The organism is Collinsella sp. OM08-14AT (assembly GCF_003438115.1).
GTDB lineage: Bacteria > Actinomycetota > Coriobacteriia > Coriobacteriales > Coriobacteriaceae > Collinsella.
In genome coordinates, this window is record NZ_QSTE01000003.1 from 56,951 (window position 1) to 113,638 (window position 56,688).

Consider the following 56,688-nt stretch of genomic DNA (forward strand, 5'->3'; position numbering starts at 1 on the left):
CGCCATCTTTCTTATCAGCCAACACGCTGAAGTAAGGCTGCGAAGGCCGCGGGGCCGGGAGGGGTTTCCTAAGGGCACATCCCGCAGCCGCAACGCGGCGAGGACGTGCCCTTAGGAAACCCCGTAGGCCCCGCGGCCGGTGGGAGCAACGCTACTTCACGACCAGAATGTCGCAATCGGTATTGCGCAGCAGGAACGTCGAAATCGAGCCCAGGAGCGCATACTTGATCGAGGACAGGCCGCGTGCGCCGCAGAGCACCAGGTCGGGCTTAACCACGTCGAGCATCTCGTCCTTGAGCGTCTCGCGAATGCGGCCGGCGCGAATCATGACCTCGACCTCGGGAATGTCGGGATTGGCCTTGGCCTCCTCGAGCTGCTTGGCGATGGAGTTCTTAAATGCCTCCTCTAGGCCGTTGACCAGATCGACCGGATAGGAACCGGCGCTCTCGAGCGCCGTGGAATCGATAACGTGGCCGATGATTAGCTTGGCGCCGTTGTTCGCGGCGACCTTGATGGCGCGTGCGAGCACAAAATCCTGCTGTTCAGTACCGTCGAGTGAAACAAATACCTTGGTGTAGCCCTCGTTCATGGTTTCCTCCTTGGTCTATCGCACGGGCGCGGGGCTCGTGCATCGGGCGGGCGCGGGCGCGTTGGCCGCCGGACACTTTATCTTGTTGCAGTTATACCCAAGGATTTGGGTTTGACCGCTCGCAATTCTGTGAACGGGCGAGTTTTTTGGTAAGGGTAGGCGCAGGCGCGCCGCCAACGGTTGATAATGGGACATCGCCCGCACCGTCCGCAGAACAATATCGGCGGGTGTCTAACGAGGGGGTCCCTTTGGATATCATCGAGCTTTTAAAATCTGCCTTTATGGGCCTGGTCGAGGGCATCACCGAATGGCTGCCTGTTTCGTCGACCGGTCACATGATCTTGGTGGACGAGTTCGTCAAGATGAACGTGAGCGAGACGTTCTGGAATATGTTCCTGGTCGTGATTCAGCTTGGCGCCATTTTGGCCGTCTGCGTCCTGTTCTTCCATGAGCTCAATCCGTTCTCACCCAGCAAGGGCAAGGAGGGTCGTCGCGACACCTGGGTGTTGTGGGGCAAGATTGTGCTCGGCTGCATTCCCGCCGCGGCGATCGGTCTGCCGCTTAACGACTGGATGGAGGAGCATTTCTATAATGCTCCCGTCGTGGCGCTGGCACTCATTGTGTACGGTGTGCTGTTTATCGTGATTGAGAACTGGCGCGCGAGCAAGCGCGAGGAAATGGCCGTTGCCGGTTCGTTTGGTTCGCGTGCCGCGGCGTCGGGTGGACGTCCCGCTGGCGCACACTTTGCCGCGCCCGCTGCGGTTGCTGCTGCAGACGACGATGACGATAACCTGGACTTTGGTTCCATCGCTACGCTCGAGGACCTGAGCTGGAAGACCGCACTGGGTATCGGTTGCTTCCAGGTGCTCTCGCTGGTGCCGGGTACGTCGCGCTCTGGCTCCACCATCATCGGCGGCCTGCTGCTGGGCTGCACGCGCTCGGTGGCGTCTAAGTTCACGTTCTTCCTGGCCATTCCCGTTATGTTTGGCGCGAGTGCGCTCAAGCTGGTCAAGTACTTTATTAAGGGCGGCACGTTTGGCGCCAACGAGATTGCCATCCTGGGCGTGGGTTGCGTCGTCGCCTTTGCGGTGTCGCTCATTGCCATCAAGTGGCTTATGGGCTTCGTCCGCCGTCATGACTTTAAGTGCTTCGGCGTGTATCGCATTGTCCTGGGCATCGTAGTGCTTGCGTACTTCTTTGTCCTGGAGCCGATGCTCGGCCTCTAACTTAGTCGACGCTGCGCGGCGGTCAGGACGACAACTTGTCATTCAAAGGGGGTGGCATGACCAAAAGGTCTATGCCGCCCTCTTTGTCAAGGGGCTAGGTAAAAGGGGTCAGGTAATTTTGCACCAACTTGGTTCAGAATAGCCTGAAACCTTTTCATCAATCGCAGTGGGAGATGGTGATCTGGGCGAATGAGTCGACTGTCCTTCCTGGTCGCCAACAAAAATCGAGTTGTGCGGCCTCTCGGAGGTCTCTAGCTGACAAAAAACGCCATCTTGGTACCATCAGCATTCACAGTAGTGTTTGCTACTGTGAGTTATATGCGTAAATTCGCGAGAATATTCCCAAAATAGGACAAAGGCACTCAAGTTATTTCAGCAACCCTTGCGTGGAGCCAGTGGAAAAGGCCGCACAACTCGAAAAATGTTGGTGGCGGTTTGAGGATAATGCCGAATGCGGTAAAGGGACTGTCCCTTTGCCGCATTCAGGCCACGGTGTGCTGGGGCTTGCGGTTAAAGATGAGCTTGTCCACTACGGCCTGAAGCGACATATGACGGACGGTGTTGTAGGCCTCCTGCGTGCTGTAGGCGCAGTGGGGTGTGACGATGCAGCGCGGGTGGGCGATCAAGGCCTGGTTGGGCGCGGTCTCGTCGGCGAGCACGTCGAGCGCAGCGCCGCAAATGCCGCGTGTGCCACTGCTGGCAATACCCTCGTCCAGCGCGGCGACTAGGGCATTTTCGTCCACAATGGGTCCCCGGGCCGTGTTAATCAAAAATGCCGTTGGTTTCATACGCGCAAGTTCGCGCTTGCCAATTAGCGTTTCGGTCTCCGGAATCAACGGGCAATGAAGGCTGACGATATCGGAGGCCCCAAGCAATTCGTCGAGCGTTTGCGCTTTGATACAACCGGCGGCGGCAAGCTCTTCTGCGCTCTTGGTTGGCGCCCACACCAGCACCTTCATGCCGAGTGCCTGCGCGATAGGCACCACGGCACGCGCGATGCTGCCAAAAAAGACGAGCCCCAACGTGCGGCCCTGCGTGCGGTGCATGGTATACCCGCCCAGTGGATTCCAAACGCCAGTCCGCACGTCGCAGTTGAGAAACGTAACCTGTCTCATCAGGTCAAGCATCAAGGCAATAGTATGCTGAGCGACGTCTTCCGAGCAGTATCCGGGGCAGTTGGTGACGGTGATGCCGTGTGAGGCCAAGCGGTCGACAGCAACGTGGTTCACGCCGATGGACATATTCGAAACGATGCGTATCCCCACGGCGGCCATGTCGTCGGCACACGCATCGTCGATGGGACCGAACTCGCCGACAAAGCCCTCGCAGCCGACCAACTGCTCGGCGGTGGGGCAGACATTGGGCTTGTGCGCGCAGCCAACCAGATCAATTTGGTCGCCGCCTTCGATTGTGTCGAGCACCGCTTGACCAGCTTCGGTCGAGCCGTCGACCATGTAATAGAGCACCTTGTGTTTCACAACGGCCCTCCTGCGATGTGGGGTGGGTAGGAGCGGTAGATATTCTATCCCTCCGGTGGTGCAGATTAACCTGACCCCATTACACCAAATCCGCTGGGGCAGGCCTGACAGTGGCGGACGGAGTCGTGGTGTGATTTGCGTTGGTGTCCGCGCGGCTCGGTATACTGGTACGGCTCAAACTATGGCGCTGCCCGCAGGCGCGCCGTCCGTCAGATGAGGAGTCGCCCATGACCCAGCCCTTGCCCTGGGAAAAGAACACCACGGTACCAGTGCCTCCCGCGCCGGAACCCGTGCCGCTCGATGTATACGTCGCCCCCGCTGCGCCGGAGCCCGAACTCGTCCCGCTCGACATCTACGACGCTCCCGCGCCGGCTCCTGCGCCCGCAAAGCCGTTTGTCGACATCGACAGCCTTAATCCCGCCCAGCGCGAGGCGGTGCTCACCACCGAGGGTCCGTTGCTGGTCCTCGCCGGCGCCGGCTCGGGCAAGACCCGCGTTTTGACCTTCCGCATCGCACATATGCTCGGCGACCTGGGCGTTAAGCCTTGGCAGGTTCTTGCCATTACGTTTACCAACAAGGCCGCGGCAGAGATGCGCGAGCGTCTGGCGGCGCTCATTCCCAGCGGCACCCGCGGCATGTGGGTGTGCACGTTCCACGCCATGTGCGTGCGTATGCTGCGCGAGGACGCCGATCTGCTGGGCTACACCGGGCAGTTCACCATCTACGATGACGACGACTCAAAGCGCATGGTGCGCGATATTATGCAGGCGCTCGGCATCGAGCAAAAGCAGTTCCCCATCAACATGATCCGCAGCAAGATCAGCTCGGCCAAAAACGCCATGATCGGTCCCGAGGATATGCTCAAGTCCGCCGATAGCCCCAACGACAAAAAGGCCGCGCAGGTCTACTTGGAGCTGGAGCGCCGCCTGCGCGCCGCCAACGCGATGGACTTCGACGACCTGCTCGTACGCGCGCTCGAGCTGCTGCGCACCCGCCCCGAGGTGCTCGACAAGTACCAGGAGCGCTTCCGCTACATTAGCGTCGACGAGTATCAGGACACCAACCACGTCCAGTACGAGATCGCCAACCTGCTGGCCGCCAAGTACCAAAACCTCATGGTCGTAGGCGACGATGACCAGTCCATTTACAGCTGGCGTGGCGCCGACATCACCAACATCCTGGACTTTGAGAAGGACTTTAAAAACTGCAAGACCGTCAAGCTGGAGCAGAACTACCGCTCCACGGGTCATATCCTGAGCGCCGCCAACGCCGTGGTGCGTCACAACTCGCAACGCAAGGACAAGCGCCTGTTTACGGCCGAGGGCGACGGCGAGAAGATCCAGGCCTTCCAGGCAAGCGATGAGCGCGACGAGGGCCGCTGGATTGCCGGCGAGATCGAAAAGCTGCACTCCAAGGGCACGAGCTACGACGACATCGCTGTGTTCTATCGCACCAACGCCCAGTCGCGTATTCTCGAAGATATGTTCCTGCGCGCGGGCGTGCCCTACAAGATTGTGGGCGGCACGCGATTCTTCGACCGTGCCGAGATCCGCGACGTCATGGCCTACCTCAAGATGATCGTGAACCCGGCAGACGAGATGAGCGTCAAGCGCGTCATCAACACGCCGCGTCGCGGCATCGGCTCCACCTCGATCCAAAAGATCGAGCAGCTTGCGCGCGGCAACCGTTGCTCGTTCTTCCAGGCCTGCGAGATCGCAACAGCCGAGACGGGCATGTTTAGCGCGAAGGTGCGCAACGGCCTGTCGAGTTTTGTGGCGCTGGTGCGCGAGGGCCGCAGCATGGACGGCGAGCTCAAGGACGTCGTCGAGATGATTGTCGACAAGACGGGCCTGCTGCAGGCGTTCCGCGCCGAGGGCACCATGGAGTCCGAGAGCCGCGCCGAGAACATCCAGGAATTCCTGGGCGTCGCTGCCGAATTTGAGGAGACGCACGAGGATATCGAGGGTACGCTCGAGAGCCTAGAAGAGCTGCGCGCAGCCGGTGTTGCCGACGTGCCTGCCGGCGCCGAGCCCGAGCCCGTCGTGGTGAGCGCGCCCGCGCCCGAACCGGGGCCGTCTGCACCGGTATCCTCGTTTGAGGCGCTCGTCGGCGCGCGCGATGCCGCAGGTTCCAATCCGCTCGATAGCCTAGCCGTCCCGGCGCTCTCGCCGCAGGATGCCTTGGCCGCCGCCATCGCGGGCAACGCGTATGCCACGCCGACGGAGCTGCCGGCGGGCGCTGTGCATGCCGACGAGATCGAGCGTACCTACGGTCCGCTCACCTGTAAGGCGCTACCGGCACTCATGGAGTGGCTGGCCCTGCGCTCCGACTTGGATTCCCTGGCCGGCGAGACGCACGCCATTACCATGATGACCATCCACTCCGCCAAGGGCCTGGAGTTCCCGGCGGTGTTCGTGGCCGGCATGGAGGAGGGCATCTTCCCGCACGTGCACGACTTTGGCGGCAGCGATGACCCGGGTAAGCTCGAGGAGGAGCGCCGCTTGGCCTACGTCGCTATCACACGCGCCCGTAAGCGCCTGTTCTTGACCTATGCCGCTACGCGTCGCACCTACGGCTCGACCTCTGCCAACCCGCGCTCGCGCTTCCTCAACGAGATTCCGTTTGAGGACATCGAGTTTAGCGGTATCGGTTCTGCCGGTTTTGAGGGCACGGGCTGGGAGAAGCGCGGCGACCGTCATGGCACCTTTGGCTCGGGCATGGGCTCGGATATGTACGGCGGCAAGGTGTTTGGCTCTCATACGCGCTCGACGGGCGGTTCCGCCTCGCGTGGTGGATCGAGCTTCGACGATTTCTTTGGCGGCAGCAGCTACGGGACCGAGCGTCATCGCGGGGTCTCGCCCGACGCCGGCCGTGTTGCCTCGACCTTTGGTTCGGGTGCGCCGCGAGCCAAAAAGCCATCGTCCAAGGTGTCGCCGACGGTGGAACGCAAGGTCGATCGCGCCAGTGCATCGCAGGACTTTGCCGCGGGCGATACCGTGAGTCACAAGACCTTTGGCACGGGTACCGTGATCTCGGTCGCGGGAGACATGATTGAGGTTCAATTCGAAAAGACCGGCCAGACCAAAAAGCTGATGAAGGGCTTTGCACCGATCGTTAAGCTGAATGCCTAACTGCGAGGTTGACCGGGCGCTCCGGGGGCTTTGGTCGCCTGCTCGGACAGTCCTGCTCGCACGGAGAGCACATTAAGTGCTCTCCGGCTCGTGCGGAACTCGCGATCGACCAAAGCCCCCGACGCGCCCTCTTCCTTGTGGCGTTTTAGCCTGCAGCTTGCGAACGTCGCTTTGCTCGTTCGCTTTTTGGTCTGGAGAGCCGGGTGGGCTGATAGAAAAATAGATGTGAGTAGGGGCTCTCCCGTGCATGGACGGGGGAGCCCCTTGTTTCGTTTTGGTTGTTATTGCGACCTAGAGGTGGCTGACGATCAGTTCCATCTTGCCTTCGAGGTCAATGGAGCTAACGGTGCTGGGGGCTAGCAGGTGGCTTCCCTTGTGGACGGGGTCGCCGCAGACGGTGCCTTCGCCGTCGATGACTGACAGGCACATGAAGGGCCAGCGCTGGTCGAGGGTTTTGCTGCCGTCGACGCGAACGCGATCGACGGTGTAGCAGGGGTTGGACTCGAGCTCAGTCACGCCGTCGACCTCGGGCGCGGTCACGGTGCCGTCGGTCGGAGCCTGGACATCAAAATCGATGCAGTCGAGGCTCTGCTCAATGTGCAGAGGGCGCAGCTTGCCGTCGGTGCCGGGGCGGTCGTAGTCGTACAGGCGATAGGTCACATCGCTCGACTGCTGCGTCTCCAAAATGAGCGTGCCGGTCTTGATGGCGTGCACGGTACCGGAATCAATCTGGAAAAAGTCGCCCTTGTGGATCGGCAGCACGTTGAGCATGTCGTCCCAGCGGCCGTCCTTGATCATCAGTGCGGCCTCAGCGCGATCCTTAGCGCGTTGTCCGACGATGATCGTGGCGCCGGGCTCGCAGTCCAGCACATACCAGCACTCGGTCTTGCCCAGGCTGCCGTTCTCGTGCTTCGCAGCGTATTCGTCGTTGGGATGAATCTGGATTGAAAGGTCGTCCTTGGCGTCCAGAATCTTAATGAGCAGCGGGAACTCCTTGCCCTCGCAGTTGCCAAAGAGCTCACGGTGCTCGGCCCACAGCCATGACAGCGTGTGACCGGCGTACGGGCCCTCCGCGATCTGGCAGTCGCCGTTGGGGTGGGCCGAGATGGCCCAGCACTCACCGATGGGGCCCTCGGGAATGTCGTAACCAAATACGGTTTCGAGCTGGCGGCCGCCCCAGATCTTCTCGTGGAAGATCGGCGTCAGTTTAATCAAGTCGGACATGTGCATACTCCCATAAGGTTGTGCGGGTGCCGCGTAAGACAGCTCAAAACGAGCACCCACCGGATTACAAAACTAGGCCAGCGTTACGTTGTGCAGCTCAAAGCGGTCGCCTACGTTGTGCGAGATAGAATATTCAAACGCGGTGCCGCTATCCAAGAAGCCAATCTGGTTGAGTTCGAGCAGGGGAGAGCCGGGTTTGGTATCCAGGCGCTCAGCCTCTTCCTCAGTTGCCGCGACAGCGCGAATGGTGCGATGGAAGCTCGAAATCTTCAGCCCGCATTGCTCGCGGATAAAGCCGTAGACCGATCCGTACAGGTCCTTCTTTTTAAGGCCCGGGATCAGTTCGAGCGGCATATAGGTGTACTCGATGACGATGGGCTTCTCGTCGACCTGGCGCACGCGCACGATGTGATAGGCGAAGTCATCCTCGGCCATTCCCAGCTGGGTCGCAACCTCTGCCGGCGGATTGACGATCGAGAAATCGTAGACCACCGAGGTCACCTTTTCCCCGCGGTGCTCATACGAAAAGCCCTGGGCACGGTCGTTCTTGCCTTGAAAAAACACCTGGCCGGGAAGTCCCGCCGTGTCCTTGACGTAGGTGCCCGATCCGCGCCGGCTGGTAATAAGGCCTTCCTCGGTGATCTGCTCAATCGCTCGTTTGACGGTGATTTTGGAAACGCCATAGAGCTCACAGAACTCAACGACGGTGGGCAACTTATCGCCCGGTTTAAGTGCGCCGTCCTCGATGCTTCGACGGATATCTGCAGCTATCGCCTCGTATTTGGGAATCATGCAATCCTCCCTTCATATTTGCGTCGATATTTAGAAAGTATACCTACTTAGAAAGCATCCATATGGCTTTCATGAAAGAAGTTCGATAAAGAAAAATGAAAAAGACGCTTTACATAGAAAATTAGAGCGCTATAGTTACAGACAACAAGCGAGATGCATTGGCGTTTCCTTGTACTGTTTGGGGACGGCTTTGTTTTGGCGGGTTGGATATCGGTATGACCGGTGCGCGCCCGCGCCGGATAACCTGCCAAAGCAAACCCGTCTCCAACCGGAAGCTCTAGAACACGAAAGCGAGGACTTTGATGGCACAGTATCAGCTGCCCCGTGACTTCTTTTTTGGCGCTGCTATGTCCGGCCCGCAGACTGAGGGTCAGTGGAACCAGGGCGGCAAGCTCGAGAACCTGTGGGACACCTGGTCCATCCAGGATCTGGGTTCGTTCTACAACTGCGTTGGCTCTTATGCCGGCAATGACTTTATGGCCAAGTACCAGGAAGACTTTCGCATTTTGAAGGACTTGGGCCTGAATACCTATCGCACTTCCATCCAGTGGAGTCGTCTGCTCGATGCCGACGGCAACCTTAATGGGGAGGGCGCTGCATGGTATCACGAGCTGTTCCGCGCCTCTCGCGAGGCCGGCCTGGAGCCGTTTGTCAACTTGTACCACTTTGACATGCCCACCTACCTCTTTAACCGCGGCGGCTGGGAGAGCCGTGAGGTCGTCGAGGCTTACGCGCATTACGCCGACGTCGCCTTCCACGAGTTTGGCCAGGAGATTAAGTACTGGTTCACCTTTAACGAGCCCATCGTCGAGCCCGAGCAGCGCTATCAGGAGGGTGTGTGGTTCCCGCAGCTCCACGACTTCAACCGCGCCCGCACCGTGCAGTATCACATCTCGCTGGCGCACGCGCTGGCCGTGGCCAACTATCGTCGCGCCTATGACGAGGGCGCTATTCGCGCCGATGCCAAGATCGGCATGATCAACTGCTTTACCCCGGTCTACACCAAGGAGAACCCCAGCGAGGCAGACCTCGAGGCCGTGCGTATGACCAGCGGCATCAACAACCGCTGGTGGCTTGACCTCATTACCAAGGGCGAGCTCCCTGCCGACGTGCTCGAAAGCCTGGCCGAGGGCGGCGTTAAGCTCCCGTTCCGCGCCGGCGACCAAGAGATTCTTAAGCAGGGTGTTGTCGACTGGCTCGGCTGCAACTACTACCACCCCACGCGCGTTCAGGCGCCGGCGAGCAAGATTGACCAGTACGGCCTGCCGCACTTTGCCGACGAGTACGTGTGGCCCGACGCCGTTATGAACGAGAGCCGCGGCTGGGAGATCTACCCGCAGGGCCTCTACGACTTTGGCATGGACTGCGCCAAGAACTACCCCGATCTTGAGTGGTTCGTTTCCGAGAACGGCATCGGCATCATGGACGAATACAAGAACCGTGACGCCGAAGGAACCATCCAGGATGACTACCGCGTCGACTTTGTACGTCAACACCTGGAGTGGGTTGCCAAGGCAATTGCCGAGGGCGCCAAGTGCCGCGGATACCATTATTGGGCCGTCATCGATAACTGGTCTTGGGCGAACGCCTTTAAGAATCGCTATGGCTTTGTCGAGGTCGATTTGATGGATGGTTATAAGCGCCGTCTTAAGAAGTCGGCGGCCTGGCTCAAACAGGTCGCCACGACCCACGTGGTTGATTAGCGATCGGGCGAACGCCCAGACCGCGCGCCGCCGCGCGCAACACATGGCACATCTGGTGGCAGAGGGCGACAGACCACCGTGCGCATAGGAAAAGGCCGGATTTGAAAGTTAGGAGCAATCATGGCCAGTGACAACGGAAAGAGCTTCCTCGACAAGTTTGCCGAGGTCTCTGCGAAGGTGGGAAACCAGGTTCACCTGCGTTCCCTGCGTGACGCCTTCGCGACCATCACGCCGCTCTATATCCTTGCGGGTATCGCGGTTCTTATTAACAACGTCGTGTTCCCCCTGTTCCCGCTCGATGCGGCGGGCCTTGCCAATCTTCAGACGTGGGGTTCGGCAATTACGCTGGGCACCCTCAACGTCTCTGCCATTATCTTGGCCGGATTGATTGGCTACAGCCTCGCTAAGAACAAGCGTTTCGATAACCCGCTTGCTTGCGTGGTCGTCGCTATCTCTGCTTTCGTCATCATGATGCCGCAGCAGGTCACCGCCACGCTTGCCGCCACGAGCCCGCTGCTCACCGACAAGATCACCTCCGCCGAGGTCACGGGCGCCCTTTCGACTGCCAACACCGGCACCAACGGTCTGTTCTCGGCTATTATCATCGCCCTGCTTTCCGTCTCGCTCTTCATCAAGATTTCTGGCGTCGAGAAGCTCAAGGTTAAGCTGGGCGAGGGCGTGCCTCCCGCGGTCTCCAACTCCTTCAACGTCATGATCCCGATGCTGCTCAACCTCGCGATCTTCGCTCTTGCCGCAGCCCTGCTCGCCGTGTGCGCCGGCACCGATCTGTGCACCATCATCTCCACGTGCATCTCCAACCCGCTCAAGAGCATCATGAACGCCGGTCCGTGGGCTGTTATCCTCATCTACACCCTTGCTAACCTGCTGTTCTGCGTCGGTATTCACCAGTCCACCATCTCTGGCGCTACCGTCGAGCCGATCCTGACCATGCTCATCGTCGACAACATGGCTACCTTTGCCGCCGGTGGCACCATCCAGCCCGATCACTACATGAACATGCAGATCGTTAACAGCTTCGCCCTCATCGGCGGCTCGGGCTGCACCCTCATGCTTCTGCTCGACACGCTCCTGTTCTCCAAGAACAAGGCTTCCGAGACCGTTTCCAAGATGGCTATCCTGCCTGGTCTGTTCAACATCAACGAGCCGGTTATCTACGGTTACCCCATCGTGTACAACCTGCCGCTCATGATTCCGTTTGTCCTTCTTCCCGATCTGTTCATCGGCATCACCTATGGCCTTACCTGCGCAGGCATCATCAGCCCCTGCATCGCCCAGGTGCCCTGGACTATGCCTCCCGTCATCAATGCCCTGCTCGCTACGGGCTTTGACTGGCGCGCCGGCGTGTGGCAGGCTCTCGAGATTGTCATTGGCATGGCCGTCTACCTGCCCTTTATGAAGATTTCCGAGAAGGCAATCGCCAAGCAGGAGGCTCTCGCCGAGTAGAACGCCTAAACGTTCGCTTTCCCTTCCACCGTTGCGGGCACCGGTACGCGGTGCCGGTGCCCGCGGCTCTCTCCCTTGTGTAAAGATGCAGGGGGGGGGGGGGCACAATAGCCGCAAGGAATAAAACCAGTCGTCGTCTGCGCGCCGCGCAGTTATAAGGAGGAAACCATGAAGAAGATCATGCTCTGCTGCAATGCCGGTATGTCCACGAGCCTGCTGGTCCAGAAGATGCAGGCCGAGGTTGCAAACCGTGGTCTGGATATTGAGGTCGAGGCTCGTCCCATGAACGAGGCCCACGATCACCTGGGCGAGTGCGACATGTTGCTGCTTGGTCCGCAGATCGGCTACACCAAGGGCGATTTTGAGAAGGAGGCCGCCGGTCGTTTCCCGGTCGAGGTCATCAACATGGTCGACTACGGCCGCATGAACGCTGCCGGCATCATCGACCACTGCGTCAGCGTGATGGGCTAGGTGCTCCGCATGGAGGATATGAACGAACTGCAGATGACCTGCTTTGAGATCATCAGCTACGTCGGTACCGCCAAGAGCATGTACATCAATGCCGTGCAAAAGGCCAAGGAGGGCGATTTTGACGCCGCCGAGGAGCTTATCAAGCAGGGCGACGAGGCCTATAACGGTGGCCACGATGTTCACATGGGGCTTCTGAAGAAGGAGGCCAACGGCGAGCGTAACGGTGAGGCTCCGTTGATTCTGCTGCATGCCGAGGACCAGATGGCCGGCACCGAGACCATGCGCGTCATGGCGACGGAGCTCATCGAAATCCACAAGCAGCTGCAGGCACTTAAGGCCTAGTCGGCGTTATCGCCGCGAAGGACCGTGCGGTCCGACAGACAACATAGTCCCTTTGACGGGCGCCGGGAGTCTCCGCCTCCCGGCGCCTTTATTTTTGGGGATGGTCTTGCGCGGTCTGTTGAGCGGCCATTTGCGTTTCCCCAGATAAAACCTGCCAAAACAAACCTGTCCCTTTTTGGTGGGTTTTTGCCTTGGGAGCGGTACCATACTGGCAATGTTTAAACGAGAAAGGTGGGCTCCCATGGAACCTAAGCAGTACTACATCGGCATTGACGTCGGCGGCACTTCGGTCAAGGAGGGTCTGTTCGACGAGGACGGCAACCTGCTGGCCAAGGCCAGCGTGCCTACGCCTCCTATCGTTGACGCCGCGGGCTTTGCCGCGGTGACCGAGGCTATCGACCAGGTGGTCGCCAAGGCTCAGATTCCGCGTGCCTTTGTGGCGGGCATTGGTCTGGCCGTTCCGTGCCCCATCCCGGCATCGGGCGATGCCAAGGTCAAGGCCAACATTGCCATTAACCTGCCCGAGCTGAGAGTCGCCATTCAGGAGCACTGCCCCGACGCGGTCGTTAAGTACGAGAACGATGCCAACGCCGCTGCCATGGGCGAGGCCTGGCTCGGCTCTGCCAAGGGCGTGCAGAACGTGGTGATGGTCACCATCGGTACCGGCGTGGGCGGCGGCGTTATCGTTAACGGCGACGTGGTATCGGGTGTTGTGGGCGCCGGCGGCGAGATTGGCCACATGTGCCTGAACCCGGCCGAGGAGCGCACCTGTGGCTGTGGCGGCCATGGCCACCTGGAGCAGTATTCCAGCGCCACCGGCGTGGTGAGCAACTACCTTGCCGAGTGCAAGAAGGCGGGCGTCGAGCCCATCGAGCTCACCGGCCCCTCCGATTCCAAGGACGTGTTCCAGGCCTGCCGCGAGGGTGACAAGCTCGCGCTTGCCGCGGCCGATACCATGGCCGACTATCTCGGCCGCGCACTGGCGCTTATTGCCAACGTGGTTGATCCCGAGATGTTCCTCATCGGCGGCGGCGCCTCCGCCTCGGCCGATGTCTACCTCGACAAGGTTCGCGAGCACTTTAAGCAGTACGCGCTTTCCGCCTCGCGCGAGACACCCATCAATGTCGCTTCGCTCGGAAACGACGCCGGCATCATCGGTGCCGCCTACGTAGCCCTGCGCGCCGCCGGTAAATAGCTGGTGCAAGGGGGACAGGTTACTTTGCACCAACATGGTGCAAAAGGGACAGCCTTGGCCCCCGTGCCTGCCCCAATTTGTGCCGCGGCCCTTCCATCTCATAGGGTTCGGCGTCAGCGTGCTACCATAGCTACGTCCAAGTACACATATCAAGTGGAGGATATCCATGGCAAACGTTCTTGTCTTTGGTCACCAGAACCCCGATAACGACGCCATCATGAGCGCCGTCGTCCTGTCCCAGCTGCTCAACCAGGTTGAGTATGCCGGCAACACCTACGAGGCCTGCGCCCTTGGTCAGCTTCCGGCCGAGTCCGCCAAGCTGCTCGCCGACGCCGGCATCGCCGAGCCCCGCGTGATCGAGTCCGTCGAGGCCGGTCAGCTCGTCGTCCTCACCGACCACAACGAGTCCGCCCAGTCCGTCGCCGGCCTTAAGGACGCCACGGTCTTTGGCGTTGTCGACCATCACCGCATCGGCGACTTCGAGACCGCCGGCCCGCTGCACTACATCTGCCTACCCTGGGGTTCCAGCTGCACCATCGTCACCAAGCTCGCCGGCGTGCTCGGCGTTGAGCTTTCCGATGTCCAGGCCAAGCTGCTGCTCTCGGCCATGATGACCGATACGCTCATGCTCAAGAGCCCCACCACCACCGATGTCGACCGCGCCGTCGCCGCCAAGCTCGGCGAGCAGGTGGGCGTCGACCCGGTCAAGTTTGGCATGGAGGTCTTCCTCACTCGTCCGTCCGGCTCCTTCACCGCAGCCGAGATGGTCGGCAACGACATCAAGATGTTCGAGCCTGCCGGCAAGAAGCTGCTCATCGGCCAGTACGAGACCGTCGACAAGAGCCGTGCGCTTGGCATGATTGACGAGATCCGCGAGGCCATGCGCGCCTACGCCGCCGAGAAGGGTGCTGACGGCATCGTCCTGTGCATCACTGACATCATGGAGGAGGGCTCGCAGGTCCTGCTCGAGGGCGAGACTGAGGCCGCTCAGAAGGGCCTGGGCATTGCCGACGAGCACGACGGCGTCTGGATGCCGGGTGTCCTCTCCCGTAAGAAGCAGGTCGCTGCCCCCATCATGGCCGCCTGCTAGGTTTAGTTGACCAAACGCTACGACCGGATCGCGGACGCCCCGCGCTCCGGTCGTTTTTTGTGCACGGTGCCGCGTCGTCTTTTGGACAGGCGTGCCCGTGCCGTTGAACAAATAATGTTCAACCTGTGGTTCCGCTTTTCGGCCATGCCTGCGTGCTTGTCGTGCAGGGTAGGCTAGATGCAAGCGTAATACGTTAGAGCGCGGCGCCGCCACTTGGGCTGGCCGTGCTTTTTTAAGACGGGAGCTTTCCCGTGAAAGGAGCCGCCCATGGCAGCAACTGAGCAGCTGTTCAACGTTCGTGAGCGCAAGCGTTTTGAGCGCCACGACATTTGGGAGCGCATCGCCGAGAACGGCACGATTTCCGCCGCCGTCATGGTCTTCGCCGCCATCGCCGCCGTCATTTGCGCCAATACCGATGCCTACGAGGCCATCCATCACTTTTTGGAGACCCCGCTGTATGTGGGTCTGGGCAACCTTACGGCCGGTCTCACCGTCGAGCTATTCGTCAACGACTTCCTCATGGCGATTTTCTTTTTGCTGGTGGGCATTGAGCTCAAGTATGAGATGACGGTCGGCGAGCTCAAAAACCCGCGCCAGGCTATGCTTCCCATGCTGGCGGCCGTGGGCGGCGTCGTCGTTCCCGCCTGCATCTATCTGATCTTTAACCATGCCGGCGCGCACAACGGCTGGGCCATTCCCATGGCAACCGATATTGCCTTTGCGCTGGGCGTGCTGTCGCTTTTGGGCAATCGCGTGCCCAACGGCGTGCGAGTGTTCTTCTCGACGCTCGCCATCGCCGACGACCTCATCTCCATCGCCGCCATCGCCATCTTCTACGGTCAGAGCCCCAATCCGTTTTGGTTGGGCGCCGCCGCGCTTGTGACCTGCGCGCTCGTGTGGCTCAACAAGACGCAGCATTACCGCCTTGCCCCGTATTCGGTACTGGGTCTGCTGTTGTGGTTCTGCATGTTCAAGAGCGGCGTACATGCTACGCTTGCTGGCGTCATCTTGGCCTTTACCATCCCGGCCAAGTGCGGCGTCAAGCTCGATAGCCTTACCGGCTGGCTGGGCGAATGCCTACCGTTGCTCGATGACCGCTACGACGACGAGGCGCACATCCTGGGCCAGCACGACTTTACCGTCTCGACCACCAAAGTCGAGCGCGTCATGCACCGCGTGACCCCGCCGCTCATCCGCATGGAGCGCCTGATCTCCACGCCGGTCAACTTTGTGATCCTGCCGATCTTTGCGTTTGTCAACGCACAGGTTCGCCTGGTGGGCGTGGACATGAGCACGCTGCTCACCGACCCGGTGACGCTCGGCGTGTACTTTGGCATGCTGCTGGGCAAGCCGATCGGCATCTTTGGCATGACGTTTGCTCTGGTTAAGCTCAAGGCTTGCCAGTTGCCGCGCAACGTCAACTGGCACATGATTGCCGGTGTGGGCATTCTGGGCGGCATCGGCTTTACCATGTCGATTCTCATCAGCGGCCTTGCCTTCCCGACGGCCCAGTTTGAGGTTCTGGCCGCCAAAGCCGCTATTCTCGCCGGCTCTGTCACCGCGGCCGTACTTGGCATGATCTACATGAGCGTGGTCTGCAAGCATCCCTCGCCCAAAGACGAGTAAGAGCGCGAAAACCGGCTCCAGAACCGATTCGGGCGCGTTCAAAATGCGGATTCGGGCGGTGCTTGCCGCCTGCCAGACACGCCAGTGGTCAAAAAACGCCGTTTGTGAGTACTGTCACAAACGGCGTATCATTTTAGGTGTGGAAAATAATGAACAAAGTTATAAGAACTGTACGTTAATGAGTGACCATCGACTTCCAATTTGGCGCTAGCTGACGGTGATTAGGAAGTTTCAAGTCGAGTTTTGCCGATTTCGACCAAGAATCGCTGCTACTAAAAAGGTAACAGTACTCATATTTGCCCTTTTTTGGCCACAAGCCCTAAAACAAGCCTCGCCAAGGTCGGGAAGCGGGCCAAATCGCCGGCCTCGAGGCTTATTCCACCGTTCCGTAGACGGCGCCCCAGCCGTGGGCGGCCAAGGCGGAGTTGAGCTGGTCGCAAAGTGACTGGCGGTCGTAGTAGCCGGGCGGCAAAAGGTTCACGATTTCCATGAGGTCGGGTGCCAAGTCGACGATTTCGGCCTGCACGATTAGGTCAAGCCGGTCGATGGCGTGGCGGTCGTAAAACAGTCCGTCGACCAGGCGCTGCAGGTCACCGAATTCCTCGGCCTGGAACAATCCGTACTCCATAGTGCCTCCTTGGGCGCCCCACGCCGGCATGCGCGGCGATTCGTAATTTATTGCGATGGACTTAATCTATCACGGCTTCATAACGTTGCGGCGGTGGCGGTCTATACTTAGACGAACTGCAACGTCCCGCTTCGCGAAAGGTCGCACCCATGCAGACGATCTACCAGAAGATGGAAACCACCGAACTCGATGCCGCCATCGAGGCGCTCAAGGCCGAGGTCGCCGAGGTCAAGGCCAAGGGTCTGGCGCTCGATATGGCCCGCGGCAAGCCGTCGCCCTCCCAGGTGGACATCTCGCGCCCCATGCTCGATATCCTCAACGCCGATGCCGATCTGCACGACGGCAGCGTCGACTGCTCCAACTACGGCTGCTTCGAGGGTATTCCTTCGGCACGCAAGTTGGCAGGGGAGTTCCTGGGCTGCCCCGCCGAGCAGACGCTCGTGCTGGGTTCGTCGAGCCTTTTGATCGAGCATGACATCGCCGGCATGTTCTGGCGCTGTGGCTCGTGCGGCAGCGAGCCCTGGGACGCCTACGAGGCCGCGCACGACGGCAAGAAGGTCAAGTTCCTGTGCCCCGTTCCCGGCTACGATCGCCACTTTGGCATCACCGCCGACTTGGGCATCGAGAACGTCCCCGTCGCGATGACCGACAACGGCCCCGACATGGCCGAGGTTGAGCGCCTGGTTGCCACCGACGACTCCATCAAGGGCATCTGGTGCGTGCCCAAGTATTCCAACCCCACGGGCATCACATTTAGCGAGGACACCGTGCGTCGCCTGGTCGAGATGCCCACGGCCGCGCCCGATTTCCGCATCTTCTGGGACAACGCCTACTGCGTGCACGACCTGTACGACGAGACCGACGAGCTCGCCAACATCTTCGATCTTGCCCGCGCGGCGGGCACCGAGGACCGCGTGGTGGCCTTTGCCTCGACGTCCAAGATCACCTTCCCGGGTGCCGGCATCGGCTTTATCGGTGCGAGCCCCGCGGTCATCGCCGAGTTCTCCAAGCGCCTCAAGGCCGGCCTGATCAGCGCCGACAAACTCAACCAGCTGCGTCACGTGCGTTTCCTCCCCACCATCGAGGCGGTCAAGGAGCACATGAAAAAGCATGCCGAGTTCCTGCGCCCGCGCTTTGAGTCCGTCGAGCGCAAGCTCACCGAGGGCTTGGGCGACACGGGTTGTGCCACCTGGACGCATCCCCGCGGCGGCTACTTTGTGAGCTTCGATGGTCCCGAGGGCTCGGCCCAGAAGGTCGCCGCGCTTTGCGCCGACCTGGGCGTCAAGCTCACGCCGGCAGGTGCTACCTGGCCCTATGGCAAGGACCCGCGCGACACCAACATCCGCATCGCGCCGAGCTATCCCACGGTCGAGGACCTGGAGGCCGCGCTCGATGTGCTGGTGCTGGCCGTCAAGCTCGTCGCTGCCGAGCTTGCGCGTGCCGAGCGCGCCTAGCGCGTATTGCCCCGCAAGTACGCACCCATTACTATCAGCACTTTCGATTCGCAAAGGAGCGTTTACATGGATTTGGGTATTTCCACCAACCCCACGCCGGAGCTCTACACCATTAAGGTAACCGGCGAGATCGATATCTCTAACGCCGACAGTCTGCGTAATGCCATCGACTTGGCGCTCGAGCAGCCCACCGAGGCCGTTGAGCTCGACTTTGCCCAGGTGAGCTATATCGACTCGACGGGCATTGGCGTTCTTGTGGGCGCCGCGCACCACGCAGCCGATCATGGTAAGCGCTTTAGCTGCGCCAACGTGCAGCCTGCGGTGATGCGCGTGGTTCAGCTGCTGGGCGTGGACCAGGAGATCTCGATCACGGCGGCATAGGCCCCGCCCCAAAAGGGGTGTGCCGTTTGGCATATGTTTGTGATGCGCTCGGACGTTTTGGCGTCCGGGCGCTATACTTGACCGAATGAATAGACGAGTTCCGGCCGAATGGCGCGGTGCGGGCTCGACTCACATCGAGCCTTGGAGGTATGTGTGTTTGGTATTGGAGAAGGTGAGCTGGCAATCATCGTGGTCTTCGGCTTTTTGCTGTTTGGCCCGGATAAGCTCCCGCAGATGGGCCGCACGATCGGCCGCGCCATCCGTCAGTTCCGCGAGACGCAGGAAAAGATGACGGCCGTTGTTCAGTCCGAGATCATCGATCCGGTAAGCGAGGCCGCGTCGGCGCCGGTCAAGCCAAAGAAGGCCGCTGCGACCGACGACGATTCCGATGCGGACGAGGATGCCGCCGAGACGGCTGCGCCAGCAAAGAAGGAGACCTTTGCCGAGCGCCGCGCCCGTCTTGCCGCCGAGAAGGCCGCAAGCGAGGGCGCTGCTGAGGGCGAAGGCGCTGTTGATGAGGCCGAGGGTACAGAGCCTGCTGCTGCCGTCGAGCCCGAGCCTGCTGCAGAGTCCGAGCCCGAGCCGGCAGAGCCCACGACGGCTGACCTCTACGCCCGTCGTCCCCGCAAGCGCAAGGCCGTCGTCGACCAGCTCGCTCGCGAGCTCGAGGTCGAGGACGATGCCGAGGCTGCTGCCGCCGACGCCCCGAAGGGAGGCGATGAGTAATGCCGATCGGACCTGCGCGCATGCCGCTCTTCGATCACCTGGGAGAGCTCCGTCGCCGCCTGACCATCGTGGTCGTTTCGGTGTTTGCCGCCGCCATCGTGCTGTACTTTGCCACGCCCGTGGTGCTCGATATTCTTGAGGACCCCATCCGCTCCTTTGTGCCGGACGGTAAGTTTTACATCACCACCACGCTCGGCGGCTTTGGCCTGCGCTTCTCGCTTGCCATCAAGATGGCCGTGGTCATGTGCACGCCCATGATCATCTGGCAGATTCTGGCATTTTTCCTGCCGGCACTGCGCCCCAACGAGCGCAAGTGGGTTGTGCCCACGGTGCTCGCCTCGACGGTGCTGTTCTTCCTGGGTGCCATCTTCTGCTACTTCATCATCATCCCGGCGGGCTTTGAGTGGCTCATCGGCGAGACCTCGGCTGTCGCTACGGCGTTGCCCGATCTGGAGAACTACGTCAACATGGAGCTGCTCTTTATGATCGGCTTTGGTGTGGCGTTTGAGCTGCCGCTCATCATCTTCTACCTGTCCGTTTTCCACATCGTGTCCTATGCGGCCTTCCGCAGCGCCTGGCGCTACGTGTACGTAGGCCTGCTCGTGGGTTCGGCTGTGATTACGCCCGACGGCTCGCCCGTTACGCTGGGTCTCATGTATGGCGCCCTGCTCTCGCTCTACGAGATTTCGCTCGCCATCGCTCGCGTGGTCATTACCGCGCGCGAGGGCAAGGAGGGCCTGTTCGTGAGCCGTCTGGACCTGTTCTCGGACGACGAGGACGACGAGGAGTAAATCGGTATGCACGAGGTTGGCATTGTCAACGGCATACTCGATACAGTGATTCGCGCGGCGCGTGGGGCGGGGGCCTCGCGCGCCGTTTTGGTAACGCTGCGTATCGGGGATATGACCGAGGTCGTGCGCGAGGCGCTCGACTTTGCGTGGGAGACGTTTCGCGACGAGGACCCGCTCACGCGCGGCTGCGAGCTTGCCGTGGAGGAGGTCCATCCACAAAGCGAGTGCCTGGACTGCGGCGAGGTCTTTGAGCACGACCGTTTCCATTGTCGCTGCCCCCAGTGTGGCGGCGCCAACGTGCGCCTGCTGCACGGCCGCGAGCTCGATATCGCAAGTATCGAAATCGAAACCCCCGACGATTAGCCCGCTAGCCATCTAATGATGGGGTATAAAGGGGCCAAAGTAAGGAGCGCTAAGTATGGCCGAGAAAACGATTGATATCGCGTCGCCGATTCTGTCGCGCAACGAGCGCCTGGCAGATCAGCTGCGTCAGCGATTTAATGAGGCAGGCACCTACGTGATCAATGTGCTGTCGAGCCCCGGCTCGGGTAAGACCACCACGATTCTGGGCACCAACGAGCGCCTGCGTGACAAGGCCGGCCTACGCTGTGCCGTCATCGAGGGCGATATCGCCTCGGATGTCGACGCCATCACCATGAAGGAAGCCGGCATGCCCGCCATCCAGATCAACACGGGCGGTCTGTGCCACCTCGAGGGCAACATGATCATGGAGGCTGTCGATGCCTTCGACCAGGCTGTGGGTCTGGAGAACATCGACGTCATCTTTATCGAAAACGTGGGTAACCTGGTCTGCCCGGTCGACTTTGACCTGGGCGAGAACCTGTCCATCATGATTCTCTCGGTGCCCGAGGGCGACGACAAGCCCATCAAGTATCCGGGCATCTTCCAGCACGCCGGCGCGCAGCTGCTCAACAAGGTCGACGTGGCCCCAGCTTTCGATTTTGACATGGATAGGTATACTAAGACACTCGATGACCTCAATCCGCAGGCGCCGCGGTTTGCCGTGAGCGCGCGCAAGGGCGAGGGCATGGATGCCTGGTGCGATTGGCTCATCGGGCAGATTGAGCAAGCAAGGGCGTAAGTCGGCCGCCATACGGGCGGGCGTAGCCGCAGAGATACGAGATAGGAGCCTCTTTTGAAGCTCATCATCGCCGAGAAAAACGACGCCGCGCGTCAGATTGCCGAGCGTCTGTCCACGGGCAAGCCCAAAAAGGACAAGGTGTACAACACCGCCATCTACCGTTTTGAGTGGAAGGGCGAGGAGTGCGTGACGATCGGCCTTGCCGGTCACATCCTTGCGCCCGATTTTTGCGACAGCGTGCTGTTCGATAAAAAGCTGGGCTGGTATTCGGTCACCGAGGACGGCGAGATGCTGCCGGCCGATATGCCCGATGGCCTGGCACGTCCGCCCTACGACACCAAGCGCAAGCCGTTTCTTGCCGATGGTATCTCCATCAAGGGCTGGAAGCTCGAGAGCCTGCCTTACCTCACCTGGGCGCCCGTCATTAAGCTGCCGGCCGAGAAGGAGCTCATCCGCTCGCTCAAGAACCTTGCCAAGAAGTCCGACAGCGTCATTATCGCCACGGACTTCGACCGCGAGGGCGAACTGATCGGTTCGGACGCCCTCAACAAGGTGCGCGAGGTTGCGCCCGACTTGCCGGTCGCCCGCGCCCAGTATTCTTCGTTTACCAAGGCCGAGATTACGCAGGCCTTCGATAATCTTGTCTCGCTCGACCAGAATCTGGCCGACGCCGGCGAGAGCCGCCAGCACATCGACCTCATTTGGGGTGCGGTGCTCACGCGCTACCTGACGCTCGCCAAGTTTGGCGGCTTTGGCAACGTGCGCTCCGCCGGCCGCGTGCAGACGCCGACGCTTGCCTTGGTGGTCGAGCGCGAGCGCGAGCGCATGGCGTTTGTGCCCGAGGACTATTGGCAGATTCGCGGCATGGGTGCCGCTCAGGGTGCTGCCGAGGATGACCGCTTTAAGATTGCGCACAAGACGGCACGTTTTACCGATAAAGATGCTGCCGAGACGGCGTACGGCCACGTCGACGGCGCTACGACGGCAACCGTCGCCGCGGTGACCAAGCGCTCCCGCAAGCAGCAGCCGCCCACCCCGTTTGCGACGACCTCGCTGCAGGCTGCCGCCGCGGCCGAGGGCATCTCACCTGCACGTACCATGCGCATCGCCGAGTCCCTCTACATGGCGGGCCTCATCAGCTATCCGCGTGTCGACAACACCGTGTACCCTGCGACGCTCGATCTGGGCGCCGTGGTGAGCGACCTGGCAAAGATCAACCCGGCGCTGGCGCCCGTGTGCAAAAAGGTACTCGCCGGCCCCATGAAGCCCACGCGCGGCAAAGTCGAGACCACCGACCACCCACCCATCTACCCCACGGGCGAAGGCGATCCGTCCACGCTCGATGGCGGCCAGCGCAAGCTCTACGACCTCATTGCCCGCCGCTTCCTGGCGACGCTTATGGGTCCCGCGACCATCGAAAACACTAAGCTCGAGCTCGACGTGAACGGTGAGCCGTTCGTGGCCTCGGGCGACGTGCTCGTGACCCCGGGCTTCCGCGAGGCCTACCCGTACGGCCTTAAGCGCGACGAGCAGATGCCGCCGCTGGAGCAGGGCGACACGGTCGACGTGTTCGACATTAAGCTTGAGGCCAAGCAGACCGAGCCGCCCGCGCGCTACAGCCAGGGCAAGCTCGTGCAGGAGATGGAAAAGCGCGGCCTGGGCACCAAGTCCACGCGCGCGAGCATCATCGAGCGCCTGTACGCCGTGCGCTACCTCAAAAACGATCCCGTTGAGCCGAGCCAGCTGGGCATCGCCATCATCGACGCGCTGACGCAGTTTGCCCCGCGCATCACGAGCCCCGATATGACCAGCGAGCTCGACGGCGACATGACTCGCGTCGAGCGCGGCGAGGACACCGAAGAGCATGTCGTGACGCACTCGCGCGCGCTGCTGGCCGGCGTGCTCGACGAGCTGCTCAAGCATACGCAGGAGCTGGGCGACGCCATCAGCGACGCCGTCACGGCCGATGCGCGCGTGGGCGCCTGCCCCAAGTGCGGCAAGGACCTGGTTATGAAGACGAGCGCCAAGACCCGCGGCAGCTTTATCGGCTGCATGGGTTGGCCCGACTGCGACGTGACCTATCCGGTGCCGAGTGGCGTCAAGGTGAGCCCGCTCGAGGGCGAGGCCGCCGTGTGCCCCGAGTGCGGCGCGCCGCGCATCAAGTGCCAGCCATTCCGCCAGAAGGCCTTCGAGATCTGCGTGAACCCCACGTGCCCCACCAACTACGAGCCCGATCTTAAGGTGGGCGAGTGCAAGGTGTGTGCCGAGGCCGGACGTCACGGCGACCTGATCGCGCACAAGAGCGAGAAGAGCGGCAAGCGCTTTATCCGCTGCACCAACTACGATGACTGCGGCGTGAGCTATCCGCTGCCGGCGCGCGGCAAGCTCGAGGCGACGGGCGAGACCTGTCCCGAGTGCGGCGCCCCCATCGTAGTGGTCAACACGGCGCGCGGTCCGTGGCGTATCTGCGTCAACATGGACTGCCCGACCAAGGAGAAGAGGCCCGCCCGCGGTCGCAAGACCACAACCAAGGCGAGCACGGCAAAGAAGACGACGGCTAAGAAAGCCACTGCCGCCAAGAAGACGACCGCGAAGAAGTCGACTGCCAAGAAAACAACCGCCGACAAGTAACGGCGCAGTCGAAACATTGCCCAAAAAAACGAGCGAGGACCCCGCGATCCTCGCTCGTTTTTTTGACCGGCAGTTAGGGACGTTCTTTTTCTGCCGGCAGTTTAGGAACGTCCCTAACTGCCGGCTCGGGAACGACAAAGCGCTAGTTCACCTCGACAGGCTTGGCGCCGGGATAGCGCTCCTCAAAGTCTAGGCGGTACTTATTGTCATTGGTGCCCGCCACGTTGTCGCGCGACAGCGGCGCCACGATCTCATTCTTGTGGTCCGCAGGCTTGGCGTATTTCAGGCTGATCTCCCAGGCATCACAGATTGCGTCAATGCGGTGATCCAGGTCGTCGTACAGGGCGATGATGTCCTTCCAGGAGCTGTAGTTTTTGGAGCTCGTCGGGACGTCCAGGTCCTCGACGATGTCGTAATACTGCTCGATGGTGTCCTCCGTGCGCTCGGCGACGTCGGCGAGATTTTGACGGGTGGTTCGATCCTCTTCTAGATAGTTGCCGTTGAAGTTCTGCGCGCAGCCACGGACCTGGCTGTCGAGATCTTCGAGCAGGTCGTAGTATTCGCTCAGGCGACGGTAGAGGTTCTGCTCAGAGAGCGTTGCTTCGCCGCCATCCTCGTCGTCATCGTCATCATCGTCGTACAGGCTGTTGGGATCGCCGAGAGGCTTTAGGTCATCGTCGTCGACGTCATGGTGCAGCTTAGCTACCTCGGCAGTCGTCTGCGTGGCGGCGTTGTCGAACGGTCTGATTGCAAAGAAGATGACCAGGGCGATGATGATCGCCACCAGCACAACGATAACGGCGATAAGCGGCCCGGTGCCGCTCTTTTTGGAAGCGGGGGTCTGTGGCGAAGCGGGCACGTATGCGGGAACCGGCTGCTGTTGGGGCGAGCCGCTCGCGACGGGTATGCGCTGCGTGGTCTCGACGGCCTCGGTCCTTGCGGCGGGGTCGGGGCTATAGGCGAGGGAGTCGTCCGCCTTGGCTTGCGGCGTATCAAGGGAGCCGGTCTGCTCAAAAGCGGGCTGGCTATCGCTCGCGGCTGTTTGCTCAACGGGTGCACCGCACGAGGTGCAGAACTTGGCATCATCTGCAAGAAGCTTGCCGCACGAGGCGCAATACCGAGACATTGCCACTCCTTTCGCCACATTTCAATGCAATACGACGATTATACCCAGCATCCAAAATTCCCCATCATAAGTTGCGGTGAAATAGGGACTGTTTGGCGGTCTCAGAGCTTCAATCAGTCCTATTTCACCGCAACTTTGGAAAGGCGCCTTTAGCCATTGGGGACGCGCCGAGCACTGGGGTATCATGGCTTAGTTGATATATCTGCATTTACGCGCCTTGTAGGAAGGGGCTGCGCCCATGGCTTTTGAGCCTGCTCAACATAGCTTTATCACGCTCGAGGGCGTCGACGGTGCCGGCAAGTCCACGCAGACGCGTCTGCTTGCCCGTGCGCTCGACCTCGCTGGCTATCAGGTCGTAACTCTGCGCGAGCCGGGTGGCACTGCCATCAGCGAAAAGATTCGCGCCCTGCTGCTCGACCCCGCCAACACGGCGATGGGAGACACCTGCGAGTTGCTGCTCTACGAGGCGGCGCGCGCCCAGTTGGTGCACGAGGTCATAGCCCCCGCCCTTGCGGCCGGCAAGGTGGTCCTGTGCGATCGCTTCTACGATTCCACGACCTGCTACCAGGCATTTGCCGACGGCCTCGATCGCCAGATGGTGCGCGACGCCAACAACCTGGCCGTCGCGGGAACGCACCCGGCGCTCACACTCGTCTACCACATCACGCCCGAGCAGGCGGCGTTGCGCATGGCCGCCCGTGGCGCGGCAGATCGCATGGAGGCAAAAGGCATGGCATTCCAGGAGCGTGTCTACCAGGGCTTTTGTGCCATTGCTGCCGAGGAGCCAAACCGCGTAAAGCTCATCGACGCCACTGCGACTGTCGAGGAAGTCTTCGAGAAGACGGTCGAGCAGGTTCGCGCGTACGGTCTCGATATCCCGCAGGACGCCGTCGCCGCCGCGCTTGCCAAGGAGGCCGAGTAACATGGCCCCCGCTCAGGCAAGCCTGCTGGCCAAGCTCGACACCCAAGAGCGCGTGCGCGACTTTTTGACCAACGCCGTCGCCAGCGGTCGCGCATCGCACGCCTATCTGTTCTTGGGAGCGCCCGGCGCGGGCAAGCTCGACGCCGCGTGGGCGCTCGCCCAAGCCTTCCTGTGCGAGCAGGATGGCTGCGGCGCATGCGACAGCTGCGTGCGCGTCGCGCGCCATACGCATCCCGACGTGCACTATTACACGCCCGAGAGCGCCACGGGCTACCTCATCGCCCAGACCCGCGAGCTGCTCGACGACGTGCCCCTGGCGCCCATCCGTGCCAAGGCCAAGGTCTACATCATCGACCGTGCCGAGCAGCTGCGCGCCAACACCGCTAACGCGCTGCTCAAAACACTCGAGGAGCCGCCCGAGGGCGTCATGTTCATCTTGCTGGGCACCTCGGCAGACGTGATGTTGCCCACCATCGTGAGCCGCTGCCAGTGCGTGCCGTTTCGGCTGGTGTCGCCCGCCGTGGCCGCGCGTGCCGTGAGTCGCGCCACCGGTCAGGACCCTGCGCGTTGCCGCATGGCCGTCGCCGTAGCGGGAAGCCCCACGCGTGGCATCGAGTTCCTCAAGAGCGCCGAGCGCCAGGATGCTCGCCGCCAGATGGTCCGTGCCATCGATTCGCTCATCGCCGCCGACGAGGCCGATGTGCTCAGCCGCGCCAAGTCGCTCATCGTCGCCGTTAAGGCGCCGCTCGCCGAGGTCAAGTCCACGCAGGAAAAGGTGCTCGAGCAAAACGCCGATTACCTGTCGCGTGGAGCATTGAAGCAGCTTGAGGACCGCAACAAGCGCGAACTCAACGCGCGCGAGCGTTCGGGTATCATGGAAGCGCTGGCGAGCGCGCGGACGCTTATGCGCGACGTGCTGCTGACGCTTCAGGACGAGGCAGCCGACGTAGTGAACGAGGACGTGCGCGACACGATCGGGCGGCTTGCCGCCGCGACCAATGTTGCGGGTGCCACGCGGGCGCTCGAGGCAGTCGCGACCGCCGAGCGCAACATTGCCAGAAACGTTACTCCCCAGCTGGCCATCGAGGTCATGCTGTTCGATATCAGGAAGGCACTGAAATGCCGTTAGTCGTACCCGTTAAGTTTACCTACGCCTCGCGCGACCTGTGGTTCGACCCGCAGGATCTGGATATCCTCGAGGCCGATTATGCCATTTGCTCCACCGAGCGCGGAACCGAGATCGGCCTGGTCACGGCCGATCCCTTTGAAGTGCCGCAAGACGAGATCGGCCAGCCGCTCAAGCCCGTGCTGCGCGTGGCGAGCGACATCGACCTGCAGCTTGCCGACGACCTGGCCATCCAGGGCGACGAGGCGATGGTCGATTTCCGCCGTCTGGTCAAAGAGCTCGACCTCGAGATGAAGCCGGTCGGCGTCGAGTACCTGTTTGGCGGCGAGAAGGCCGTGTTCTACTTTGCGGCCGAGGAGCGCGTCGATTTTCGTCAGCTCGTCAAGGACCTGTCCTCGACGCTGCACATTCGCGTCGACATGCGCCAGATTGGCGTGCGCGACGAGACCCGTCTGGTGGGCGGCTATGCCCAATGCGGACAGGAGCTCTGCTGCACGCGCTTTGGCGGACAGTTTGAGCCCGTCTCGATCCGCATGGCAAAAGAGCAGGACCTGCCGCTCAACTCGTCCAAGATCAGCGGCGTATGCGGCCGCCTGATGTGCTGTCTGCGCTATGAGTTCGAGGCGTACAAGGACTTTAAGAGCCGTGCGCCCAAAAAGAAGACGCTCATCGATACGCCGCTTGGCAAGGCGCGTATTCAGGAATATGACACGCCGCGTGAGCAGCTGGTGCTGCGCCTGGAGAACGGCAAAGTCTTTAAGGTCAACCTGGCCGATATGAAGTGCTCGGAGGGCTGCAAAAAGAAGGCCGCCGAGCAGGGTTGCAACTGCCGCCCCGACTGCGTGACGCGCGACGTGCTCGAACGCATCGAGTCGCCCGAGATGCGTCTGGCGCTCATGGAGCTCGATCGCGAGAACGGCGTCGACGTGGGCGATGGCCTGTCGAGTGCCGATCGTCTGGCCGGCACGTCGATGCCCAAGCGCCGTCGCCGCGATGCCGAATCCGATGCTCGCGCTGCTCAGGGCCAGGGCGAGGGTCGTGGCCGCGGAAAGGGCCGCGGCAAGGCCGAGGCGCCCGAGGCCGAGGAGGCAGCCGGTGGTCGCCGCCGCAAGCGCGCAGCGTCCGTCGACAATGGCGAGGCCGCGGGCAAGAACGCTTCCCGTGAGCGCGAGGCTCAGCAGCCCCAGCAGCAAAACCGCGGCGGTGGCATGAACCCCACGCGCCGTCGTCGCCGTCACCTGTCGAGCGAGGAGCGCGAGGACGCCTTCCGCGCCGCAGCTGCTCGCGAGGCCGGTGCCGCTCCCAAGGGCGTCTCGGCCTCCGATGCGCCTGCCGACAAGGCTGGCAAGCCGCGTGGCGAGGAGGAGCGCGCGCCACGTCCGCGCCGTCGCCATTCCTCGGGCACGCAGCAGAAGCCCTCGGTTCCTTCCGTGGCCGATCAGGTTTCGGATGGCGAAATCAAGGTCACGCGCCGTCGCCCCGGCGATGGCGGGGGAGCTGCCGCCAAGGCTTCGCGCGGCGGCTCTCGCGACGAGCGCGAACCGCGTGAGGATCGCGATGGCGAAGGCTCGACCGACCAGGGTCAAAAGCGCCGCCGTCGCCGTCGTTCCCGCAAGCCGCGCCAGGACGGTGGCGAAGGCTCGACCCACACCTCGTCCGCACCGAAACCGCCTGCCGGCGAATAGTGCCCGTAAGCGGATGTAACCCGCCTGACCCCAGTGCCTCTGGGTATCATGGCTCTACACCGACAACCCTCCCTTCGTCTTCGCGTAGGGAGGGTTGTGTCATGAAGAGACATCTGAACGTATTGACTCGTTTGCAGGACGCAGGTGTCCTACCGTTTGCGGACGAATTGCTACCGCTTGCCGAGCGCGCGACATACGAGGCGCTCGAGGCGTTGTCGCCCACGCGATGCGCCGGCTGCGAGCGTTTCGGTGCGCTGATTTGCCAGGATTGCCTGGCCTCATTCGCGCTCATCGATCCGTGCCATAGCTGCATCCGATGTGGCGCCCCGTTTGGGGATTTGCTGTGCACCGAGTGTTCGGTCGAGGGCACGTCTTCGGCAATGGCCGAGGCGCTCGATCGCTGCCTGGCGTGTGCCGTCTACGCACATCCGCTGCCGCGCATCATCAAGGCGTACAAGGATGCGGGCGAGCGCCGCCTGGCACCGTATCTGGCGGAGCTACTCTACGACACCGCCCTGCATGCCCAGGTGGCAGCCCCCGATCGCTACGGCGGCGTGCTGTCCGGTGTCGACGCGGTGGTATTTGTGCCCGCGACTGCGGCGGCGTTTCGGCGGCGTGGTTTTGATCATATGGAGGCTATTGCGCGCCCATTTTGCGAGCTGTCGGGTGTTCCCCTGCTCGATGCTCTCGTCAAGTACGGGCATGGCGACCAGCGCGAACTCGGTCGTGAGGAGCGCCGCGAGCGTGCCCAAGGCATGTACGAGACGGTTGAGGATGTGCGGGGCAAGTGCCTGCTGCTTATCGACGACGTTATCACCACGGGCGCGACCATGGCAGCAGCCTCGGCGGAACTCAAGCGCGCCGGCGCCGCGGCGGTCGATGGTCTCGCTATCGCACGCGTTTGGTAGGGGTGGTTTTGTGGCAGTGAAGATAGCGCGACGCATCGAGCCGACAAGCGAGCAACTGGCGGCCTCCGTAATCCTGACTGGCGCCTCGGCGCTGCGCATGATGCGCGCCGAGCGCCGACAAATGGGCTACATCAGTTGGAGGGACCTTGAGCCCGAGGGGGAGCGCCGCGTGCTGTGTACGTCATCGCCTTCGACCGGGGATATCTATCTTTCCGACCTGGTACGAATTGGAGCCAAAAGTGGCGAGGTGCAGGAAGATCTGTGCTTGTTGGTGGGATCTGCGGCGCAGCGCCGCCGCATGCCTGGCGTAGGCTGGTCCGTGTGTTCCGGGTTGCCCGCCGGCTCGATTCTAGAGGTGGAACCGGGGGTGTACAGCCTATCTCCCGAGGCCCTTTGTGTTGCCGTTGCGCGTGAGGTCGGCTGCATCCAGGCGTTTGCCCTGGCCCAGGAGCTGTGCTCTAAGATTTCACTGAGCGACCGCGGGAAGTATCTGCCTCCCTACACCTCGCCTGTTACGAATAAACTTGCAAAGGACAAGGACCAGCCAGCAGACGTGGGCTACTTTGAAGTCGAGCCGGTGCTGATGCCCGATCGTCTGGCAGATTACCTTGCGGCATGCAAGGGGAATGTGGCCAAACAGCTGCTGCGTCTGTGTCCCTATCTTTCGGAAAACCTGCTCTCGCCCATGGAGTGCATCATGCTCGCTCTGTTTTCGCTTCCGTTTTCCTATGGCGGGTTTGCCTGCGGACCTTTTAAGACCGACTACAAGATCGAGTTCGATGACCGTGCGCAGGCAATCTCGGGGATGCCCCATGCAGTTTGCGATGCATATCAGGAGGCAGCCCGGTTTGACCTGGAATACAACGGTGAGCTGGGCCATTCCTCTCGGAGGGGACGTATCCATGATGAAAAGCGCAACACGGGCTTGATTACTATGGGAATCGAGGTCGCGACGGTCAACAACGAAATGCTCTGTGACGTGGAAGCGATGGAAGCGCTCGCATGGCGCATGCACCAGCGTATGCGAAAGCGGTACCGGAATCGTGTCGATGCCCGCAGGAAGAAGCAAGAGGCGTTGCTTAACACGCTGCGGGCGTGTTTTGGGCTTAAGCCGGTCTAATTCACGTCGAAAATAGGGGGTTAATCATATGCCCTGGCCAAAATATGGCAAATATGAGTACTGTCACTAAATCAGTAACAGCAAAATCAAGGAATTTAGGACTCGGAGGCGTCATAAAGTAAGAAGATAATAAACAAATGTAGAATAACTAAGCATCAGGTTGGCGACACTGAGCGCAAAATCTGTCCGAGAGGCTAAAACTGCCTGTTACTAAATTGGTGACAGTACTCATATTTGCCATTTTTTGGCCACAGCACCCTAGGAAGGGTGCCCCGGAGCTCCCCATAGGGGAGCTCCGGGCTTCACAGGGGCACGAATAGCCCACTCCGACCTGCGAAATCTGTACTCGCGATGCGAATGACGCCCCTAACCTTAAACTTTAGCTTGAACTTAGCTATAATGCGCTACGTTCCTACCAGGCTGTGGTTGCGGACGGACGAAATGCCCGTCCTAGTCCAAGACAGACGCGGTCAAAGGGATCCACGTAAGCGACCGCGTGCGCGCGGCGCGATCATGGCGCGTCCTAGATGTAAGCCGCACCGTCCGTTCTACTTTCTTTGTGGCAATACCGCCTCGCGGGCGAGCGGGCCAGTCGTGAGGGTGGCTGCGGCCTCCCGAGCAAACACCCCGGTGCGCAAGTGTGGGGTCAAATACCAGGTCAGCTGGTGGGAACAACCCGATATTCCGCGCAACGCACGGATCGTATACGACACAGAAGGCAGGGTAGTGGACATGGTGAGGGGCAGCTTGATGCACGCGGCTCGGTTAGGTGCTGGGACCGCAGCGGTCATTGCCGTTTTGGGCCTGAGCGGATGCGCGTTCAACCCGCTGTCTACGTTCACGACTCCCACGATCGACCAGATCGAGTACGAGACCGTCACGCCGGCGGTGTCGGACGATGCCCTGGTCACTCCCGGAACCCTGACGGTCGCCCTCGATACTTCCGATGCGCCGCAGGCAATGCAGGGCGCCGACGGCGAGCTTACGGGGTATGCAGTCGATGCTGCCCGCGCCCTCGCAAGCCGCATGGGCCTTAAGGTCGCCTTTGTCGATGCGTCCTCGGCAGGTTCCGCGCTCGGCGACAAAAAGGCTGATATCTTTATCGGCGAGATCAACTCCACGGACGGGGACGTTAGCTCGCTCGGCACCTGCCTGTACGATGCCGCTTCCGTGTTCGGTAAAACCAGCGATGGTGGGTCGCTAAGCGTTTCCACCGATACCCTTAACACGTCTACTCTGGGTGTCCAGATGTCCTCGGCCTCGCAGGAGGCGCTTGCTAAGCAGAGCATCACCGCCAACCAAAAGACCTACTCCAACATCAACGAGTGCTTTGAGGCGCTCGAGTCTGGCGAGGTCGACTATGTGATCTGCGACTCCACAGCCGGCGGCTATCTTGCACGCCTGATGAGCGAGGTCTCCTATGTCGGTGCGCTCGAGGCGCCCTCGACGCTTGGTGTTGCGGGCCTCTCGTCCAATGACGAACTGTGCCGTGCCGTGAGTGATGCCCTCGACGACATCACGGTCGACGGCACGCTCGAGGCGGTTCACTGCGTCTGGTACGGCCAGATTCCCTACGACCTCACCACTAAGACGGTTTCGGGCGCTAACGTGCAGCCGGGCGACTCTGAGTCCAGTGAGACCACGTCCTCCGGCAGCGAGTCCTCCGATTCCAACAATGAGACCGCATCCTCCGAGGACAAATCGTCCAGCCAGGAAGGCACCATCACTGACGACGACATTAACAAACTTAATAGCTAGTTATTGCTAGGGGTGGTGTCTCCTATACGTTGGAAAGGACACCTCTTCACGGTTTCAACACGCACTGCCGGGTTTCCCCAATAGGGGAGCCCGGCTTTTTTATCCCTATAAAACCAGCAGGTCAAAGCCAATTTTCGGGACCAAATACAAAGTCGCCGACGCCCTCCCATAGCGCACTTTGCCACAGAAAAGTGCGAGACTTCGGTATGCGGTATTAAGCAATCGTTATTCGGGTCTTTAGGAATCCGCGTGATTAAATGCACGGCAATGGGTACATAGCCAGTACAGTAAGTCCCCGAGGCAGATTGGAGCCACGTATGGATATCAAGGTTTCTGGACGCAAGACGACGGTAACCGATGCTCTGCGTGCGCATGTGGATGAGAAGATCGGCGAGGCGCTCAAGGTTTTCGATATCGAGCCCATGACAGTCGACGTCGTGCTTCGTTATGAGAAGAACCCCTCGAACCCCAACCCGGCAATCGTCGAGGTCACGGTTCGTGCCCGCGGCTCTGTGATTCGCGTTGCCGAGCACGGCGCAGATATGTATGCCGCCATCGACCTCTCCGCCGATAAGGTTACCCGCCAGCTGCGCAAGTTCAAGACTAAGGTCGTGGACAACCGCCAGGGTGGTGCCAGCGCCGCGGATGTCGCACCGGTCGAGCGCGTCGAGGATCTGGCCGACCTGCTGCTGCCCGAGGAGGAAGACGACCTGCTCGTCCGCGAGAAGGTTATCGACGTCACTCCGATGACTGAGGAGCAGGCGCTGGTGCAGACCGATCTGCTCGGTCACGACTTCTACGTGTTCGAGAACGCGACGACCGGCCTTATCAATGTGGTGTATCACCGTAAGAATGGTGGATATGGCATCATCAAGCCCCGCATCGAAACACTTGACGAGTAAAATACGTTAACTTGCATGAGTTAACGGCTGGCGGCCATCCCATGCGGGTGGCCGCTTTTTTACGTAAGGAGTCGCTTTGATGGACAAGGCCGCATCCGCCGGTCATTCGGACCGTTGCCGCATCGTCGTCGATACCTGCTGCGACTTTAGCCCCGAGGTCGCCGCGAACCTCGATGTCGATATCCTGGGTTTCCCCTTCATTATCGATGGCGAAGAGCGCACGGACGACATCTGGTCGAGCATCACACCCAAGGAGTTCTACGACCGTATGCGCGCCGGTGCCCGCGTGTCCACCTCGGCTGTGTCGCTCGGTCGCTATATCGAGTTCTTTACCGAGTGCGCCAAAGAGGGTACGCCTACGGTCTACCTGTGCTTTACCTCGGCGCTGTCGTCGAGCTACAACTCCGCGTGCCAGGCGGCGGACGCCGTGCGCGCCGAGTATCCCAACTTTGAGCTGTACGTGGTCGACAACGCTCTGCCCTGTGCGACCGGCGAGCTCTTGGCGCTTGAGGCCGTGCGCCAGCGTTCGGTGGGACTGACCGCCAAGCAGCTGGTCGACTGGGCAAACGAGGCCAAGACCTATGTCCACGGTTACTTTACGCTCGAGAGCTTTGACGCGCTGGCTGCCGGCGGCCGCATTCCGCCCGCGGCGGCACAGCTCACGGCAAAGCTCGACGTCAAACCCGAGCTGTCCTACGACCTGGCCGGCTCGCTGTCGCTGATCGGCGTCAACCGCGGTCGCAAGAAGGCGCTCAAGTCCATCCTCAAGTCGTTCCGCGAGAACTATGTGCCCGATCGCACCATGCCCATCGCCATTATGACGGCCGATGCCGAGAAGGACGGCGACTGGCTCGAAGCCGCCATCCGCAAGGAGGAGGGTTGCGCCGACGTCACGATCATTCGCAGCTCCGTCGGTCCTACCATCGGCTCGCACGTGGGCCCCGGCATGGTGGCCTGCGCGTTTTGGGGTAAGAACCGCGCCGACAAGGCGTCGCTTTCCGACCGCATCGCCCGCCGCGTGCGCGGCCAGTAGGCAAGCGCTGCGTCCGTAATCGCCCTCGACTCACAGCCCAACGCTGGCACCGAGTATTCAACCTGGTAATAACACCCAACCCAAAAGGAAAGGTTTCATGGCAAACAAGCTCTCCGTCGCATTCATCGGCACCGGAATCATGGGTGCCCCCATTGCCGGCCACATCCTGGATGCCGGCTATCCCGTCACGGTCAACAACCGCACTAAGTCCAAGGCCGCCGCGCTTATCGAGCGCGGTGCCGTTTGGGCCGATACGCCGGCAGATGCCGTGGCGAACGCCGACGTCGTCTTTACCATGGTGGGTTATCCCTCCGAGGTCGAGGAGCTCTACCTGGCGGGCGACGGCCTGCTCGCGTGCACTAAGCCCGGCGCGGTCCTGATCGACCTCACCACAAGCTCGCCCGAGCTGGCGCGCGACATTGCCGAGGCCGCCCAGGTTTCCGGCCGCATGGCGTTTGACTGCCCCGTCACCGGCGGCGAGTCTGGTGCTATCGCCGGCACGCTCACGGCTATCGTGGGCGCCACCGAGAACGATATCGCCCCAGTCCGCGACATCCTTGCCACCTTTGCGGCCAACATCTGCTGCTTCGACGGCGCTGGCAAGGGCCAGGCTGCCAAGCTCGCCAACCAGGTGTCGCTGGGCGCCTGCATGGTCGGCATGGCAGACGCCATGGCATTTGCCGAGCTGAGCGGCCTTGACCTGGAGAAGACCCGCCAGATGATCTTGGGCGGTACCGGCAAGTCCGGCGCCATGGAGAGCCTGGCTCCCAAGGCGCTCGACGGCGACTACAAGCCCGGTTTTATGGTCGAGCACTTCATTAAGGACCTGCGCCTGGCCCTTGCTTACGCCGACGACCGCGAGCTCGCGCTGCCCGGCGCCGACGTGGCCTTTACGCTCTACGACATGCTCGACGCTATCGGTGGCGCCAAGCTGGGCACCCAGGCCATCACGGTCCTCTACAAGGAGGAGGCCGACGCCATCGCCGCCGGTCTGGACTGGTCGCAGTATCGCCCCGAGGAGCACGGTGCCCACGAGGACGGCTGCGGTTGCGGCGAGCACGGCGACGAGCATGAGTGCGGTTGCGGCCACCATCACGGCGAGGACCACGAGTGCTGCGGCGGCCACGGTCATGACGACGGCCACGAGTGCTGCTGTGGCCACCATCACGGGGAGTAGCGCCCATGAGCTGGACGTTCGTGGTGCTTGCGCTGGCGCTCTTTCTCTTTGCGATCTACATCGGCTTTCTGTGCGGCCAGTGGGCGTGCGAAAAGCGCGTCATCACCAAGCGCGACTACTGGATTGCCAACTTTGCAGGCGCGGCGGCAGTCGTCCTGCTGACCTGGGTGTTCTCACTGTTCCCGCTGGTGCAGTTTGCGCCGATCGGCTGGCTCGGCGGCTTTATCGCCGGCCTTAAGATGAGCTTTGGCGAGTCCGTCGGTCCGTGGCGCAAGCACGACGAGGTCTTTAACGTCAACAAGGCTCACCGCGCCGCCGCCGACGCGGGCGACGCCGAGGAACGCCGTCGCGCACGCCGCAATGGCGCAGCCGACCGACAGCTCATCTCGGTCACCGATGACAGCAAGGGTGCTGGCAAGCACGCTAAGAAATAGTAAGAAGAGGTAACTATGGCAGAAAACAAAGACGAACATCTCACCGACGAGGAGCTGGCACAGCTTCAGCTGGCAGAGGAGAACGAGAACGCCGTCGACCGCCTGGTCCAGGAGCTCGGCTGCCCCACGCGCCGCATCCGCCAGTTTGCCGCCCGCGTGCTGCACCTGCTTGCCGAGCGCGATCCGCAGCGCGTCGTGCCCTGCGTGCCCGCGCTGATCGAGGCGCTCGATCGCCCCGAGGCGCAGACCCGCTGGGAGGCCCTCGATGCCTTGGCGGCACTCGCCACCACCTGCCCCGAGCAGATGGAGGACGCCTTTGAGGGTGCCGAGACCGCACTGTTCGACGAGATTTCCTCCACGCTGCGCTATGCCGCCTTCCGCCTGCTGTGCGTGTGGGGCGCCACGAGCGTCGAGCGTTCGCGCGAGGCTTGGCCCATCCTGGACGAGGCCATCCAGTGCTACCACGGCGACCTTGAGTATCGCGACATGCTCGGTTGCCTGTACGAGTTTTGCCAGGGCGAGATCGACGCCGAGGTCGCAGAGAAGCTTGCGCTGCGCCTTAAGTTCGACGCCGAGAACGGCAAGGGCAGCTATCTCAAGGCCCGTTCGAGCGAGATTTGCGAAATGCTTGTTAAACGCTTTGGCCTGGATCTCTCCAAAAAGAAGAAGCGTGCTAGCGTTAAAAAATCTGACGACGCCGAAGACGAGGAGTAACAGATTATGGCGCACGATGTAGTCCTGATTCCCGGTGACGGTATCGGTCCCGAGATTACGCAGGCCATGCGCCGCGTGGTCGAGGCCACCGGTGTCCAGATCAACTGGAACGTCCAGGAGGCCGGCGCCGGCGTCATGGACGAGTTTGGTACGCCGCTGCCCCAGCACGTGCTCGATGCGGTCGCCGAGACCAAGGTTGCCATCAAGGGCCCCATCACCACGCCGGTCGGCACGGGTTTCCGCAGCGTTAACGTGGCCCTGCGCAAGCACTTTGACCTGTACGCCTGCGTGCGCCCCTGCCTGTCGCAGCCGGGCGACGGCTCGCGTTTCCGCGACGTCGACCTGGTCATCGTGCGCGAGAACACCGAGGACCTCTACGCCGGGATCGAGTTCGATGAGGGCGCTGCCGAGGTCGAGGAGCTCTCGCAGCTTGTCGAGCGTTCGGGCCAAAAGACATTCGCCGGCGATTCCGCGATCTCGATCAAGCCCATCTCTATCGCCAAGAGCCGCCGTATTGTGGAGTACGCCTTTGAGTATGCCCGCCGCTGCGGCCGCAAAAAGGTGACGGCCGTGCACAAGGCCAATATCATGAAGGCGACCGACGGCCTGTTCCTGCGCGTTGCGCGCGAGGTGGCCGCCAACTATCCCGACATTGAGTTCAACGACAAGATCGTCGACGCCACCTGCATGGGCCTGGTCCAGAACCCCAACGACTTCGATGTCCTGGTGCTGCCAAACCTGTACGGCGACATCGTGAGCGACCTGTGCGCCGGCCTGGTGGGCGGTCTTGGCATGGCGCCCGGCTCCAACATCGGTGCCGACTGCGCCATTTTTGAGGCAACGCACGGTTCGGCACCCGATATCGCTGGCCAGGATATCGCCAACCCCACGGCCGAGATCCTCTCTGCGGCTATGATGCTCGACCACCTGGGCGAGAACGATGCCGCCAATCGCATCCGTGCGGCCGTATCTGCCACGCTCGACGAGGGCGAGCAGGTTACCGGTGACGTGCGTCGTGCCCAGACCGGCTCCGTTGAGGGCGCTGTGGGTACGCAGGCATTTGCCGATGCCGTTATCGCGCACCTGGCCTAAGGCATGCACGCTGCAAACGCCTAAATAGTACTTAAGTGTTTGCGTATAACCTAAGAATCAATACGCCCGGCGCTCTGTCGGGCGTATTCTATTGGGGACTATGTTTCCTAACAAGGAGTAACCGATATGGGTCTGATTCAAAAGAAGGACGAGAAGGACGAGATCGACGGCATCCAGATCATCGAGCGCGGCGAAGGCCCCGACGGTGACGAGGACGAGAAGATCGACCTGGTCGCCGGTACGTCTGCCGAGCACATTGCTGCTGGCACGACGGCCGAGGAAGAGGACGCCCGTCTGGAGGCTCAGATCGCCGCAGATGCCGCTGACGAGAATCTGATGCCCGAGGCCCAGGATGAGGATGATGACGCCCTAGGTTCCGATGGGGACGATCACGTATCCAAGCACAAGAAGACGATGATTGCCGCCTTTGTGGTTGCAGTCGTGATCGCTGCGGTGGTCGGCTTCTTTATGGGCAATGGCGGCTTTGGCGGCAAGGGCGTCGGTTCGTCGACCCTGACCGAGGACCAGCTCGATTCGACCGTGGCAAGCTATAGTTATAGCGGCAAGAAGAGCGACATCACCGCGCGCGAGGCCATCGAGAGCCAGTACAGCCTCGATACCGTCAAGGATAGTAACGGCAACTACACCGCCCCCTCTGCCGACGTCATCCTGTCTTACGTGCGCAACAAGATTCTGCTCGATGCTGCCGAGGACGAGGGCATTACCGTCTCCTCTAAGGAGATGAAGAAGTACGCCGAGGATTCTATCGGCACCTCGGACTACGACACCATGGCCAAGCAGTATGGCGTGTCCAAGGACCAGGCCAAGCAGATCGTCCGCCAGTCCGCGACGCTGCAGAAGCTCTACAAGAAGAAGGTGGGCGATGCTTCCGCGAGCATGCCGACCGCTCCGACCGAGCCTTCTGACGGCAACGAGGACACCGCGAGCAAGGATTACGCCGATTACATCATCAACCTTGCCGGTGACGAGTGGGATAGCTCGAAGGGCACCTGGAAGGACGAGAACAGCACCTACGCTAAGGCCTTCGCTAACGATGCCTTTACCGCCGATAGTGCCACCTATAAGCAGGCCATGACCGCCTATTACACCGCCTATCAGCAGTACTCCTCGCAGGCCTCGAGCGCCAGCTCCAAGTGGACCGAGTATGCCAACGGCCTGTACGCCAAGGCCAACATCAGCATCTACGGCCTGTTTGCTTAAAGGTTGCCCGAGCTTTCGAGCACGAAGTCGAAATATCTGATTGAGCCCGCTAGAACGCATCGTTCTGGCGGGCTTTTTGCGTTGAGGGCGTGATTGGCGGCTTAATTATGGCTATTAATCTTTAAGTCCAAAGAGGTTATCGGCTTCATCGTCAGGCATATATTCCAGCACATCGCCCGGTTGGCAGTCGAGTGCCCGGCATATCGCGTCAAGAGTTGAAAAGCGCACGGCAGAAACCTTGCCCGTCTTGATACGCGACATATTGACCTGGGAGATACCCACGCGTTCCGCAAGCTCTTTGGATGAGATCTTGCGTTCGGCAAGCATGCGGTCGAGCCGCAGAATAATCATGGATTCCCCCTAGAGCAACTCGTCATCTTGTATTTGCAGGATACACCCGTACTGGAAGACGCTGGCAATCAGGCTAATAATCAGGCCTGCAAAGAGCATAGAGAGGTCGAGATGCTGGCCGCCAAGCGCATCCGTAAAGTTGCCGCCAAATCCTGAGAGTATCAGCCCCGTGACTATGGCACCAAGAAGCTTCACAGCAACGCCGCCAATAAGGAACAAATGTCCTACTTGACGTAGTATGCGGATGCATTCGAGGTCAAAGGGCCTGCCTGCCTTTTCAATGGTGGAGAAAAACCTGTATGCGCTTAGCACAATGGCAAGCGCAAGGCATGTCATCATGGCGCTCCCTATGGCAGTATGACCGTCGTGCGCGACAAGCATAAGAGGGGTCTGTTCATTGGCGCCGACGAGAGCGAGAGATGGCCCTTCGCCGGCATTAAGCTCTACGGATTGGAGGCAGAACCCTTGGGAGAGGCTAGGCAATATGAGTAGAAGCTCGATTGCAATGACTGCGAGGAGTCCCAGAGCGAGCGCTACGGCGGTGCAGATTGTGGCCCATTTGCAGATGTGAGCGAGCTTCCTCAGATCGGCTATTGCCTGTTCGCGGTTGATGGGTTCATTCGATTTGGATACGTTCCAGCGGATCATAGCTCCTCCAACCAATGTCTAGGATGATATTTAAATCTTATAACATACTTAATGATAAACGATAAACAATTACAGATTAGAGTAAGTTATGTTTGTAAGACGAATAGCGAGAGCTTATGGCATATTTAGGGAGTGAGAGTTTGGCACGTGGGGGATGGACGAGTATCGAAATTTCCCGCAACCACGCAAGTGCTTCATCGGGTCTCCCTAATTCATATGGAAAAGGAGCTGCAAACGATTGGAAATAACCGCTGAGCGGTCGAAAACTACCGTTCACCGATAATTTCTAAACTGGTTCTAACTGGTATTAAGTCAAAAAGACCAATTCACAAATCTTCACAATGACCTGCATTTTTTCTACATGCCTTTTTGGCCACCCTGCGTTGTTTAGACACAGAAAAGGTTCCGATCTTTCGTCAAAGTATTTCGAAACGGTTTCAAAACCGCAGGTAGAAGTGTTAACGAGCGGTAAACGGTCGATTTATCGCCGTGAGCGGTGCAAAAACGTTTTATTGCGTGAATCAGCGAAAGCGACCTCTTCTGTGATGATATAGTGACAACAACACGTCACGTGGTTACTACCAGTTGAGAGACCACTGGTCTTCAAAGAACGCTTTCCAAGAAGCTTTAAGGGCGTCCGCCCGCTGGCTTCCGAAAACATCGGACTCAGATCGTACACACCTTCGGAAGGGAAATTTGAATGGTTGGCTTTATTCTTACCGGTCATGGACAGTTCGCACCCGGCCTCGCAAGCGCTATCGCTATGGTCGCCGGTGATCAGCCCGCTTTTACCGTCGTTCCTTTCGAGGGCGACCAGGCTGCTTCCTACGGTGAGGATCTCCGCGCCGCTATCACCGCCATGCGCGAGGAGTGCGATGGCGTGCTCGTCTTTACCGACCTGCTTGGTGGTACCCCGTTCAACCAGGCAATGATGATTGCCCAGGATGTCGACAACGTCGAGATTCTGACTGGCACGAACCTTCCCATGGTTATTGAGCTTCTGTTCCTCCGCGGCAACGCTACGCTCGCCGAGCTTGGCGAGCAGGCCGTGACCGTTGGCCAGACGGGCATCACCGCCCAGACGGTTGCCTCCGTCGCTGGTGCCGAGGAAGAGGATATCTTCGGTGACGAGGACGGCATCTAATGGCCGATTTCGGAGCCAGCGTCCTGAGCTCCTCGGTCGCTCTTTTAGGCCTGCTTGTCGTCATGGGCTTGATTTACACCATCTGGTCGCAAATCAACATGAAGAAGAAGCAGAAGTACTTCAAGGAGCTGCACACCGAGCTCAAGCCGGGTCAGGAGGTTCTTTTCGCCGGCGGTATCTACGGAACCGTCAAGGGCATCGAAGGCGAAAAGGTCCAGATCAAAGTCCGATCCGGTGCCGTCGTAGATGTTTCGCGTTACGCGATTCAGGAGATCAAGTAACTGTCGTCAGCAAATAACGAAAGGAAGCTGATCAACATGGCAGAACCCAACATTCTTCTTACCCGCATCGATAACCGACTGGTTCATGGTCAGGTTGCCACCCAGTGGAACTCCACCCTGGGCTCCAACCTCATCCTCGTCGCCAACGACGACGTGGCGACCAACACCATGCGCCAGAACCTCATGAAGATGGCCGCTCCCGCCGGCGTCGCTACGCGTTTCTTCTCTCTGCAGAAGACCATCGACGTCATTGGCAAGGCGAGCCCGCGCCAGAAGATCTTCATCGTGGCCGAAACACCGGAAGACGTGCTTACGCTCGTCAAGGGCGGTGTGCCTATAAAGAAGGTAAACATCGGCAACATGCACATGTCGGAAGGAAAGCGCCAAGTCGCCACCTCCGTCGCAGTTAACGACGAGGATGTCGCTGCGTTTAAAGAGCTGCAGGAATTGGGGGTGGAGTTGGAGATCAGGCGCGTTCCGAGCACGCCTGTTGAGGACACGAGCAAGCTCTTCTCGTAGTCTTCGTGATCCACGTTGTCAGGAGTGAAACCCTGACATTCTGTACGTGAAATCCAAAGTGCGTACATACATTTTGAAAGGAGGAGCAAGATGGAATACACGATCTTCCAGGTCGCTCTGGTCTTCATCGTCACGTTCGTCGCGGCAATCGACCAGTTTAACTTCCTCGAGTCTCTCTATCAGCCCATCGTCACCGGCGCCGTCATTGGTCTTATCCTTGGCGACCTCAACACCGGTCTTCTCGTGGGTGGTACTTATCAGCTCATGACGATCGGCAACATGCCGATCGGAGGTGCTCAGCCGCCTAACGCCGTCATCGGCGGCATCATGGCAGCCATTCTCGCTATCGCTACGGGCCTCGAGCCCAACGCGGCAGTCGGCCTTGCCATTCCGTTCGCTCTGCTTGGTCAGCTCGGCGTTACCCTGGTCTTCACGCTTATGTCGCCGCTCATGTCCTCCGCGGACAACATGGCTCACAACGCCGACACCAAGGGTATCGAGCGTCTGAACTACTTCGCCATGGCTCTGCTCGGCCTGATCTTCGCTGTCGTCGTCACCCTGTTCTTCATCGCTGGCGCTACCATCGGTCAGACCATCGCTTCCGCCATCCCGACTTGGCTGCAGACCGGTCTCTCCGCTGCAGGCGGCATGATGCGCTTCGTCGGCTTCGCCGTCCTGCTCAAGGTTATGATGAACCGCGATATGTGGGGCTTCTTCCTCATGGGCTTTGGCCTCGCGCTCATCACCGTTGCCAACGATTCTCTGGCAACCCCTGCTCTGCTCATCCTCGCTCTCATCGGCTTCGGCATCGCTTTCTGGGACTTCCAGCAGCAGACCGAGCTGAAGGGTGCAGCTGTTTCTGACGGAGGTGACTTCGAAGATGGCATCTAATGAGTATGTGATCCCGGAGCACTACGAGGATCTTACTCCTGCTCCGCAGCTCGACCAGAAGACCCTCAACAAGATGGCTTGGCGCTCCTGCTTCCTGCAGGCATCGTTCAACTACGAGCGCATGCAGGCCGCTGGCTGGCTCTACTCCATCATCCCCGGTCTGGAGAAGATCCACACCAACAAGAACGACCTCGCGGCTTCCATGAGCCACAACCTGGAGTTCTTCAACACTCACCCGTTCCTCGTCACCTTTGTTATGGGTATCGTGCTTTCGCTCGAGCAGAACAAGGTTGACATCCCCACGATCCGCGCCGTCCGCGTCGCCGCAATGGGCCCGCTCGGTGGTATCGGTGACGCCCTGTTCTGGCTGACGCTCGTGCCTATCACGGCCGGCATCACCTCCAACATGGCTATCAACGGTAACGCCGCTGCGCCGCTGATCTTCCTGGTGATCTTCAACGTCGTCCAGTTCGCTCTGCGCTTCTGGCTCATGAACTGGTCCTACAAGCTTGGCACCAGCGCTATTGACGCTCTGACCGCCAACATGCAGGCCTTTACGCGTGCCGCTTCCATCATGGGCGTCTTCGTCGTCGGTTGCCTGGTCGTCACCATGGGTGGCACCCAGATCAACCTCCAGATCCCCAACGGCACCACCCGCGGCATTGCTGCCCACACGGTTGTCGTCTCCGAGGAGGAGGCCGAGAACTTCACCGGCCTGGAGGGTATTGATACCGAGACCGCTGAGGCTGGCACCATGGCCATGACCGATGCCGACGGTAACGCTCTTACCGCTTCCGATGCCGACGGCAACGCTGTCGAGTGCGGCGTCACCGATCTGGGCAACGGCATGGCGTCCGTTACCTACGGTACCGTCACCGAGGATCCGGTCAACTTCTCCGTTGCCGACACCCTCAATACCATCGTCCCGAAGCTCGTCCCGCTTATGCTTACGCTGCTGCTTTACTACATGTTCGCTAAGCACAGCTGGACCCCGACCAAGGGCATTCTCCTGCTCTTCGTCCTGGGCATCCTGGGCGCTGGCCCGCTTGGTCTCTGGCCGAGCATCTGGTAAGGCTCTAGCTTGAGGGGTGTGTCCCTACGCGGCTCACGCCCCGACCCCTTAAGCCATGTGTATGTTAAAAGCCGCGTGCTCGAAAGAGCGCGCGGCTTTTGTTTTCTTAATGATTCGGGTGTTGCGGACAGATAATGCTTAACACCCAAGGTAGTTAGCCGAGTTCGAGCAAAAAGGGAGGATAGAATGACGATCGGAGCGCGCAAACAGCCCCTATACGATCAGCTGGTCGATATTCTGACCGAAAAGATTGACCATGAATATCATGCCGGTGACATGATTCCTTCCGAGCGCGAATTATCGGAGCGCTATGGTCTCTCGCGCACCACAGTGCGCCTGGCTCTGCAGGAGTTGGAACGCTTGGGGCTGGTGGTTCGGCAGCACGGTCGCGGCACCTTTGTGACCGACCGTTCGGCAAAGGTAACCAATCTTACGCAGTCCTACAGCTTTACCGAGCAGATGCGTGCGATGGGTCGCGAACCAGAGACCACGATTCTCGATTTTTGCGAGATGGAGGCCGATAAGAATCTGGCCGAGCATATGGGGTGCCGCATCGGCGACCGTATCTTTAAGCTCAAGCGCCTTCGTTCCGCCGACAACATGCCCATGATGGTCGAGCGCAGCTATCTGCCGGTGCGTAAGTTCTTGTCGCTCAAGCGTCCGCTCTTGGAGCGTAAACCGCTCTACGATGTGATTGAGCAAGATTTCCAACAAAAGATACGCGTGGCCGAAGAGGAGTTCTATGCGAGCATAGCCCGTCCCACCGACGCTCACCTTTTGGGAATCGTCGAGGGCTCGCCAGTGCTCGATTTGGTCAGGACTACGTATAACGAGTCAAACGAGGTTGTGGAGTATACGCTCTCGGTTGCTCGTGCCGATCAGTTTAAATACAAGGTTTACCACCAGCGTAGCGATTAGTGTCTGCACCGTTTCCATATGATGATTCTTTGTATTTAACTGGTTACTACCAGATAACCAACCGAAGTGTATAATTGCACGTCAGAGGATTACTTCTAGAGAGAGGTATTAGAAATGTTCGAGAAGAGTGTCGAGGAGCTCACCGAGCTCGGCGCCCAGATCACCACGGCCGAGATTGCTCAGCAGCCCGAGCTTTGGCGTGATACGCTCAACATCTATCGCGAGAACAAGGAGGCCATCGAGGCCTTTCTGGCCGAGGCTCGCGCTATGGGCGAGGGCCGTCTGTCCGTTGTCTTCACCGGTGCCGGTACGTCCGACTATGTTGGCGATACCTGCGCCCCGTATCTGCGTCACGCCGGCAACACTGATCTCTACGACTTTAAGCCCATCGCCACGACCGACATCGTGAGCGCCCCGCGCGACTTCCTGCGCGCTGAGGATCCCACGCTCGTGGTTTCCTTTGCCCGCTCTGGCAACAGCCCCGAGAGCCTTGCCGCCGTTGCCGTTGCCAAGGAGCTCGTCCACAACGTCAAGTTCCTCAACATCACCTGCGCGCCCGAAGGCAAGCTCGCCGTCGAGTCCGCCGATGATCCCAATGCGCTGACGCTGCTCATCCCGCGCGCCAACGACAAGGGCTTCGCCATGACCGGCTCCTACACCTGCATGACCCTGCTCTCTACTCTCATCTTTGACGAGGCTTCCGACGAGCAGAAGGCCGAGTGGGTCGAGACCATCGCCAAGATGGGCGAGGAGGTCATCGCTCGCGAGTCTGAGGTTGCCGACTACCTCGCTGGCGACTTCAACCGCGTGACCTACCTTGGCTCCGGCTCCTTTGGCGGCCTTGCTCAGGAGAGCCAGCTCAAGATCCTCGAGCTTGCTCATGGCCTGGTTGCCACTTCCTATGACACCTCCATGGGCTATCGTCACGGACCTAAGTCCTTCGTCGACGATAAGACGCTCGTCTTCGTATTCGTGAACAACGACGCCTACACCCGTCAGTACGACATCGACATCCTCAACGAGATCGGTGGCGACAAGATCGCTCAGCATACCGTTGCCGTTCAGCAGGATGGCGCTACTGTCTACGAGGGTGAGTCCTTCACCTTTAAGGGCTATGAGGCGCTCCCCGAGGGTTACCTCGCCCTGCCGTTCGTGATGTTTGCCCAGGCCATCAGCCTGCTCAACTCCGTGCGCGTGGGCAACACGCCCGATACGCCGAGCCCCACCGGCACGGTCAACCGCGTGGTTAAGGGCGTGACGATTCACCCCTTCACCGCTTAATCGCGTCCCCCTGTAAGGGCGCCCGTCCGCTCATAACGGCGGGCGGGCGCTTTTTGTTTTTACTTGAACCGGGTATAAGTATCACCACGGTCAACTGCTTTAGAAGCAAGGAGTGCATATGAGCACGTACGCAATTAAGGCTGACAAGTTCTTCTTGCCGGCAGGTCCGCAACTGGGCGGCTATCTTATGGTCGAGGATGGCGTCTTTGGCGCCTGGCAGGCCGACGAGCCCTCTTGCGAGATTAAGGACTACACGGGATCCTGGATCGCACCGGGTATGGTCGATACTCACATCCATGGCTTCTACAACCACTCGACTACCGATAACGACCCCGAGGGCATCGATATCAGCTCGACCGAGCTCGCCCGTCGTGGTACCACCAGCTGGCTGCCCACGACGTTCACCGATGGCGTCGAGCAGATCAAGGACGCCTGCGCCGCCATCGCCCAGGCTGACGAAGGCCGCGGCCCCGACTTCTGCGGTGCTCACATTCAGGGCATCTACTTGGAGGGCCCCTTCTTTACCATGAAGCACGTGGGCGCGCAGAACCCCGCTTATCTGATCGACCCCTCCGAGGAGGTCTTCGACCAGTGGCAGGAGGCTGCCGGCGGACGTATCGTTAAGAGTGCCATGGCCGCCGAGCGCGACGGTGCCCCTGCTTATGCGGCTGCTTTGAACGCCAAGGGTGTTGTGACCAGCATCGGTCACTCCGACGCCACCTACGATGAGTGCATCGCCGCCATCAACGCCGGTGCTAGCTGCTTTACGCATACCTATAACGGCCAGCGCGGGCTTCATCACCGTGAGCCCGGCGTCGTGGGTGCTGCCATGTCCACGCCCGAGACCTACGCCGAGATCATCTGTGACGGCAAGCACGTAAACCCTGCCGCCATCAAGGCACTGCTGCAGGCAAAGGGCTGGCAGCACACGGTGCTCATCACCGACTGTCTGGGTTGCGGCGGCATGCCCGAGGGCAGCTACACCAGTGGTGGCATGGACGTCATCATGAAGGACAACCTGTGCTGGCTCGCCGACGGCAAGAGCATTGCCGGCTCGGTGCTCACGCTTGCCCAGGGCGTCAAGAACATTGTCGACTGGGGCATCGCCAGCGCCGATATCGCCATTCGCATGGCAACCGAGGTGCCGGCTCGCTCCGCGCACATCGAGGATAAATGCGGCAGCATCATGCCGGGTCGCGATGCCGACTTTGTCGTGTTCGACCACGAGCTCACCCTCGTCGAGACGTATGTTGGCGGCCAGAGCGTCGGCAACGCCTTTACCGAGTAACGATAGAAAAAGACGGCGGGCCCGAATCTGCTCGGACCCGCCGTATGGGTTAAACGCTCAAAAGCACCTTCACAGTTACAGCTTGTTAGCGATCTTCTTTGCTGTGCGCTTGACGCCGGCCACAAGACCTCCCGCAGGATGCTCCTTTTCGTAGGCTAGACGCTTCTCGCGCTTGGCGTATTCTTCGACGATGATGTCGCCATACTCGTCTTCGATCTTGTCGAAGAAGTCGACGGCGCCCTTAATTTCCTCAGCGGTCGGGTGTCCCTTTTGGACACCGCCGGTGAGTTTGAACGGCCCCCACGTATCAAAGCCGGGGCAGCCGTAGACACCCATGAAGATGGCCTGCCTCATGCGGCAGATGCCATCGATATCCTTGCCGTACCACTTGTTTTTGCCGCCATAGGTCATAAGGCCAAACACCTTGTCCTGCGGCTGCAGCACGTTCGTGAGCACGCGTGCCATGTCCTTGTCGATCTCGGAGTAATAGATGCCCGTGGCGACACCGATCAGATGATATTCGTGCAGGTTGGGATACTCGTTTTTGCCGAGCGCCTTGACGTCGAGGGTATCGATTTCGGGGTGCGCCTCGACGATGGCGTCCACGAGCTTTTTCGTATTGCCGTGGTGGCGTGAGGCATAAAGGATGATGGTTCGCATAAGAAGGCCTTTCAGCTGTAATTGCATCAATGTCTGTATGGTACCCCGTTGCATGGCTGGGATACCGGACGCATCGATGAACGTGCGGGTTTGTCCTTTGGTCAGGGCCGAGACGGGTTCTTGCGAGCAAAAAGCAGTTGTTCGAAAGGATGGACAATGGAATACGCTCTCTCCAACGATTCGATTTCTATCAAGGTCTCCACGGCCGGCGGCTCGTTTACCTCGATTGAGGCTGGAGGTCGCGAGTACCTGTGGCAGGGTGATCCCGCCGTGTGGTCCGGCCAGGCACCGATTTGCTTCCCGATTTGCGGAGGCCTGCGTGATGGTAGCGCCATGACGTTTGCCGGGCATCATGTGAAGCTCGCTCGCCACGGGTTTGCGCGCAAACAGGAGTGGAAGCTGCTGAGCCAGAGCGAGAACGAGCTGGCGATGTGCCTGGCTTCGGAGGATAACGCCGCGCTGCTGAGCGATTATCCGTACCCGTTTAAGCTTGTCGCCCGCTATACGCTCGAGGATGCCGCCGTGCGTGTCTCCTATGAGGTGACCAACGAGGGCACCGAGGACATGCCGTTCTTTATCGGTGGGCACCCTGGCTTTAGGTGTCCGCTCGACGAGGGTGAGACCTATACGGACTACGAGCTGCGCTTTGATAAGGACGAAGCTGCAGAACTCTGCACCGCCGTTCCCTCGACTGGATTGATCGATGTGGCCAACCGTTCCAAGAACCCAATGGTGGGAAAGACGCTGCCTCTGTCGCATGACCTCTTCGATTTTGCGGAGACCATCTTTGACGTGCTCGAGAGCCGTCAGGTCACGCTTTCCAAGAAGGGCGAGGACAAGGGCGTTCGCCTGAGCTTTGAGGGTTTCCCGTATCTCATCGTGTGGAGTAAGCCCGAGGGCGATTTTGTGGCAGTTGAGCCCTGGGGCGGCCTTTCGACCTGCTCCGATGAGGATGACGTGCTTGAGCATAAGCGCGGCTGCCTTGTCGCCAAGCCCAAGGAGACCGTCGTTCGCTCGTTCACGATTGAAATTCTGTAATTCCGTTTTGTCGACTCGTATCGCGAGGCACTAGGAGCCTGCGAGATAAGGAGCTAAAAATGATCCTCACCGTTACGATGAACCCGTCTGTCGATACGCGCTATCAGCTCGATGAGCTCGTTATCGACGACGTCAACCGTGTGACGCCCGAAAAGACCGCCGGCGGCAAGGGCCTCAACGTGGCCCGTGTGCTGGGTCAGCTGGGCGACGACGTCGTGGCAACCGGTCTGCTCGGCGGCCACATGGGTGCTTACATGGCTGAGCTCATGGACGCCAACGGTATTAACAACGACTTTGTGCCCATCAAGGGCGAGACCCGCATCTGCCTCAATATCCTTCATGCCGGCAACCAGACCGAGCTGCTCGAGAGCGGCCCGACAATTGCCCCCGAGGAGCTCGATGCCTTTACCGCCAAGTTTACCGAGCTTACGAGCAAGGCCGACGTCGTCACCATCTCGGGTTCGCTGCCCCGCGGTGTCGAGGCAGACTACTATGCCAAGATCACGGGCATTGCCGAGAACGCCGGTGCCAAGGTGTTGCTCGATACCTCGGGTGCTTCGCTCGAGGCCGCCCTTAAGTCCGAAATTAAGCCCGAGCTGGTCAAGCCTAACCTGACCGAGATCAACGGCCTTTTGGGTACGAACTTTACCACCGACGATGTGGACGAGCTCCGCGCCGCGCTCGCCTCTGATGCCCGCTTCTCCGATATCCCCTGGGTCGTCGTGTCCATGGGCGCTGCCGGCTCCGTTGGCTTCCACAATGGCCGTGCGTTCCGCGCAAAGACGCCCGATATCCCTGCCGTTAACGCCACGGGCTCTGGTGACTCCACTATCGCTGGCTTCGCGCATGCCATTGCTGCTGGCGCGGACGACGAGACGGTGCTGCGTACCGCCAACACCTGCGGCAAGCTCAATGCCATGGATCCCATGACCGGCCATCTGGTCATGGACCGTTGGGACGAGGTCTACAACGGCGTTGTCGTGACCGAGCTGTAAAAGCCTGGGCGTCGGCCCCGGCATTGCTTGCTAGCTCATGTCGACGACAAGTGCGGTAGCATTATGCTGGGGCGCGACGCCGAGTTTGTCGTGTTCAATCCCGACCTTACCCTGGTCGAGGCGTATGTGGGTGGCAACAGCGTCGGTAACGCGTTTGCCGAGTAGCCGCCAAAGAAGCGATCCGAGAGGGGATTTAGATGATTTACGGTGCATTGGGCGATATCGAGGAGTACCGCGGAATGCTCAAGGGCCTCGACGTGCTGATCGACTGGCTCGAGGAGAACGACCCGGCAGAGCTCGAGGTCGGCAGCCATCCGATTCTGGGCGACAAGGTCTATGCGAACGTCATGGCTCCCACGACGCGTCCCGAGGCCGAGGCTCACTATGAGACGCATCAGCGCTATCACGACCTGCAGATCGACGTCGAGGGTCGCGAGGCCTTTAAGGTCGCCACGGGCAGCCTGACGCTGGTTCAGGAGTTTGACGAGAAGGACGACTACGATCTGGTCGATTCCGACGCTTCGATCGCCGGCGATCTTGCCGACGACAAGTTTGCGCTGTTCGTTGCCGGCGAGCCCCACATGCCCACGCTCGAGTTCCCGGGCGATGGCGCACAGCCGGTCAAGAAGATCTGCTTTAAGTTGCTTGCCGACGCCTACTGGGAGGAGTAGCGAGCTGCTCGGCTGAGCTGTTCGTCTGATGGCGTGATTCCATTGAGGAGCGCGCTTGGGCCCCGCTGATTGCGGTTCCTTTGGGGATTGCGGTTGGCGGGGCTTTTATATTGGGCGCACATCTTTTGCAACAGCTGAATAAGACCTCATAGCGCTGCTATTGGGACTCAATTGATACTAAGTGCATGAAGATTAATTAGAATAATTAGGGAAACAGAGAGAACTAATTGACAGGAGATTCCTCATGAAGCTCAGCGCGACCGCTTTAATTCCAAGGCGTGCATTCTTGGCATTGGGGCTTGCGGCTGGTTCCGCTTGCCTCGCCGCCTGTTCAGGAAAAGACTCCAAGGGGAGCTATGATGATGGCTATGCCGCGGGCTATGCTGCCGCACAGGCTGATGCTGCTGGAAAAAAGAGCGGCAGCAACGGGAATAACGATATCCCAGTATCAGGTATTGAGTACACCATCACAGGGGCGCAGCGCGGAGTAGAGAGCTTTGGTGACGGTAAGCCACTGTTGATTCTGAACTTGACCGCAAAAAATGTGTCGGAAGACCTTCAGACTGTCATGTTTTCCGGTAATGAGATATTGGCTTTTCAGGACGGCAAGGGGCTTAATCCGAGTATGTTGGTGGAAGGCCTTGATCTTCCTGAGTCGCGTCAGATACAACCTGGCACGGTTCTTGAGGGCTGGCTTGGTTACGAGCTGATCGACGAAACAACGCCAGTTGAATGTGAGGCTGGCGGCCAAATTGCTTCTTCCGATAATAATGAAGCCATCTATGGGCTGACTAATCCGCAGACTATCGATCTGAGTACTCTTTAATCATTACTCATACGTTTAAAAAGCTGTCCAGACCTTTGATTTGGGTTAAGGGACCCCCCTAATCAAAGAGCCCAAATTTAGGACGGGAGCAGGTACGGTTTAGTCTTTGATCTAAGATTGAGCTGTTACGACGTTGTGGGAACTCTATCGGCAAGAAGCCGTTAATATGCCGGTAGACGATCGATTGGAAGGCTGTATGGACGTCAGGCTGCTTGGAAAGAAAAACGAGGGCGAGGGTCTTGAGGTCGCCGTTCCCGTTGATTCGGCTTTTGCAGAGCTAAAAGACAAGAGCGACGAGCAGCTGGCGGAGGCCCAGAGATTTTTGATTGACTTTATGAAAAAGGTTGCTCGGTTAAAGGGAGTGAGAATTGATCGGCTCCATTTCCTCCGCTCGGAGCTGAGGAAGAAGGGCGTCCATAAAGATGTTGTCGAGCTTGCCGTGGAAACAACCCCCGTTACTGCCGGAATCGATGCGAGTCTAATCGATAGAATTGCTAGGGAAGTAATTGATTTTGAGACAAAGAAGTCAACGGTCCTTTCCTTTGCAGCGGGTCTTCCCGGAGGTGTCGCGATGGCGGGCACCATTCCTGCCGATATGACGCAATACTACGTGCACGCATTCAGGATTATGCAGAAGTTGGCATACCTGTATGGCTAGCAGACCTTTTTTGAAGAATGTGACGACGTTGATGACGAGACTCTCTACGAAATGGCAGTGTTGCTCGGTGTAATGATGGGTGTAGGCAGTGCGAATTCGATGCTAACCGTAATCGCCAAAAACGCCCAAGAGACGGTCGCGAAAAAGGTCGCTCGCCAGTCGCTAACCAAGACCAGTTGGTATCCGATCCTAAAGAAGCTCTTGAGCTTCATAGGTATCAAGATAACCAAGCAGACGGTGGGGGATGCCGCTGGTAAGGTTGTTGCGGGCGTCGGCGGCGTAATCTCTGGTGCTATCACCTTTATGGGTCTTTCAAAGGGATCGGCGCGCTTGTGTAGGCAGCTTAAGTGCTTGCCGCAGGCAAACGAGCGGATTCCTGGCACTGGGTACCATGAAAAGGATGAGGCCGCGGTTGCCAAGAGGCGGATCGACGTAGCGGAACCCCTCTTTATCGATAAGTTTGGATTTACCCCCATGTTCTACGGCTCTATTGTTGAATATGCTGACCGGCTGGAGGAGTCGCTGGCGACTGGGAAAACGAAGCTCGATGTGTGTAATCCGGACTTTATTCTTTGATGCTCGACGGAATTGGGCTATGTATAACAGGGTTGTCGAGCGTTCTAACGTGAACGTTGGATGATGCTGACTCTTTATGAAAAACGATTAAAAAAGTTTTTCACTCCGTTTTCACTCCTCAGAGAGGGAGAAGAGGGCCGTGAAAAAGAAAAAGCTCAGAAGCAATTAAGCTTCTGAGCTGCACGAATACAATGGAGCCAGCGACCGGGCTCGAACCGGTGACCCCCGCTTTACGAGAGCGGTGCTCTACCAACTGAGCTACGCTGGCGGCCATGTGGTGACGCAGCTGAGGCGTCAACGGCTGTTTATGATACGGGACATCGCACATCCGCGCAAGGGTTCTGACGGCTTTTCTCACTTTAAATGCACTAATATTGGAGACGTGATGTCTTGCCCTTACGGGTCTCAAGCAGAATGGGGCAGCCATGGCTCAACCCAAGATCCTTCTCACGCGTATCGATGACCGTTTCATTTACGGGCAAGATGTTGAGCAGTGGAACGAAGCCGTGGGTTCCAACCTCGTCCTAATCGTCAACGACGAGATCGCGGCGGATTCGCGCCAGTGGGCGCCCATGAGGGTGGCGGCGCCAGAAGGCGTTTGGACACGGTTTTTCTCGGTGCAAAGGACCATTGATATCATTCATACCGCAACGCCGCGTCAATGGATTCTGATTATGGTGGCGTCGCCCGCGGATGCGCTCGCGCTGGTTAAGGGTGGTGTGCCAATAACCAAGATCAGCATTGGCCATATGCAGGCAGGGGAGGGAAAGCGCTCTGTAACGCCTGCCGTTGCCATAGACGATACGGACATCGCCGCCCTCGAAGAACTGCGAGAACTAGGCATAGAGCTAGAAATCCGCTTACTCCCCAGCTCCGACCCCGATCCCATCCAACTAGTCATCCAAGAACGTCCCCAATGACTAGGTAGAAAAACGCCCGTCGGCGGTGTGCCGGCGGGCGTTGCTGTGCGATATGTCGCGTTGTGGGCTTAGTGCCTCATAAAGTGGTACTCGATCACATTGCTATAGGGGTGACCCGGGCCCACAATGCCCTGCGGGAACAGCGGCTGGTGCGGCGTGTCGGGGTACATCTCGGCCTCGAGGGCAAAGCCGGCGCCCCAGCCATAGTTGGCATCGTCCTTGGCATGCTCGTCGCCCAACCAGTTGCCGGTGTAGAGCTGCACGCCCGGGGCGGTGGTGTAGTAATCCAGCTCACGACCGGTCCACATTTCCTCGACGTGCATCGCGCGGCGCAGATTACGGCCGTACTGATAGCCATCGATGCACAGGCAGTGGTCGTAGCCACGGGCCTGCTTAATCTGCGGATCGTCGGCCTCCATGCCAGGCGCGACGGGGCGCAACTCGCGAAAGTCAAACGGAGTTCCCTCGACTGGAGCGATCTCGCCGGTGGGGATGTTCTGCTCATCGATGGGCAGGTAGTGGGCAGCGTTGGCAACGAAGAAGTGCTCGCAGTCCATGCCGGCGTTATGACCGGCAAGGTTAAAGTACGTGTGGTTGGTCATGGACACGTACGTGGCGCGGTCGCTCTCGCAGCCATATTCGATACGGAAGCAGCCGGTGCGCGTCACGGTAAACACGGCCGTAAAGGTGCGGTTGCCGGGCAGGCCCAGCTCGCCATCTTCAAGCGAGGTGGTCATGCGCACGGCATTGTGGACCTCGTCGAGCTCAACGTCCCACACGCGCTTGTGCAGGCCGTACTCAAGATCGCTGTGCAGGTTGTTGGCGCCCTCGTTGGCGGGCATATGCCAGTCCGTGCCGGCGATGGTAATCGTGGCACCTGCAGTGCGGTTGGCCACAGGTCCGATGGTCGCGCCAAAGCAGGCGGGGTTGTCAAAGTAATCCTCGAGCTTATCGAAGCCCAGCACCACATCGCGCACGTTGCCGGGGATGTCGGGCACGTCGATGCCCAACACGGTGGCGCCATAGTCCATAATGCGAACGCAGATCTCGGGCCCGTTGAGGGTGTAACGATGAACGGGGGTACCGCACGGCGCGGTGCCGAAAAGCTCGGAAGTGATCATTTAGTTCCTAACATCGAGGTATTTCCGACAAACTGTAGCGCGAACGGGCGAGATTATCACTACACCCCACTAAAGCAGGGGGTATTTTTCTCAAAAAAGTGATGATTGACTTACTGTGACGAAAAAAAGAAACCCGCCGGGATGCGACGGGTTTCTTCCACAGGGGATATGTGGCAATGAGTTAGGCGTTTGCCTTTGCGGACTCGGCTTCCTTGGCAGCCTTGAGGTCCTCCTCGGTAAACTTGCCGGTGGTGAGCGGCGAGAGGGTGCACTTGTCCTGCTTCGCGTACTCGATGTTACGGGCGATCATCTGCTTGCGATACCAAGCGAAGAGCGCGACGTACACGACGATGGCAACGACCGTGGCGATGATCATGGCCACATCGCCCGTGGTCGCCTTGCCCACGAAGAAGGCCAGGAACTTCTCGACAGGTCCTTCCATGGTGGTCTGAGAGATCAGACCAGTAACGCCATCGGGGAAAGCGCCGACAGTCTTAGCGGTAAAGGTAACGAAATCGGCGACGAGGGTGCCAGCGCCCAGGAAGACGGGCAGCAGGACAGCGCCAATGACGACCATGCGAATCACGCGGCCGCGGGTGACAACGAGCAGTGCCGGCGTCAGGCCCATGGCGATGATGCCACCGAGCGGCAGCAGGCCGTTCCAAGTGCCAGTCGGGGAGAAGGGGAAGGGAACGTTGGCGAGCAGCAGTGCCTCACCCAGCATGACGGGGGCAAGGATGTTGGCAGCAGCCCAGATCTCGGCGCGGCCGGCGATGAAGGGCCAGTCGAGGCCGACGTTGAGGGTGCGGCCCTGGAGCCACTTGCTGTTGTTAGCAAAGTCGGAGATGCCCTGAGACAGCGGCTCGACGGCTGCGATGAACCAAGAGCCGATCATCGAGAACAGCTCGAGGCAGGTTGCGGCGGTAAAGGCGAGCGTGCAGATCTGCTGCGGGGTCTGGTGCGAAAGAAGGCCGACGAAGACGCCCAGGTAGATGCCAATAGCAAACTTGGAGCCCCAGAAGCCGATCATGTTGTTGAGCTTGGCAGCGTCGAAGTCGTACTTGTCGAGGAAGGGGAGCACCTTGTCGATAATCTTGTTGAGCAGCATGGCCAGCGGGTTCATCATGTAGTTCATGTGAGTCGTGGTCATGGGGTTCTCCTCGGGAGCACCCAAAAGATCGTTGAACGTGGGCTTCATAAGGTCGGAGTTCATGATCTTCATAACGCCGACGAAGACGACGAGCAGCGTGGCGACGACAATGTTGGCGCCAAAGTAGATGCAGGCAAGGCCGACAAAGGCGAGGTGCCAAACGTCAAAGATGTCGACGTCGATGGTGTTGGTCTTGGCGAGCACGATCATCACGATGTTGACGATGACGAGGACCATCAGGAAGTACAGCGTGTAGGGAGAACCCCAGGTGATGGTGGCCAGCGGTGCCCAGCCCACGTCGGTAACGGTGAGCTGAAGGCCGGTGGACTCAACAAACGTCGTCATGGCGCTCGAGAAGGCCGTCGTCAGAATGTTGATGATGGCGCCGATGCCGGTAATGGCGATGCCGAGCTTAAGA

Annotated in this window: 56 protein-coding genes and 1 tRNA gene (1 of these 57 running past the window's edge); 45 read left to right on the plus strand and 12 right to left on the minus strand. The window is 59.9% G+C overall.

All coding sequences use genetic code 11. The features are described 5' to 3' along the window. Window positions 1-151 precede the first annotated feature (151 nt). On the minus strand, window positions 152-589 hold the full coding sequence (locus DXC18_RS02880; protein WP_006235921.1) for a universal stress protein: 438 nt from the start codon (window positions 587-589) through the stop codon (window positions 152-154). A gap of 248 nt (window positions 590-837) precedes the next feature. Here DXC18_RS02880 and DXC18_RS02885 point away from each other — a divergent pair, with 248 nt between their 5' ends. Then, the gene (locus DXC18_RS02885; protein ID WP_117716268.1) at window positions 838-1,815 is read left to right on the plus strand and encodes an undecaprenyl-diphosphate phosphatase; all 978 of its coding nucleotides are present in this window, start codon (window positions 838-840) and stop codon (window positions 1,813-1,815) included. A gap of 482 nt (window positions 1,816-2,297) precedes the next feature. Here DXC18_RS02885 and DXC18_RS02890 read toward each other — a convergent pair whose 3' ends face one another. Beyond that, window positions 2,298-3,293 (minus strand): NAD(P)-dependent oxidoreductase, encoded by a 996-nt coding sequence (locus DXC18_RS02890; protein ID WP_117648344.1) that lies wholly within the window; start codon window positions 3,291-3,293, stop codon window positions 2,298-2,300. A 227-nt stretch (window positions 3,294-3,520) separates the two neighbouring features. Between DXC18_RS02890 and DXC18_RS02895 the strand changes: the two genes are divergently transcribed. Continuing rightward, the gene (locus DXC18_RS02895) at window positions 3,521-6,424 is read left to right on the plus strand and encodes an ATP-dependent helicase (RefSeq protein WP_117716269.1); all 2,904 of its coding nucleotides are present in this window, start codon (window positions 3,521-3,523) and stop codon (window positions 6,422-6,424) included. Between the two features lie 291 nt (window positions 6,425-6,715). Here DXC18_RS02895 and manA read toward each other — a convergent pair whose 3' ends face one another. Then, window positions 6,716-7,648 (minus strand): mannose-6-phosphate isomerase, class I, encoded by a 933-nt coding sequence (gene manA / locus DXC18_RS02900; RefSeq protein WP_369831831.1) that lies wholly within the window; start codon window positions 7,646-7,648, stop codon window positions 6,716-6,718. 72 nt (window positions 7,649-7,720) lie between these two features. Next, window positions 7,721-8,440 (minus strand): GntR family transcriptional regulator, encoded by a 720-nt coding sequence (locus tag DXC18_RS02905; protein WP_117637077.1) that lies wholly within the window; start codon window positions 8,438-8,440, stop codon window positions 7,721-7,723. Between the two features lie 302 nt (window positions 8,441-8,742). Between DXC18_RS02905 and DXC18_RS02910 the strand changes: the two genes are divergently transcribed. The 7 genes from DXC18_RS02910 (at window position 8,743) to nhaA (ending at window position 16,331) form a co-directional block, all read left to right on the plus strand. Further along, complete coding sequence (locus DXC18_RS02910) at window positions 8,743-10,143, plus strand: glycoside hydrolase family 1 protein (RefSeq protein ID WP_117716271.1); 1,401 nt, start codon at window positions 8,743-8,745, stop codon at window positions 10,141-10,143. Window positions 10,144-10,263: 120 nt separating this feature from the next. Then, the gene (locus DXC18_RS02915; RefSeq protein ID WP_117716272.1) at window positions 10,264-11,607 is read left to right on the plus strand and encodes a PTS sugar transporter subunit IIC; all 1,344 of its coding nucleotides are present in this window, start codon (window positions 10,264-10,266) and stop codon (window positions 11,605-11,607) included. A gap of 168 nt (window positions 11,608-11,775) precedes the next feature. After that, the gene (locus DXC18_RS02920; protein WP_117716273.1) at window positions 11,776-12,078 is read left to right on the plus strand and encodes a PTS sugar transporter subunit IIB; all 303 of its coding nucleotides are present in this window, start codon (window positions 11,776-11,778) and stop codon (window positions 12,076-12,078) included. 9 nt (window positions 12,079-12,087) lie between these two features. Next, complete coding sequence (locus tag DXC18_RS02925) at window positions 12,088-12,420, plus strand: PTS lactose/cellobiose transporter subunit IIA (protein WP_199411192.1); 333 nt, start codon at window positions 12,088-12,090, stop codon at window positions 12,418-12,420. A gap of 241 nt (window positions 12,421-12,661) precedes the next feature. Further along, a complete protein-coding gene (locus DXC18_RS02930; RefSeq protein ID WP_233508985.1) occupies window positions 12,662-13,615 on the plus strand; it encodes an ROK family protein in 954 nt (317 codons plus the stop codon). Between the two features lie 166 nt (window positions 13,616-13,781). Further along, window positions 13,782-14,705: a manganese-dependent inorganic pyrophosphatase gene (locus DXC18_RS02935; protein ID WP_006235927.1), complete on the plus strand. Its 924-nt coding sequence runs from the start codon at window positions 13,782-13,784 to the stop codon at window positions 14,703-14,705. A gap of 267 nt (window positions 14,706-14,972) precedes the next feature. Next, a complete protein-coding gene (gene nhaA / locus DXC18_RS02940; protein ID WP_117716275.1) occupies window positions 14,973-16,331 on the plus strand; it encodes a Na+/H+ antiporter NhaA in 1,359 nt (452 codons plus the stop codon). A 373-nt stretch (window positions 16,332-16,704) separates the two neighbouring features. Here the strand turns inward: nhaA and DXC18_RS02945 are convergent, their stop codons facing one another. Next, entirely contained in the window at window positions 16,705-16,959 is a 255-nt protein-coding gene (locus tag DXC18_RS02945) for a hypothetical protein (protein ID WP_117583583.1), read from the minus strand. A 149-nt stretch (window positions 16,960-17,108) separates the two neighbouring features. Between DXC18_RS02945 and DXC18_RS02950 the strand changes: the two genes are divergently transcribed. The 7 genes from DXC18_RS02950 (at window position 17,109) to DXC18_RS02980 (ending at window position 24,044) form a co-directional block, all read left to right on the plus strand. After that, window positions 17,109-18,413: an aminotransferase class I/II-fold pyridoxal phosphate-dependent enzyme gene (locus DXC18_RS02950; RefSeq protein ID WP_117583582.1), complete on the plus strand. Its 1,305-nt coding sequence runs from the start codon at window positions 17,109-17,111 to the stop codon at window positions 18,411-18,413. A gap of 66 nt (window positions 18,414-18,479) precedes the next feature. Then, a complete protein-coding gene (locus DXC18_RS02955) occupies window positions 18,480-18,794 on the plus strand; it encodes an STAS domain-containing protein (RefSeq protein ID WP_117583581.1) in 315 nt (104 codons plus the stop codon). 153 nt (window positions 18,795-18,947) lie between these two features. After that, the gene (locus tag DXC18_RS02960; protein WP_158551954.1) at window positions 18,948-19,520 is read left to right on the plus strand and encodes a twin-arginine translocase TatA/TatE family subunit; all 573 of its coding nucleotides are present in this window, start codon (window positions 18,948-18,950) and stop codon (window positions 19,518-19,520) included. Beyond that, on the plus strand, window positions 19,520-20,311 hold the full coding sequence (tatC, locus tag DXC18_RS02965; RefSeq protein ID WP_055285525.1) for a twin-arginine translocase subunit TatC: 792 nt from the start codon (window positions 19,520-19,522) through the stop codon (window positions 20,309-20,311). Before DXC18_RS02960 ends, tatC begins: the two co-directional genes overlap by 1 nt. Before the next feature lie 6 nt (window positions 20,312-20,317). After that, entirely contained in the window at window positions 20,318-20,674 is a 357-nt protein-coding gene (gene hypA, locus DXC18_RS02970; RefSeq protein WP_117565013.1) for a hydrogenase maturation nickel metallochaperone HypA, read from the plus strand. 55 nt (window positions 20,675-20,729) lie between these two features. Further along, window positions 20,730-21,413, plus strand: a complete 684-nt coding sequence (hypB, locus tag DXC18_RS02975) for a hydrogenase nickel incorporation protein HypB (RefSeq protein WP_117583579.1) — start codon at window positions 20,730-20,732, stop codon at window positions 21,411-21,413. Between the two features lie 54 nt (window positions 21,414-21,467). Further along, the gene (locus DXC18_RS02980) at window positions 21,468-24,044 is read left to right on the plus strand and encodes a DNA topoisomerase I (RefSeq protein ID WP_117583578.1); all 2,577 of its coding nucleotides are present in this window, start codon (window positions 21,468-21,470) and stop codon (window positions 24,042-24,044) included. A gap of 142 nt (window positions 24,045-24,186) precedes the next feature. Here the strand turns inward: DXC18_RS02980 and DXC18_RS02985 are convergent, their stop codons facing one another. Next, complete coding sequence (locus DXC18_RS02985) at window positions 24,187-25,170, minus strand: zinc-ribbon domain-containing protein (protein ID WP_117583577.1); 984 nt, start codon at window positions 25,168-25,170, stop codon at window positions 24,187-24,189. A 238-nt stretch (window positions 25,171-25,408) separates the two neighbouring features. Between DXC18_RS02985 and tmk the strand changes: the two genes are divergently transcribed. The 13 genes from tmk (at window position 25,409) to DXC18_RS03050 (ending at window position 39,262) form a co-directional block, all read left to right on the plus strand. Next, entirely contained in the window at window positions 25,409-26,092 is a 684-nt protein-coding gene (gene tmk, locus DXC18_RS02990; RefSeq protein ID WP_117716276.1) for a dTMP kinase, read from the plus strand. 1 nt (window position 26,093) lies between these two features. Beyond that, window positions 26,094-27,221, plus strand: a complete 1,128-nt coding sequence (locus DXC18_RS02995; protein WP_117716277.1) for an ATP-binding protein — start codon at window positions 26,094-26,096, stop codon at window positions 27,219-27,221. Continuing rightward, on the plus strand, window positions 27,212-28,903 hold the full coding sequence (locus tag DXC18_RS03000; protein ID WP_117716278.1) for a regulatory iron-sulfur-containing complex subunit RicT: 1,692 nt from the start codon (window positions 27,212-27,214) through the stop codon (window positions 28,901-28,903). The genes DXC18_RS02995 and DXC18_RS03000 overlap by 10 nt, the downstream gene beginning before the upstream one ends. A gap of 101 nt (window positions 28,904-29,004) precedes the next feature. Next, the gene (locus DXC18_RS03005) at window positions 29,005-29,811 is read left to right on the plus strand and encodes a ComF family protein (protein ID WP_117716279.1); all 807 of its coding nucleotides are present in this window, start codon (window positions 29,005-29,007) and stop codon (window positions 29,809-29,811) included. A gap of 10 nt (window positions 29,812-29,821) precedes the next feature. Then, window positions 29,822-30,931 (plus strand): hypothetical protein, encoded by a 1,110-nt coding sequence (locus tag DXC18_RS03010; RefSeq protein ID WP_117716280.1) that lies wholly within the window; start codon window positions 29,822-29,824, stop codon window positions 30,929-30,931. A gap of 750 nt (window positions 30,932-31,681) precedes the next feature. Further along, a complete protein-coding gene (locus DXC18_RS03015) occupies window positions 31,682-32,689 on the plus strand; it encodes an ABC transporter substrate-binding protein (RefSeq protein WP_158551262.1) in 1,008 nt (335 codons plus the stop codon). Between the two features lie 317 nt (window positions 32,690-33,006). Next, window positions 33,007-33,591 (plus strand): ribosome hibernation-promoting factor, HPF/YfiA family, encoded by a 585-nt coding sequence (gene hpf, locus DXC18_RS03020; RefSeq protein WP_035137685.1) that lies wholly within the window; start codon window positions 33,007-33,009, stop codon window positions 33,589-33,591. Between the two features lie 79 nt (window positions 33,592-33,670). After that, a complete protein-coding gene (locus tag DXC18_RS03025; RefSeq protein WP_117716282.1) occupies window positions 33,671-34,624 on the plus strand; it encodes a DegV family protein in 954 nt (317 codons plus the stop codon). A gap of 97 nt (window positions 34,625-34,721) precedes the next feature. Then, complete coding sequence (locus tag DXC18_RS03030) at window positions 34,722-35,801, plus strand: NAD(P)-dependent oxidoreductase (RefSeq protein WP_117629897.1); 1,080 nt, start codon at window positions 34,722-34,724, stop codon at window positions 35,799-35,801. 5 nt (window positions 35,802-35,806) lie between these two features. Beyond that, complete coding sequence (locus tag DXC18_RS03035) at window positions 35,807-36,235, plus strand: hypothetical protein (RefSeq protein ID WP_117716283.1); 429 nt, start codon at window positions 35,807-35,809, stop codon at window positions 36,233-36,235. A gap of 15 nt (window positions 36,236-36,250) precedes the next feature. Then, window positions 36,251-36,949 (plus strand): hypothetical protein, encoded by a 699-nt coding sequence (locus tag DXC18_RS03040; protein ID WP_117716284.1) that lies wholly within the window; start codon window positions 36,251-36,253, stop codon window positions 36,947-36,949. Between the two features lie 6 nt (window positions 36,950-36,955). Next, window positions 36,956-38,041, plus strand: a complete 1,086-nt coding sequence (locus tag DXC18_RS03045; RefSeq protein WP_117635809.1) for an isocitrate/isopropylmalate dehydrogenase family protein — start codon at window positions 36,956-36,958, stop codon at window positions 38,039-38,041. 126 nt (window positions 38,042-38,167) lie between these two features. Further along, on the plus strand, window positions 38,168-39,262 hold the full coding sequence (locus tag DXC18_RS03050; RefSeq protein WP_117716285.1) for a hypothetical protein: 1,095 nt from the start codon (window positions 38,168-38,170) through the stop codon (window positions 39,260-39,262). Between the two features lie 114 nt (window positions 39,263-39,376). On the opposite strand, the gene DXC18_RS03055 is transcribed toward DXC18_RS03050, so the two are convergent. After that, window positions 39,377-39,613 carry a helix-turn-helix transcriptional regulator gene (locus DXC18_RS03055; protein ID WP_117564746.1) on the minus strand — a complete coding sequence of 79 codons (237 nt, stop codon included), beginning with the start codon at window positions 39,611-39,613 and terminating at the stop codon, window positions 39,377-39,379. 9 nt (window positions 39,614-39,622) lie between these two features. Further along, a complete protein-coding gene (locus tag DXC18_RS03060; RefSeq protein ID WP_117583568.1) occupies window positions 39,623-40,261 on the minus strand; it encodes a DUF2975 domain-containing protein in 639 nt (212 codons plus the stop codon). Window positions 40,262-40,961: 700 nt separating this feature from the next. On the opposite strand from DXC18_RS03060, the gene DXC18_RS03065 reads away from it, so the two are divergent. The 8 genes from DXC18_RS03065 (at window position 40,962) to nagA (ending at window position 47,655) form a co-directional block, all read left to right on the plus strand. Next, the gene (locus tag DXC18_RS03065; protein ID WP_117564748.1) at window positions 40,962-41,405 is read left to right on the plus strand and encodes a PTS fructose transporter subunit IIA; all 444 of its coding nucleotides are present in this window, start codon (window positions 40,962-40,964) and stop codon (window positions 41,403-41,405) included. Beyond that, window positions 41,405-41,686: a preprotein translocase subunit YajC gene (yajC, locus tag DXC18_RS03070; protein WP_117564749.1), complete on the plus strand. Its 282-nt coding sequence runs from the start codon at window positions 41,405-41,407 to the stop codon at window positions 41,684-41,686. The genes DXC18_RS03065 and yajC overlap by 1 nt, the downstream gene beginning before the upstream one ends. Before the next feature lie 36 nt (window positions 41,687-41,722). Next, entirely contained in the window at window positions 41,723-42,205 is a 483-nt protein-coding gene (agaV, locus tag DXC18_RS03075) for a PTS N-acetylgalactosamine transporter subunit IIB (RefSeq protein ID WP_117716286.1), read from the plus strand. A gap of 90 nt (window positions 42,206-42,295) precedes the next feature. After that, entirely contained in the window at window positions 42,296-43,096 is an 801-nt protein-coding gene (locus DXC18_RS03080; protein ID WP_035137676.1) for a PTS sugar transporter subunit IIC, read from the plus strand. Continuing rightward, entirely contained in the window at window positions 43,086-44,168 is a 1,083-nt protein-coding gene (locus DXC18_RS03085) for a PTS system mannose/fructose/sorbose family transporter subunit IID (protein ID WP_117716287.1), read from the plus strand. Before DXC18_RS03080 ends, DXC18_RS03085 begins: the two co-directional genes overlap by 11 nt. 186 nt (window positions 44,169-44,354) lie before the next feature. Beyond that, window positions 44,355-45,086, plus strand: a complete 732-nt coding sequence (locus DXC18_RS03090; RefSeq protein ID WP_117716288.1) for a GntR family transcriptional regulator — start codon at window positions 44,355-44,357, stop codon at window positions 45,084-45,086. A 114-nt stretch (window positions 45,087-45,200) separates the two neighbouring features. Beyond that, on the plus strand, window positions 45,201-46,367 hold the full coding sequence (locus DXC18_RS03095; RefSeq protein WP_117640368.1) for an SIS domain-containing protein: 1,167 nt from the start codon (window positions 45,201-45,203) through the stop codon (window positions 46,365-46,367). Between the two features lie 118 nt (window positions 46,368-46,485). After that, window positions 46,486-47,655, plus strand: a complete 1,170-nt coding sequence (gene nagA, locus DXC18_RS03100) for an N-acetylglucosamine-6-phosphate deacetylase (RefSeq protein ID WP_117716289.1) — start codon at window positions 46,486-46,488, stop codon at window positions 47,653-47,655. 75 nt (window positions 47,656-47,730) lie between these two features. On the opposite strand, the gene DXC18_RS03105 is transcribed toward nagA, so the two are convergent. Further along, window positions 47,731-48,315, minus strand: coding sequence for a flavodoxin domain-containing protein (locus DXC18_RS03105; protein WP_035137672.1), 585 nt, complete (start codon window positions 48,313-48,315; stop codon window positions 47,731-47,733). A gap of 156 nt (window positions 48,316-48,471) precedes the next feature. Between DXC18_RS03105 and DXC18_RS03110 the strand changes: the two genes are divergently transcribed. From DXC18_RS03110 to DXC18_RS03140, 7 genes are all read left to right on the plus strand, one after another. Beyond that, window positions 48,472-49,353, plus strand: coding sequence for an aldose 1-epimerase family protein (locus DXC18_RS03110; protein WP_117716291.1), 882 nt, complete (start codon window positions 48,472-48,474; stop codon window positions 49,351-49,353). A gap of 59 nt (window positions 49,354-49,412) precedes the next feature. Beyond that, complete coding sequence (locus tag DXC18_RS03115; RefSeq protein ID WP_117716292.1) at window positions 49,413-50,348, plus strand: hexose kinase; 936 nt, start codon at window positions 49,413-49,415, stop codon at window positions 50,346-50,348. A gap of 27 nt (window positions 50,349-50,375) precedes the next feature. Beyond that, window positions 50,376-50,513 (plus strand): hypothetical protein, encoded by a 138-nt coding sequence (locus DXC18_RS03120; RefSeq protein WP_199412179.1) that lies wholly within the window; start codon window positions 50,376-50,378, stop codon window positions 50,511-50,513. A 32-nt stretch (window positions 50,514-50,545) separates the two neighbouring features. After that, a complete protein-coding gene (locus tag DXC18_RS03125; protein WP_117716293.1) occupies window positions 50,546-51,019 on the plus strand; it encodes a YhcH/YjgK/YiaL family protein in 474 nt (157 codons plus the stop codon). Window positions 51,020-51,263: 244 nt separating this feature from the next. Next, window positions 51,264-51,845, plus strand: a complete 582-nt coding sequence (locus DXC18_RS03130) for a DUF5067 domain-containing protein (protein WP_117716294.1) — start codon at window positions 51,264-51,266, stop codon at window positions 51,843-51,845. A gap of 196 nt (window positions 51,846-52,041) precedes the next feature. Further along, window positions 52,042-52,503, plus strand: coding sequence for a hypothetical protein (locus DXC18_RS03135; protein ID WP_117716295.1), 462 nt, complete (start codon window positions 52,042-52,044; stop codon window positions 52,501-52,503). Between the two features lie 51 nt (window positions 52,504-52,554). Beyond that, window positions 52,555-53,079: a hypothetical protein gene (locus DXC18_RS03140; RefSeq protein WP_117716296.1), complete on the plus strand. Its 525-nt coding sequence runs from the start codon at window positions 52,555-52,557 to the stop codon at window positions 53,077-53,079. 192 nt (window positions 53,080-53,271) lie between these two features. On the opposite strand, the gene DXC18_RS03145 is transcribed toward DXC18_RS03140, so the two are convergent. Further along, window positions 53,272-53,347, minus strand: a tRNA-Thr gene (locus tag DXC18_RS03145). A gap of 157 nt (window positions 53,348-53,504) precedes the next feature. Between DXC18_RS03145 and DXC18_RS03150 the strand changes: the two genes are divergently transcribed. Then, window positions 53,505-53,999: a PTS sugar transporter subunit IIB gene (locus DXC18_RS03150; RefSeq protein ID WP_117716297.1), complete on the plus strand. Its 495-nt coding sequence runs from the start codon at window positions 53,505-53,507 to the stop codon at window positions 53,997-53,999. Between the two features lie 68 nt (window positions 54,000-54,067). Here the strand turns inward: DXC18_RS03150 and DXC18_RS03155 are convergent, their stop codons facing one another. Continuing rightward, the gene (locus DXC18_RS03155) at window positions 54,068-55,120 is read right to left on the minus strand and encodes an aldose epimerase family protein (protein WP_117716298.1); all 1,053 of its coding nucleotides are present in this window, start codon (window positions 55,118-55,120) and stop codon (window positions 54,068-54,070) included. Window positions 55,121-55,301: 181 nt separating this feature from the next. Continuing rightward, window positions 55,302-56,688, minus strand: the 3' portion of a protein-coding gene (locus DXC18_RS03160) for a PTS transporter subunit IIC (RefSeq protein ID WP_117716299.1). The gene runs 137 nt beyond the window's last position; only the last 1,387 of its 1,524 coding nucleotides appear in the window; its start codon lies off the right edge, out of view; its stop codon occupies window positions 55,302-55,304.

Coding starts and splice junctions, on each gene's coding strand:
- DXC18_RS02880 (WP_006235921.1), bottom strand. CDS start 589: ATGAACGAGGGCTACACCAAGGTATTTGTTTCACTCGACGGTACTGAA.
- DXC18_RS02895 (WP_117716269.1), top strand. CDS start 3,521: ATGACCCAGCCCTTGCCCTGGGAAAAGAACACCACGGTACCAGTGCCT.
- manA (WP_369831831.1), bottom strand. CDS start 7,648: ATGTCCGACTTGATTAAACTGACGCCGATCTTCCACGAGAAGATCTGG.
- DXC18_RS02905 (WP_117637077.1), bottom strand. CDS start 8,440: ATGATTCCCAAATACGAGGCGATAGCTGCAGATATCCGTCGAAGCATC.
- DXC18_RS02910 (WP_117716271.1), top strand. CDS start 8,743: ATGGCACAGTATCAGCTGCCCCGTGACTTCTTTTTTGGCGCTGCTATG.
- DXC18_RS02915 (WP_117716272.1), top strand. CDS start 10,264: ATGGCCAGTGACAACGGAAAGAGCTTCCTCGACAAGTTTGCCGAGGTC.
- DXC18_RS02920 (WP_117716273.1), top strand. CDS start 11,776: ATGAAGAAGATCATGCTCTGCTGCAATGCCGGTATGTCCACGAGCCTG.
- DXC18_RS02925 (WP_199411192.1), top strand. CDS start 12,088: ATGGAGGATATGAACGAACTGCAGATGACCTGCTTTGAGATCATCAGC.
- DXC18_RS02930 (WP_233508985.1), top strand. CDS start 12,662: ATGGAACCTAAGCAGTACTACATCGGCATTGACGTCGGCGGCACTTCG.
- DXC18_RS02935 (WP_006235927.1), top strand. CDS start 13,782: ATGGCAAACGTTCTTGTCTTTGGTCACCAGAACCCCGATAACGACGCC.
- nhaA (WP_117716275.1), top strand. CDS start 14,973: ATGGCAGCAACTGAGCAGCTGTTCAACGTTCGTGAGCGCAAGCGTTTT.
- DXC18_RS02945 (WP_117583583.1), bottom strand. CDS start 16,959: ATGGAGTACGGATTGTTCCAGGCCGAGGAATTCGGTGACCTGCAGCGC.
- DXC18_RS02950 (WP_117583582.1), top strand. CDS start 17,109: ATGCAGACGATCTACCAGAAGATGGAAACCACCGAACTCGATGCCGCC.
- DXC18_RS02955 (WP_117583581.1), top strand. CDS start 18,480: ATGGATTTGGGTATTTCCACCAACCCCACGCCGGAGCTCTACACCATT.
- tatC (WP_055285525.1), top strand. CDS start 19,520: ATGCCGATCGGACCTGCGCGCATGCCGCTCTTCGATCACCTGGGAGAG.
- hypA (WP_117565013.1), top strand. CDS start 20,318: ATGCACGAGGTTGGCATTGTCAACGGCATACTCGATACAGTGATTCGC.
- hypB (WP_117583579.1), top strand. CDS start 20,730: ATGGCCGAGAAAACGATTGATATCGCGTCGCCGATTCTGTCGCGCAAC.
- DXC18_RS02985 (WP_117583577.1), bottom strand. CDS start 25,170: ATGTCTCGGTATTGCGCCTCGTGCGGCAAGCTTCTTGCAGATGATGCC.
- tmk (WP_117716276.1), top strand. CDS start 25,409: ATGGCTTTTGAGCCTGCTCAACATAGCTTTATCACGCTCGAGGGCGTC.
- DXC18_RS02995 (WP_117716277.1), top strand. CDS start 26,094: ATGGCCCCCGCTCAGGCAAGCCTGCTGGCCAAGCTCGACACCCAAGAG.
- DXC18_RS03000 (WP_117716278.1), top strand. CDS start 27,212: ATGCCGTTAGTCGTACCCGTTAAGTTTACCTACGCCTCGCGCGACCTG.
- DXC18_RS03005 (WP_117716279.1), top strand. CDS start 29,005: ATGAAGAGACATCTGAACGTATTGACTCGTTTGCAGGACGCAGGTGTC.
- DXC18_RS03015 (WP_158551262.1), top strand. CDS start 31,682: ATGCACGCGGCTCGGTTAGGTGCTGGGACCGCAGCGGTCATTGCCGTT.
- hpf (WP_035137685.1), top strand. CDS start 33,007: ATGGATATCAAGGTTTCTGGACGCAAGACGACGGTAACCGATGCTCTG.
- DXC18_RS03025 (WP_117716282.1), top strand. CDS start 33,671: ATGGACAAGGCCGCATCCGCCGGTCATTCGGACCGTTGCCGCATCGTC.
- DXC18_RS03030 (WP_117629897.1), top strand. CDS start 34,722: ATGGCAAACAAGCTCTCCGTCGCATTCATCGGCACCGGAATCATGGGT.
- DXC18_RS03035 (WP_117716283.1), top strand. CDS start 35,807: ATGAGCTGGACGTTCGTGGTGCTTGCGCTGGCGCTCTTTCTCTTTGCG.
- DXC18_RS03040 (WP_117716284.1), top strand. CDS start 36,251: ATGGCAGAAAACAAAGACGAACATCTCACCGACGAGGAGCTGGCACAG.
- DXC18_RS03045 (WP_117635809.1), top strand. CDS start 36,956: ATGGCGCACGATGTAGTCCTGATTCCCGGTGACGGTATCGGTCCCGAG.
- DXC18_RS03050 (WP_117716285.1), top strand. CDS start 38,168: ATGGGTCTGATTCAAAAGAAGGACGAGAAGGACGAGATCGACGGCATC.
- DXC18_RS03055 (WP_117564746.1), bottom strand. CDS start 39,613: ATGATTATTCTGCGGCTCGACCGCATGCTTGCCGAACGCAAGATCTCA.
- DXC18_RS03060 (WP_117583568.1), bottom strand. CDS start 40,261: ATGATCCGCTGGAACGTATCCAAATCGAATGAACCCATCAACCGCGAA.
- DXC18_RS03065 (WP_117564748.1), top strand. CDS start 40,962: ATGGTTGGCTTTATTCTTACCGGTCATGGACAGTTCGCACCCGGCCTC.
- yajC (WP_117564749.1), top strand. CDS start 41,405: ATGGCCGATTTCGGAGCCAGCGTCCTGAGCTCCTCGGTCGCTCTTTTA.
- agaV (WP_117716286.1), top strand. CDS start 41,723: ATGGCAGAACCCAACATTCTTCTTACCCGCATCGATAACCGACTGGTT.
- DXC18_RS03080 (WP_035137676.1), top strand. CDS start 42,296: ATGGAATACACGATCTTCCAGGTCGCTCTGGTCTTCATCGTCACGTTC.
- DXC18_RS03085 (WP_117716287.1), top strand. CDS start 43,086: ATGGCATCTAATGAGTATGTGATCCCGGAGCACTACGAGGATCTTACT.
- DXC18_RS03090 (WP_117716288.1), top strand. CDS start 44,355: ATGACGATCGGAGCGCGCAAACAGCCCCTATACGATCAGCTGGTCGAT.
- DXC18_RS03095 (WP_117640368.1), top strand. CDS start 45,201: ATGTTCGAGAAGAGTGTCGAGGAGCTCACCGAGCTCGGCGCCCAGATC.
- nagA (WP_117716289.1), top strand. CDS start 46,486: ATGAGCACGTACGCAATTAAGGCTGACAAGTTCTTCTTGCCGGCAGGT.
- DXC18_RS03105 (WP_035137672.1), bottom strand. CDS start 48,315: ATGCGAACCATCATCCTTTATGCCTCACGCCACCACGGCAATACGAAA.
- DXC18_RS03110 (WP_117716291.1), top strand. CDS start 48,472: ATGGAATACGCTCTCTCCAACGATTCGATTTCTATCAAGGTCTCCACG.
- DXC18_RS03115 (WP_117716292.1), top strand. CDS start 49,413: ATGATCCTCACCGTTACGATGAACCCGTCTGTCGATACGCGCTATCAG.
- DXC18_RS03125 (WP_117716293.1), top strand. CDS start 50,546: ATGATTTACGGTGCATTGGGCGATATCGAGGAGTACCGCGGAATGCTC.
- DXC18_RS03130 (WP_117716294.1), top strand. CDS start 51,264: ATGAAGCTCAGCGCGACCGCTTTAATTCCAAGGCGTGCATTCTTGGCA.
- DXC18_RS03135 (WP_117716295.1), top strand. CDS start 52,042: ATGGACGTCAGGCTGCTTGGAAAGAAAAACGAGGGCGAGGGTCTTGAG.
- DXC18_RS03140 (WP_117716296.1), top strand. CDS start 52,555: ATGGCAGTGTTGCTCGGTGTAATGATGGGTGTAGGCAGTGCGAATTCG.
- DXC18_RS03150 (WP_117716297.1), top strand. CDS start 53,505: ATGGCTCAACCCAAGATCCTTCTCACGCGTATCGATGACCGTTTCATT.
- DXC18_RS03155 (WP_117716298.1), bottom strand. CDS start 55,120: ATGATCACTTCCGAGCTTTTCGGCACCGCGCCGTGCGGTACCCCCGTT.